Annotated in this window: 59 protein-coding genes and 8 pseudogenes (1 of these 67 only partly in view); 23 read left to right on the top strand and 44 right to left on the bottom strand. The window is 59.9% G+C overall.

Annotation, left to right across the window (positions count from 1 at the left end; all coding sequences use genetic code 11):
• Window positions 1-38: 38 nt before the first annotated feature.
• From ASE71_RS04800 to ASE71_RS04815, 4 genes are read right to left on the bottom strand one after another with little or no spacing between them, the layout of a single operon-like run.
• On the bottom strand, window positions 39-896 hold the full coding sequence (locus ASE71_RS04800) for a sugar phosphate isomerase/epimerase family protein (protein WP_060520406.1): 858 nt from the start codon (window positions 894-896) through the stop codon (window positions 39-41).
• 2 nt (window positions 897-898) lie between these two features.
• On the bottom strand, window positions 899-2047 hold the full coding sequence (locus ASE71_RS04805) for a dihydrodipicolinate synthase family protein (RefSeq protein WP_060520405.1): 1149 nt from the start codon (window positions 2045-2047) through the stop codon (window positions 899-901).
• 7 nt (window positions 2048-2054) lie between these two features.
• Window positions 2055-2834 carry a 3-ketoacyl-ACP reductase gene (locus ASE71_RS04810; protein ID WP_060520404.1) on the bottom strand — a complete coding sequence of 260 codons (780 nt, stop codon included), beginning with the start codon at window positions 2832-2834 and terminating at the stop codon, window positions 2055-2057.
• Complete coding sequence (locus ASE71_RS04815) at window positions 2831-3973, bottom strand: acyl-CoA dehydrogenase family protein (RefSeq protein ID WP_060520403.1); 1143 nt, start codon at window positions 3971-3973, stop codon at window positions 2831-2833. Before ASE71_RS04815 ends, ASE71_RS04810 begins: the two co-directional genes overlap by 4 nt.
• A 155-nt stretch (window positions 3974-4128) precedes the next feature.
• On the opposite strand from ASE71_RS04815, the gene ASE71_RS04820 reads away from it, so the two are divergent.
• On the top strand, window positions 4129-5145 hold the full coding sequence (locus ASE71_RS04820) for an aldo/keto reductase (protein WP_060520402.1): 1017 nt from the start codon (window positions 4129-4131) through the stop codon (window positions 5143-5145).
• A gap of 33 nt (window positions 5146-5178) precedes the next feature.
• Here ASE71_RS04820 and ASE71_RS04825 read toward each other — a convergent pair whose 3' ends face one another.
• The 3 genes from ASE71_RS04825 to ASE71_RS04835 are packed head-to-tail and all read right to left on the bottom strand — an operon-like array spanning window position 5179 to window position 8826.
• Window positions 5179-6438 carry a glycerate kinase gene (locus ASE71_RS04825; protein WP_060520401.1) on the bottom strand — a complete coding sequence of 420 codons (1260 nt, stop codon included), beginning with the start codon at window positions 6436-6438 and terminating at the stop codon, window positions 5179-5181.
• Between the two features lie 46 nt (window positions 6439-6484).
• Window positions 6485-7258 (bottom strand): enoyl-CoA hydratase/isomerase family protein, encoded by a 774-nt coding sequence (locus ASE71_RS04830; protein WP_060520400.1) that lies wholly within the window; start codon window positions 7256-7258, stop codon window positions 6485-6487.
• Complete coding sequence (locus ASE71_RS04835; protein ID WP_060520399.1) at window positions 7255-8826, bottom strand: acyl CoA:acetate/3-ketoacid CoA transferase; 1572 nt, start codon at window positions 8824-8826, stop codon at window positions 7255-7257. The genes ASE71_RS04830 and ASE71_RS04835 overlap by 4 nt, the downstream gene beginning before the upstream one ends.
• A gap of 135 nt (window positions 8827-8961) precedes the next feature.
• Between ASE71_RS04835 and ASE71_RS04840 the strand changes: the two genes are divergently transcribed.
• Entirely contained in the window at window positions 8962-9780 is an 819-nt protein-coding gene (locus ASE71_RS04840) for an aldo/keto reductase (RefSeq protein ID WP_060520398.1), read from the top strand.
• A 52-nt stretch (window positions 9781-9832) separates the two neighbouring features.
• On the opposite strand, the gene ASE71_RS04845 is transcribed toward ASE71_RS04840, so the two are convergent.
• The 7 genes from ASE71_RS04845 to ASE71_RS04875 all read right to left on the bottom strand — a co-directional run bounded on the left by ASE71_RS04845 (window position 9833) and on the right by ASE71_RS04875 (window position 18608).
• Window positions 9833-11428, bottom strand: coding sequence for a GMC family oxidoreductase (locus tag ASE71_RS04845; RefSeq protein WP_060520412.1), 1596 nt, complete (start codon window positions 11426-11428; stop codon window positions 9833-9835).
• Window positions 11428-12924, bottom strand: coding sequence for an aldehyde dehydrogenase family protein (locus tag ASE71_RS04850; RefSeq protein ID WP_034801567.1), 1497 nt, complete (start codon window positions 12922-12924; stop codon window positions 11428-11430). The genes ASE71_RS04845 and ASE71_RS04850 overlap by 1 nt, the downstream gene beginning before the upstream one ends.
• Before the next feature lie 22 nt (window positions 12925-12946).
• Window positions 12947-13981, bottom strand: a complete 1035-nt coding sequence (locus tag ASE71_RS04855; protein ID WP_060520397.1) for a zinc-dependent alcohol dehydrogenase — start codon at window positions 13979-13981, stop codon at window positions 12947-12949.
• Window positions 13982-13991: 10 nt separating this feature from the next.
• Window positions 13992-14933 (bottom strand): ABC transporter permease, encoded by a 942-nt coding sequence (locus ASE71_RS04860; RefSeq protein ID WP_060520396.1) that lies wholly within the window; start codon window positions 14931-14933, stop codon window positions 13992-13994.
• Between the two features lie 7 nt (window positions 14934-14940).
• Window positions 14941-16446 carry a sugar ABC transporter ATP-binding protein gene (locus ASE71_RS04865; RefSeq protein ID WP_060520395.1) on the bottom strand — a complete coding sequence of 502 codons (1506 nt, stop codon included), beginning with the start codon at window positions 16444-16446 and terminating at the stop codon, window positions 14941-14943.
• An 8-nt stretch (window positions 16447-16454) separates the two neighbouring features.
• Entirely contained in the window at window positions 16455-17420 is a 966-nt protein-coding gene (locus ASE71_RS04870) for an ABC transporter permease (protein WP_034801603.1), read from the bottom strand.
• A gap of 78 nt (window positions 17421-17498) precedes the next feature.
• A complete protein-coding gene (locus tag ASE71_RS04875) occupies window positions 17499-18608 on the bottom strand; it encodes a sugar ABC transporter substrate-binding protein (RefSeq protein ID WP_060520394.1) in 1110 nt (369 codons plus the stop codon).
• 273 nt (window positions 18609-18881) lie between these two features.
• On the opposite strand from ASE71_RS04875, the gene ASE71_RS04880 reads away from it, so the two are divergent.
• On the top strand, window positions 18882-19541 hold the full coding sequence (locus tag ASE71_RS04880; protein WP_089045975.1) for a TetR/AcrR family transcriptional regulator: 660 nt from the start codon (window positions 18882-18884) through the stop codon (window positions 19539-19541).
• Window positions 19542-19599: 58 nt separating this feature from the next.
• Here the strand turns inward: ASE71_RS04880 and ASE71_RS04885 are convergent, their stop codons facing one another.
• The 3 genes from ASE71_RS04885 to ASE71_RS04895 form a co-directional block, all read right to left on the bottom strand.
• Entirely contained in the window at window positions 19600-20586 is a 987-nt protein-coding gene (locus ASE71_RS04885; protein ID WP_060520393.1) for a zinc-dependent alcohol dehydrogenase, read from the bottom strand.
• An 85-nt stretch (window positions 20587-20671) separates the two neighbouring features.
• Complete coding sequence (locus ASE71_RS04890) at window positions 20672-21190, bottom strand: VOC family protein (protein ID WP_034801555.1); 519 nt, start codon at window positions 21188-21190, stop codon at window positions 20672-20674.
• 328 nt (window positions 21191-21518) lie between these two features.
• Window positions 21519-22037: a DUF6428 family protein gene (locus tag ASE71_RS04895; RefSeq protein WP_060520392.1), complete on the bottom strand. Its 519-nt coding sequence runs from the start codon at window positions 22035-22037 to the stop codon at window positions 21519-21521.
• Between the two features lie 43 nt (window positions 22038-22080).
• On the opposite strand from ASE71_RS04895, the gene ASE71_RS04900 reads away from it, so the two are divergent.
• The 3 genes from ASE71_RS04900 to ASE71_RS04910 are packed head-to-tail and all read left to right on the top strand — an operon-like array spanning window position 22081 to window position 24504.
• Window positions 22081-22422 (top strand): ArsR/SmtB family transcription factor, encoded by a 342-nt coding sequence (locus tag ASE71_RS04900; protein WP_060520391.1) that lies wholly within the window; start codon window positions 22081-22083, stop codon window positions 22420-22422.
• Window positions 22423-22441: 19 nt separating this feature from the next.
• Window positions 22442-23644: an arsenite efflux MFS transporter ArsK gene (arsK, locus tag ASE71_RS04905; RefSeq protein WP_110818996.1), complete on the top strand. Its 1203-nt coding sequence runs from the start codon at window positions 22442-22444 to the stop codon at window positions 23642-23644.
• Window positions 23645-23697: 53 nt separating this feature from the next.
• Window positions 23698-24504 (top strand): sulfite exporter TauE/SafE family protein, encoded by an 807-nt coding sequence (locus ASE71_RS04910; RefSeq protein WP_060520390.1) that lies wholly within the window; start codon window positions 23698-23700, stop codon window positions 24502-24504.
• 55 nt (window positions 24505-24559) lie between these two features.
• Here ASE71_RS04910 and ASE71_RS04915 read toward each other — a convergent pair whose 3' ends face one another.
• The 9 genes from ASE71_RS04915 to ASE71_RS04950 all read right to left on the bottom strand — a co-directional run bounded on the left by ASE71_RS04915 (window position 24560) and on the right by ASE71_RS04950 (window position 29874).
• A complete protein-coding gene (locus tag ASE71_RS04915) occupies window positions 24560-25330 on the bottom strand; it encodes an SDR family NAD(P)-dependent oxidoreductase (protein ID WP_060520409.1) in 771 nt (256 codons plus the stop codon).
• A 259-nt stretch (window positions 25331-25589) separates the two neighbouring features.
• Window positions 25590-25781, bottom strand: a complete 192-nt coding sequence (locus ASE71_RS04920) for a DUF6494 family protein (RefSeq protein WP_060520389.1) — start codon at window positions 25779-25781, stop codon at window positions 25590-25592.
• A gap of 107 nt (window positions 25782-25888) precedes the next feature.
• Entirely contained in the window at window positions 25889-26116 is a 228-nt protein-coding gene (locus ASE71_RS36735; protein ID WP_077961967.1) for a GDCCVxC domain-containing (seleno)protein, read from the bottom strand.
• Window positions 26117-26352: 236 nt separating this feature from the next.
• Window positions 26353-27081 (bottom strand): arsenical resistance protein ArsH, encoded by a 729-nt coding sequence (gene arsH, locus ASE71_RS04925; RefSeq protein ID WP_060520408.1) that lies wholly within the window; start codon window positions 27079-27081, stop codon window positions 26353-26355.
• Window positions 27056-27478, bottom strand: coding sequence for an arsenate reductase (glutaredoxin) (gene arsC, locus ASE71_RS04930; protein WP_060520388.1), 423 nt, complete (start codon window positions 27476-27478; stop codon window positions 27056-27058). The genes arsH and arsC overlap by 26 nt, the downstream gene beginning before the upstream one ends.
• Before the next feature lie 2 nt (window positions 27479-27480).
• Window positions 27481-28539 (bottom strand): ACR3 family arsenite efflux transporter, encoded by a 1059-nt coding sequence (gene arsB, locus ASE71_RS04935; RefSeq protein WP_060520387.1) that lies wholly within the window; start codon window positions 28537-28539, stop codon window positions 27481-27483.
• 1 nt (window position 28540) lies between these two features.
• On the bottom strand, window positions 28541-29068 hold the full coding sequence (locus ASE71_RS04940) for an arsenate reductase ArsC (RefSeq protein WP_060520386.1): 528 nt from the start codon (window positions 29066-29068) through the stop codon (window positions 28541-28543).
• Between the two features lie 15 nt (window positions 29069-29083).
• Window positions 29084-29524 (bottom strand): arsenic resistance N-acetyltransferase ArsN2, encoded by a 441-nt coding sequence (gene arsN2, locus ASE71_RS04945; RefSeq protein ID WP_060520385.1) that lies wholly within the window; start codon window positions 29522-29524, stop codon window positions 29084-29086.
• Window positions 29521-29874 carry an ArsR/SmtB family transcription factor gene (locus ASE71_RS04950; protein ID WP_060520384.1) on the bottom strand — a complete coding sequence of 118 codons (354 nt, stop codon included), beginning with the start codon at window positions 29872-29874 and terminating at the stop codon, window positions 29521-29523. Before ASE71_RS04950 ends, arsN2 begins: the two co-directional genes overlap by 4 nt.
• A 49-nt stretch (window positions 29875-29923) precedes the next feature.
• Between ASE71_RS04950 and ASE71_RS37575 the strand changes: the two are divergent.
• Window positions 29924-30106, top strand: a pseudogene (locus ASE71_RS37575) (SMP-30/gluconolactonase/LRE family protein); the annotation flags it as partial.
• 146 nt (window positions 30107-30252) lie between these two features.
• Here the strand turns inward: ASE71_RS37575 and ASE71_RS04955 are convergent.
• The gene (locus ASE71_RS04955) at window positions 30253-30564 is read right to left on the bottom strand and encodes a hypothetical protein (RefSeq protein ID WP_244496913.1); all 312 of its coding nucleotides are present in this window, start codon (window positions 30562-30564) and stop codon (window positions 30253-30255) included.
• A gap of 78 nt (window positions 30565-30642) precedes the next feature.
• On the opposite strand from ASE71_RS04955, the pseudogene ASE71_RS37580 reads away from it, so the two are divergent.
• Window positions 30643-30805: pseudogene (locus ASE71_RS37580) on the top strand (Tn3 family transposase); the annotation flags it as partial.
• A gap of 146 nt (window positions 30806-30951) precedes the next feature.
• On the opposite strand, the pseudogene ASE71_RS34835 reads toward ASE71_RS37580, so the two are convergent.
• Window positions 30952-31164, bottom strand: a pseudogene (locus tag ASE71_RS34835) (aldehyde-activating protein); the annotation flags it as partial.
• Window positions 31165-31191: 27 nt separating this feature from the next.
• On the opposite strand from ASE71_RS34835, the gene ASE71_RS04960 reads away from it, so the two are divergent.
• On the top strand, window positions 31192-31590 hold the full coding sequence (locus ASE71_RS04960; protein WP_244496912.1) for a helix-turn-helix domain-containing protein: 399 nt from the start codon (window positions 31192-31194) through the stop codon (window positions 31588-31590).
• 153 nt (window positions 31591-31743) lie between these two features.
• Here ASE71_RS04960 and ASE71_RS04965 read toward each other — a convergent pair whose 3' ends face one another.
• Complete coding sequence (locus ASE71_RS04965; protein ID WP_060520382.1) at window positions 31744-32967, bottom strand: ATP-binding protein; 1224 nt, start codon at window positions 32965-32967, stop codon at window positions 31744-31746.
• A 287-nt stretch (window positions 32968-33254) separates the two neighbouring features.
• Between ASE71_RS04965 and ASE71_RS36185 the strand changes: the two genes are divergently transcribed.
• Window positions 33255-33470, top strand: a complete 216-nt coding sequence (locus tag ASE71_RS36185) for a hypothetical protein (protein WP_162251871.1) — start codon at window positions 33255-33257, stop codon at window positions 33468-33470.
• The gene (locus ASE71_RS04970; protein WP_162251870.1) at window positions 33379-33903 is read left to right on the top strand and encodes an IS30 family transposase; all 525 of its coding nucleotides are present in this window, start codon (window positions 33379-33381) and stop codon (window positions 33901-33903) included. Before ASE71_RS36185 ends, ASE71_RS04970 begins: the two co-directional genes overlap by 92 nt.
• Window positions 33904-34342: 439 nt before the next feature.
• On the opposite strand, the pseudogene ASE71_RS04975 reads toward ASE71_RS04970, so the two are convergent.
• The 3 genes and pseudogenes from ASE71_RS04975 to ASE71_RS04985 form a co-directional block, all read right to left on the bottom strand.
• Window positions 34343-35673: pseudogene (locus ASE71_RS04975) on the bottom strand (TRAP transporter large permease).
• Between the two features lie 3 nt (window positions 35674-35676).
• A complete protein-coding gene (locus ASE71_RS04980) occupies window positions 35677-36249 on the bottom strand; it encodes a TRAP transporter small permease subunit (RefSeq protein WP_082566442.1) in 573 nt (190 codons plus the stop codon).
• Between the two features lie 58 nt (window positions 36250-36307).
• A complete protein-coding gene (locus tag ASE71_RS04985; RefSeq protein WP_060520380.1) occupies window positions 36308-37324 on the bottom strand; it encodes a TRAP transporter substrate-binding protein in 1017 nt (338 codons plus the stop codon).
• Here ASE71_RS04985 and ASE71_RS36190 point away from each other — a divergent pair.
• Window positions 37325-37591 (top strand): annotated as a pseudogene (locus ASE71_RS36190) (MauE/DoxX family redox-associated membrane protein); the annotation flags it as partial.
• 453 nt (window positions 37592-38044) lie between these two features.
• Entirely contained in the window at window positions 38045-38455 is a 411-nt protein-coding gene (locus tag ASE71_RS04995) for a hypothetical protein (RefSeq protein ID WP_244496911.1), read from the top strand.
• A 462-nt stretch (window positions 38456-38917) separates the two neighbouring features.
• Here the strand turns inward: ASE71_RS04995 and ASE71_RS05000 are convergent, their stop codons facing one another.
• Window positions 38918-39109 (bottom strand): helix-hairpin-helix domain-containing protein, encoded by a 192-nt coding sequence (locus ASE71_RS05000; RefSeq protein ID WP_034801532.1) that lies wholly within the window; start codon window positions 39107-39109, stop codon window positions 38918-38920.
• Between the two features lie 574 nt (window positions 39110-39683).
• On the opposite strand from ASE71_RS05000, the gene ASE71_RS05010 reads away from it, so the two are divergent.
• Together ASE71_RS05010 and ASE71_RS05015 are read left to right on the top strand one after the other, a co-directional pair.
• A complete protein-coding gene (locus ASE71_RS05010; protein ID WP_034801529.1) occupies window positions 39684-39950 on the top strand; it encodes a hypothetical protein in 267 nt (88 codons plus the stop codon).
• 909 nt (window positions 39951-40859) lie between these two features.
• The gene (locus ASE71_RS05015; RefSeq protein WP_320410582.1) at window positions 40860-41096 is read left to right on the top strand and encodes a hypothetical protein; all 237 of its coding nucleotides are present in this window, start codon (window positions 40860-40862) and stop codon (window positions 41094-41096) included.
• A gap of 455 nt (window positions 41097-41551) precedes the next feature.
• Here ASE71_RS05015 and ASE71_RS05025 read toward each other — a convergent pair whose 3' ends face one another.
• Both ASE71_RS05025 and ASE71_RS05030 read right to left on the bottom strand, forming a co-directional pair.
• A complete protein-coding gene (locus ASE71_RS05025) occupies window positions 41552-41863 on the bottom strand; it encodes a hypothetical protein (RefSeq protein WP_034801528.1) in 312 nt (103 codons plus the stop codon).
• Between the two features lie 120 nt (window positions 41864-41983).
• A complete protein-coding gene (locus ASE71_RS05030) occupies window positions 41984-42277 on the bottom strand; it encodes an N-acetylmuramoyl-L-alanine amidase (RefSeq protein WP_060520378.1) in 294 nt (97 codons plus the stop codon).
• Window positions 42278-42467: 190 nt separating this feature from the next.
• On the opposite strand from ASE71_RS05030, the gene ASE71_RS05035 reads away from it, so the two are divergent.
• The 4 genes from ASE71_RS05035 to ASE71_RS05060 all read left to right on the top strand — a co-directional run bounded on the left by ASE71_RS05035 (window position 42468) and on the right by ASE71_RS05060 (window position 45217).
• Window positions 42468-42674, top strand: coding sequence for a hypothetical protein (locus ASE71_RS05035; protein ID WP_143106294.1), 207 nt, complete (start codon window positions 42468-42470; stop codon window positions 42672-42674).
• Window positions 42675-43012: 338 nt separating this feature from the next.
• Window positions 43013-43294: a hypothetical protein gene (locus ASE71_RS05040; protein ID WP_051659584.1), complete on the top strand. Its 282-nt coding sequence runs from the start codon at window positions 43013-43015 to the stop codon at window positions 43292-43294.
• A gap of 108 nt (window positions 43295-43402) precedes the next feature.
• Window positions 43403-43855, top strand: a complete 453-nt coding sequence (locus tag ASE71_RS05045; RefSeq protein WP_060520376.1) for a hypothetical protein — start codon at window positions 43403-43405, stop codon at window positions 43853-43855.
• Between the two features lie 1101 nt (window positions 43856-44956).
• Entirely contained in the window at window positions 44957-45217 is a 261-nt protein-coding gene (locus ASE71_RS05060) for a hypothetical protein (protein ID WP_034803529.1), read from the top strand.
• 619 nt (window positions 45218-45836) lie between these two features.
• Here ASE71_RS05060 and ASE71_RS05065 read toward each other — a convergent pair.
• Both ASE71_RS05065 and ASE71_RS35590 read right to left on the bottom strand, forming a co-directional pair.
• Window positions 45837-47278: pseudogene (locus ASE71_RS05065) on the bottom strand (DUF1254 domain-containing protein).
• Between the two features lie 24 nt (window positions 47279-47302).
• Window positions 47303-47680 carry a hypothetical protein gene (locus ASE71_RS35590; protein WP_146749608.1) on the bottom strand — a complete coding sequence of 126 codons (378 nt, stop codon included), beginning with the start codon at window positions 47678-47680 and terminating at the stop codon, window positions 47303-47305.
• 116 nt (window positions 47681-47796) lie between these two features.
• On the opposite strand from ASE71_RS35590, the gene ASE71_RS05070 reads away from it, so the two are divergent.
• Complete coding sequence (locus ASE71_RS05070) at window positions 47797-48060, top strand: hypothetical protein (RefSeq protein ID WP_060520375.1); 264 nt, start codon at window positions 47797-47799, stop codon at window positions 48058-48060.
• A 55-nt stretch (window positions 48061-48115) separates the two neighbouring features.
• Here the strand turns inward: ASE71_RS05070 and ASE71_RS05075 are convergent, their stop codons facing one another.
• Genes ASE71_RS05075 through ASE71_RS05085 form a run of 3 tightly spaced genes read right to left on the bottom strand, consistent with a single transcriptional unit; the run spans window position 48116 to window position 49490 of the window.
• Window positions 48116-48616, bottom strand: coding sequence for an Hsp20/alpha crystallin family protein (locus ASE71_RS05075; RefSeq protein ID WP_060520374.1), 501 nt, complete (start codon window positions 48614-48616; stop codon window positions 48116-48118).
• Window positions 48617-48641: 25 nt separating this feature from the next.
• Entirely contained in the window at window positions 48642-49046 is a 405-nt protein-coding gene (locus ASE71_RS05080; RefSeq protein ID WP_034803516.1) for an Hsp20/alpha crystallin family protein, read from the bottom strand.
• Between the two features lie 9 nt (window positions 49047-49055).
• Window positions 49056-49490, bottom strand: a complete 435-nt coding sequence (locus ASE71_RS05085) for an Hsp20/alpha crystallin family protein (RefSeq protein WP_034803514.1) — start codon at window positions 49488-49490, stop codon at window positions 49056-49058.
• Window positions 49491-49848: 358 nt separating this feature from the next.
• Here ASE71_RS05085 and ASE71_RS34670 point away from each other — a divergent pair.
• Window positions 49849-50312: pseudogene (locus ASE71_RS34670) on the top strand (phosphotransferase); the annotation flags it as partial.
• 182 nt (window positions 50313-50494) lie between these two features.
• On the opposite strand, the pseudogene ASE71_RS34845 reads toward ASE71_RS34670, so the two are convergent.
• Window positions 50495-50788, bottom strand: a pseudogene (locus ASE71_RS34845) (CopG family ribbon-helix-helix protein).
• A gap of 284 nt (window positions 50789-51072) precedes the next feature.
• On the opposite strand from ASE71_RS34845, the gene ASE71_RS05095 reads away from it, so the two are divergent.
• Entirely contained in the window at window positions 51073-51372 is a 300-nt protein-coding gene (locus tag ASE71_RS05095) for a DUF982 domain-containing protein (RefSeq protein ID WP_060520372.1), read from the top strand.
• 20 nt (window positions 51373-51392) lie between these two features.
• The gene (locus ASE71_RS05100) at window positions 51393-51662 is read left to right on the top strand and encodes a hypothetical protein (RefSeq protein WP_060520371.1); all 270 of its coding nucleotides are present in this window, start codon (window positions 51393-51395) and stop codon (window positions 51660-51662) included.
• Between the two features lie 422 nt (window positions 51663-52084).
• On the opposite strand, the gene ASE71_RS36740 is transcribed toward ASE71_RS05100, so the two are convergent.
• The 3 genes from ASE71_RS36740 to ASE71_RS05110 all read right to left on the bottom strand — a co-directional run.
• Complete coding sequence (locus ASE71_RS36740; RefSeq protein ID WP_082566439.1) at window positions 52085-52381, bottom strand: hypothetical protein; 297 nt, start codon at window positions 52379-52381, stop codon at window positions 52085-52087.
• A gap of 163 nt (window positions 52382-52544) precedes the next feature.
• On the bottom strand, window positions 52545-53627 hold the full coding sequence (locus ASE71_RS05105; protein ID WP_060520370.1) for a nucleotidyltransferase family protein: 1083 nt from the start codon (window positions 53625-53627) through the stop codon (window positions 52545-52547).
• Window positions 53614-54165 carry the 3' portion of a hypothetical protein gene (locus tag ASE71_RS05110; protein ID WP_060520369.1) on the bottom strand. 555 nt of this gene lie beyond the right edge of the window, so only the last 552 of its 1107 coding nucleotides appear in the window; the start codon falls outside the window, past its right edge; the stop codon is at window positions 53614-53616. Before ASE71_RS05110 ends, ASE71_RS05105 begins: the two co-directional genes overlap by 14 nt.

The following is a 54165-nucleotide window of genomic DNA, read 5'->3' on the forward strand; positions in this document are numbered from 1 at the left end:
GACGGTGACCAGGATCTTCATGTTTGCCTCCCAAATCGTCAGCAGATTGTGCGGAAGCGTTCGACCATCACGTCGAGGACTTCGCTCGGGTCCCGCTTCCACCAGTTGTTTGCGGAAAAGATCTCGACCTCGCAGGGACCCGCATAACCCGCGTCTTCGACGCTCCGTCGCAGCGACTTCAGGTCAGCGACCCCATCGCCCATCATGCCGCGATCGAGAAGCACTTCGCGCGTGTCGGCGAGCCAGTCGCAGAGGTGATAGCCGAAGATCCGCTCGGCGCCCGCGCGCTGCAACTGGGCTTGGATCTCGCTGTCCCACCACACATGGTAGACGTCTATGGCGACGCCGAGATTGGTCGCCCCGACCACATCACAAATATCGACGGCATCGCGCAGCGTCGTCAGGCAGGACCGGTTCCCCGCATAAACAGGATTGAGCGGCTCGAGTGCCAGATTGACGTTTCGGCCGGCGGCATAGGGCGCGATCTCGCCGACACGCTCGGCGACGATCTTCAGGCTCTCTCCCGTGCCCTTGGTTCCCGGATGCACGCCGCCGACGACGATCGTCAGCACCGATGCTCCAAGTCCCGCGGCCATGTCGATCGCGGCCTTCGCCTCGTCGATGACGCTTTGTCGATCGACAGCTTCCGCACCGACGAGAAACGGTGTGCGGCAGAGACCGGCAATCGAGAGGCCGCATGCCCGCGCTCGTTCGCCGATTTCAATCGCGCGCGAGCCGATCTCGCGGCGCCAGAAGACGATCGAGCCGAAGCCACGTTCCGCACAGGCGTCGATAATGCGCTCGGGCGACCAGCCCGCCCCATGGCCATCGAGGTTGTGCCCGAGGCTGGCGGTGTTCAGCGCCAGGGCGGAATGGTCGGTGGTGAAATCACGCATGGCTACGCTCCATAGAGCGCAAGCAGCTTCTTCATCCGATCCACGGCAAGCGCCGGATCGCGCAGGAGCCCGCATTGGTCAGCGAGCCTGAACAGCTCGACGAAGTAAGGCAGCGGCCGCATGGCCTGCGCGCCATTCAACATCACGAAGTGATCCTGAAAGCCGTTCAGCCAGGCAAGGAAGACGACGCCGGTCTTGTAGTACTGCGTCGGTGCCCGGAAGATCAGCCGCGCGAGCGGCACGGTCGGATCAAGCGTTGCGCGAAAGCCTGCGCGATCCCCTTCGCCAAGCCTCTCCACCGCGTAAGCCGCAGCCGGGGCCAGGGGGTCGAATATACCGAGCAAGGCATGCGAAAATCCTTCGCTGTCGCCCTCGATCAGTTCGGGATAGTTGAAGTCGTCACCCGTGTACATCTTAACGCCGGCAGGCAGCCGGCGGCGCATGACGATTTCCTTCTCCTTGTCGAGAAGGGAGATTTTTATGCCGTCGACCTTGGCTGCATCTGCGTTGATGACGGCAAGCGCGGTCTGCATCGCCGGGTCGAAATCCCTGCTGCCCCAATAGCCGGCGAGCTGCGGATCGAACATCTCGCCCAGCCAGTGCAGGATCACAGGCGCGTCACAGGCGGCTAGCACATCGGAATAGACCTTGACGTAATCGTCCGGTCGCTCAGCGACCCGCACCAGGGCACGAGACGCCATGAGGATAAGTCGCCCGCCGACCTTCTGGATCGCCTCGACCTGTTCCAGATAGGCTCTCCGAACATCTTCGATACTGGTGACGGTCGCCGGGTCGAGATGATCAGTGCCGCAGCCATTGGCGACGACGGCGTCCGGCAGTTCTTCCCGCGTGCGGCGGATCAGTTCCAGAGCGCCCGGCCAGTCGAGGCCCATGCCGCGCTGCGCCGTATCCATCGCCTCGGCGATGCCGAGCCCGAGGCCCGCGAGATAGCGGCGGAACTCCATGGTTTTTTCCCAGTCGACGGCGGCGCGGCCGGACGGATCGCTGGCTGTGAACGGGTCGGCGACCACGTGAGCCGCGGAATAGACGACACGCGCCGGGTTCCTGCCAAGTGTCGCAGCCGCGATCGGCGTGCCGATGAGGGCATAGTCGGACAGGCGTCCATCAGTATCGGGAAGCGCGATTTTCATGGGGACCTCAAAAGCGCGGGACGAGCATGCCGGCGTCAGCCGGGATCGTCATTCCGGTGGTGTAGGGAAGACGCCCCGCCGCAAGCGATGCGATCAGGGCACCGACTTCCTCGGGCCTTCCGACGCGCGGGAAGAGCGTGAGCCCCTCCTCCGCCCGCTCGCGATAGGCGTCGATGACGGGTGCGGTCATCTCCGTGGCGATCAGACCAGGCTGGACGTCGTAGACGGCGACATCTTCCCGTCCAAGCCGGACGGCGAGCGTCTTGGAGATCATCGCGGCTGCCGCCTTCGACGCGCAGTACTCCGACCGCTGCTCGGCCACCGCGACGGCATTCGACGAGGTGACATTGATGATCGAATGGAAGAGCGCGCCCTTGCTACGGGCGACAAGACGCCGGGCAAAGGCCTGGCTCAGAAAGAACATACCCTTGGTGTTGACGGCGAAGCAGCGATCCCAGCTTTCCTCCGACACCTCCAGCATGTCGCCGCGCCTGAGAACGCCGACACCCGCATTGTTGACGAGCGTCGTGATCTGGCCCAGTTCGGCTTCAATCGCTGCGAGCGCGCTATCGTGGCCGGCAATCGCGCTGACATCGAAGGCCGCAGCCATGACCGGGACACCGTAAGCGGCGATCCGCTCGACTGCTGACGGCAGTTCGGCATCATCCGGCAGTCCGTTGAGCGCGACCGCAAATCCTTCCCGCGCCAGGGCTTCTGCGGCGGCAAGCCCGATCCCGCGCGAGGAACCGGTCACCAGTGCGACGGGGCGAGGCTCAGACCCGGTCATGCCCGTGCGCCCTTCTTCAGGAGTTCGCGCGCGATGATCATGCGCTGGATCTGGTTCGTGCCCTCATAGATCTGCGTGATTTTCGCATCGCGGTAGAGGCGTTCGACTTCGAACCCGCGAATGTAGCCGGAGCCGCCAAAGACCTGCACTGCATCGGCCGTCCGCTGCACGGCCACATCACCGGCAAAGCACTTGGCGATCGAACAGGCCTTGGTGGCGTCGGCGCCGCTATCGATCTTGGAAGCGGCCGAATGGACGAGCAGACGGGCAGCCTCGATGTCCTTCGCCATGTCGGCAAGGAGCCACTGCACACCCTGGAAATCAGCGATGGCCTTGCCGAACTGCTTGCGTGTCCCGGCATAGTCGAGCGCCGCTTCGAGCCCCGCCTGGGCGATACCGACGGCGAGCGCCGCGATGCCGACCCTACCCTTGTCGAGCACCGACATCATCATGTGGAAGCCGCGGCCTTCCGTGCCCAAGAGAGCGTCGGCCGAAAGCTTGACGTCGTCGAAATTCAGCGCGCCGACCTGGCTCGCCCGCTGTCCCATCTTGTGTTCCTTGGGCCCCTTTTCGACACCCGCGGCGTGCAGGTCGACGATGAAGATCGACATGCCGCGGTTTCCCGCTTCCTTGTCGGTCCTGGCCAGTACGAAGCCGTAGTCAGCGACCGGCGCGTTGTGGATCCAGATCTTGCCGCCATTGAGCCGCCAGCCGTTGCCGTCACGCTCTGCCGTGGTGCGGATGCCCGAAACGTCAGTGCCGGCTTCCGGCTCGGTGATGCAATAGGCGACCTTGGCGCGCATGCCGAGGATATTAGGCAACATCGCCTGCTGGCTTTCGGTCCCGTGGCGGACGAGCAAGGTCGAGATGAGTTCGATCAGGCCGCACTGGTCGGCAACGGATGCGTAGCCGCGGCTCAGCTCCTCCATGACAAGTGCGTAAGTGAGCGTATCGAACCCCGGCCCGCCGAGTTCTTCCGGCACGCCGATGCCAAAAAGGCCGAGCTTTGCCATTTCATCGTAAAGCCCCACCGGGAAGCGCTCCTCGCGGTCGAGCTCCTCTGCCATCGGGCGGATCATTTCGTCGGCAAAGGCACGCGCCATGTCGCGCACCTGCTCCTGCGTTTCGGTGAGATACATCTGCCTCGCCTCATCTCTAGTAACTATCTAGTTACATATATTCTGAAGCCGGATGTCGTCAAGACGAAAAACTTGGAGGCCGAAAAGGATGCTGCTTGCACAGCCGTTTAGGGCCATGCATACTATTCACCATTCAGTTACTTATGGAGGAAAACATGCACCCTGGGCAAAAGAGAAAATTCGGAAGGACGGAGCTGGAGGTGACCGCCTTCGGCTTCGGAACGGCACCCCTCGGCAACATCTTTCGCGAGATCGACGAGGCGACCTCGGAAGCAATGTTCGCGCGCGCCTGGGAGGCCGGCGTCCGCTTCTTCGACACCGCCCCGATGTATGGCCATGGCCTCGCCGAGCTGCGCACGGGTCATGCCCTGCGCTGGAAGGAACGTGACGACTTCGTGCTCGCCTCCAAGGTGGGCCGGCGTTTGCGCCCGGCGCGGCGCGACACGATCGATTTTGCCCCCTGGACGAATGCCGCACCTTTCACGATGCATTTTGACTACAGCTACGACGGGACGATGCGGGCTTTCGAGGACAGCTTGCAACGACTGGGACTGGAGCGCATGGACATGTGTTTCATCCACGATATCGACGTCTTCACGCGCGGCAGCGAGCAACCTGAAGTGTTCGAGCAGGCGATGGACGGCGCCTGGCGGGCGCTGGAAAGATTGCGAGCCGAGAAGGTCGTGAAGGCCATCGGTGTGGGCGTCAATGAATGGCAGGTCTGCGAGCAAGCGTTGCTGCGTCGCGACTTCGACTGCTTCCTGCTGGCGGGGCGCTATACGCTACTCGAACAGGATGCGCTTGATAGCTTTTTGCCGCTCTGCCAGGAGCGCGGCGCCGCCGTTGTCGTGGGCGGCGGGTTTAATTCGGGGATCCTCGCGACCGGCGCCAGGGAAGGTGCGAAGTACAACTATGCGCCGGCACCGCGCGAAATCCTTGAAAAAGTTGCAAGGATCGAAGCCGTCTGCGCCGCCTATAATGTGCCACTGGCCGCAGCCGCGCTGCAGTTTGTTGTCGCCCATCCCGCCGTTCCATCCTTCATGGCGGGTACGCGCACGATCGAACAGCTGGAGCAGAACCTGGCCTGGTTCTCGCATCCGATCCCGACAGATTTCTGGGCGGACCTGAAGCACAAGGGCCTCCTGCGCGACGACGCGCCCGTTCCGGCCTGAGCAACGCCGAACCCGCGCCGGCAACGGCGCGGGTTAGCGGATCAGGATTGCCCTGAAGTCGTTGACGTTGGTTCCGGTCGGCCCGGGAACGAACAGGTCGCCGAGATGATGGAAGGCCGTCCAGGCGTCATTGTTGGCAAGCAGGGCCGAAGGATCGCACCCCAGGTTGCGCAAGCGCGCCATGCTCTGCCCGTCGGCAAAGGCGCCGGCATTGTCTTCCGAGCCATCGATGCCATCGGTATCGGCGGCGATTGCGGAGAAGCCGATCCCGTCGGCCGCAAGAGCGAGGGAAAGCAGAAACTCCGTGTTGCGCCCGCCCTTGCCGCCGCCTTTGATCGTGACGGTGGTTTCTCCACCCGAAAGAATGACGACAGGGCGCGAGAACGGCCGGCCGCGACCGGCGACTTCACGCGCAATGGCCGCGTGAACGCGCGCGACGTCGCGAGCCTCCCCTTCGATCGAATCGGAGAGGATGACCGCGGGAACGCCAAGTGACGCAGCGCGGGCGGCGGCGGCCTCCAGCGAGAGGTTCGCAGACGCGATCACCCGGACCTCGTTCCTCGTAAAGACCGGATCGCCTGGGAGAGGCGCCAGACCTTCGTTGCCCTCCAGCCACGCGGCAACCCGCGCCGGAAGGGCAATGCCCCAGGTCTTAACCAGGTTCCGCGCCAGCGCGCGATCCGTCATGTCCGGGATGGTCGGCCCGCTGGCAACCTGCGCCGGATCGTCACCCGGCACGTCCGACACCACCAAGGTGACGACCTTTGCCGGATGGCAGGCGGCCGCAAGACGACCGCCCTTGATACCCGAGACCTGTTTGCGGATGGCGTTCATGACAGAGATCGGCGCGCCACTTGCAAGCAGGGTCTGGTTGAATAGCACCTCCTCTTCCAGCGTGAGCTGGCCCGGCGGAGACGGCAGCAGGGCCGAACCGCCACCGCAGATCAACGCAACGACAAGGTCATCTTCGGTAAGATCGCGCACAGCCTCGAAAAGCGCATCCGTTGCCTGCAATCCGGCTGCATCGGGCACGGGATGGGAGGCCTCAAGTACGCGGATGCGCGTGCACGGGGCGGCATAACCATAGCGCGTGACGACAACGCCTTCGAGCGGACCGCGCCAGAGCCTTTCGAAAGCGGCGGCGAGCTGGGCCGCCCCCTTGCCCGCCCCAATGACGACGGTCCGTCCGCGTGGCTCGCTCGGGAGATGGGCGCGCAGGGCATTTTCCGGGTCCGCAGCCTCGATCGCAGCGCGAAAGAGGTCTGCGAGGAATTCTTTATCGTCAGATTTCATGACACACCGCCATCAAGGGCCGGGTCACCGGGAGAACGGCGCCGACCTATCGATTGAACTTTGGCGAACGCTTCTGACGGTAGGCCGCAAGCCCCTCCATCAGGTCGCTCGACGCTGCTGCCACCGCGCCAGCAAGCGCCTCAACCACGCGTTCGCTCTCTTCACCCTCGGCCGCATTGATCAGCATCTTGGTGAGTTCCGTCGCCCGCGGCGAACGTTGCAGCACACGCTCGGCAGCGACTTGTGCAGCGGCAAGCCCCTCGCCTTTTGCAACCACCCTGTCGACAAGCCCGAGCGACAGCGCCTCCCCGGCACCGTAGACCTCGCCGAAAAGCGCCATGCGTCGCACCAGCTGGGCTCCGAACCGGCGCGAGGCGCGTTGCGTGCCCGACCATCCGGGGATGATGCCAAGCCCCGGCTCCGGCTGGCCAATCTTCACATGCGCCTCGGCTATGCGCAGGTCGGCACAGGCGGCGAGTTCCAATCCGCCGCCGAGCGCATGCCCGTTCAAGACGGCGATCAGCGGCACGGAAAGGCGCGCCAGCGCATCGAAGGCGTCGTGGCCATCACGCAGCCAGCGACGGGAGAACCTATCGGCATCGAGACTGCTCCATGCGTCGATGTCACCACCTGCACAAAATGATCTCTCGCCTTCGCCAGAGAGGATGGCCACGACCGCGTCAGAACGCTCGATGGTGCGACAGGCCTGTAAAAGCGCGTCTACCATATCCGCATCGATCGCATTCAGCTTCTCCGGACGACGGAGCGTCAGCCGCGCGATGCGATCAGTGACGACCAGTTCAATCCGCGCATCACTCACAGCGAAAGCCCTATGGCTTCGGGGCGGAACAGGGCGCCATCCATCCGCTTCAGCGTCTTTGAAACCCGAAGGGGCGTTGCCGCCTGATCAAGCACGTCCCGTTGAAGGTCGAGACCCGGCGCAACTTCGGTGACAACGAGCCCCTCGCTGTCGAGACGGATGACGCAGCGCTCCGTGACGTAGCTGATGTCTTGCCCTTGAGCGCGGGCACGCTTGCCGGAGAAGCTCACCTGATCGACCTTCGGCACGAACTTGGCGATGCGGCCCTCCTTGTCGATCACCAGCCGACCATCCTCGACGCGCATCTTGGCGCCGGCATTGAAGTTGCCGGAGAAGACGATCTTCTTTGCGCGCGACGTGATGTCGACGAAGCCGCCGGCGCCGGCCGTACGGTGCGGGGTGGCCGCAAGACGGCTGACATTGACCGAGCCCTCGGCGTCGATTTCCAGGAAGGACAGCAGCGAGCAGTCAAATCCGCCCGCCTGGAAGTAACAGAACTGATGCGGCGAGGCGACGAAGGCCTCAGCGTTGGATGCACAGCCGAACTTGAAGTCGAGCAGTGGAACACCGCCGACAGCGCCCTGCTCGATCACCCAGGTGACCTTGCCGTGATGCCCTTCCTCGATGAGTATCCGTGGCACGTTGGCTGATATGCCGAAGCCAATGTTGACTGCCCAGCCATCCTCGAGCTCCTGCGCCACACGTCGAGCAATCACCTTGCCGACGTCCAGCGCCGGCGTGCGAAACGTCTCGAGCGGCCGGAAGAGCTCGCCCGAGATCGCCGGGTCGTAGGGCGTTGCCGTCGTCTGCAGCTGATCCGGCGCCTCAACGATGATGTCGACGAGGATGCCGGGCACGCGCACATCGTGGGGACGAAGGGTGCCACTTGCCGCCACGCGCTTGACCTGAGCGATCACAAGACCGCCGGAATTGCGGGCTGCCAGTGCCATTTCCATCGCGCCGAGCGTCGCCCCTTCCTGTTCGAAGGTCAGGTTGCCCTTCTCATCGGCGGTCGTTGCGCGAATGATCGCCACATCGGGGCGGATGGCCGGAAAATGCAGCCAGTCCTCGCCCTCGAACGACACGCGCTTGACGATCGGTTCAGCCCGCGCCCGGTCATTCATGGCACAGCCATCCTGTTCGGGATCGACGAAGGTCTCCATCCCCACCTTCGTCAGCACGCCCGGACGCTTGGCAGCACCTTCACGCAGCATGTCGAAGACGATGCCGGAGGGCACGTTAAAGGCGGCGAGTTCCTCCTTCAGGATCATTTGCCAGATGAGCGGCGGCTCGGCGTTGCTTGGTCCGGAGGGATAGGAGCCGCCGATGATCTTCACCAGCATTCCGGGCTTGGCGATGTGATCGACGCCGCGCGTCCCGAAAAAGTCGCCGGCGGCGATCGGGTGAATGGATGTGAGGCCGCGCGGATGGCCTTCGCTGTCAAAGCGCTCGCCGAGCGCTTTCAACACCGCATCGGGGCAGCAAAGGCCGGACGAAGAGTTCACGGCGACGACCGAGCCATCCTTGATGAGCCGCACCGCCTCCTGCGCGCTCTTCACCTTCTTCATCTGCTGATCCTCCGTTTTTCATTGCCTGAAGTAACTAACTAGTTATATGTTAATTCGCGACAAGACAAGCCGGCCGGCGCGATTTTCGAATGACCGGCATTCGACGCCAGCTCGGCAATCGACCAAGGGGGAGGCATGAACATCTACTTCCAGAAGAGCTTTCAGCGCGGCTTTGGCACGTACCCGCTGAAGGGGGACGAACTGCGACGAGCGATCGAGGCCGCTATCGACGTCGGCTATCGTGCCTTCGATACGGCGCAGATGTATGGGAACGAGGCTGACACCGGCGAAGCACTGGCGGAATGCGGCGTTCCCCGTTCTGAACTCTGCATCACCACGAAAGTGCATCCGGACAACTACACGGACGAGACGTTTCTCCCCTCGGTCGAGACGAGCCTTCGAGCCCTGAAGACCGATTGCGTCGATGTTCTTCTCTTGCACTGGCCGCCGGCCAACGGAGAGATCGCCCCCTCGCTGCGCATGCTTCGATCCGCGCTGGAACGAGGGCTGACGAGATCTGTCGGCGTGTCGAACTACACGGCGGCCATGATGCGGGAAGCGCGGTCCATCGTCGACGTTCCGCTCGTGACCAATCAGGTGGAATTCCACCCGCTACTCAACCAGGAGAAACTGCTCGCGGCCGCCGCGGAAACAGGAATCCCGATCACCTCCTATGCGTCGATCGCCCGTGGAGAGATCTTCAAACACGGCCTTTTTTCCGAGATCGGCGAGACCTACGGCAAGTCCGCGGCACAGGTGGCGCTGCGCTGGATTATCCAGAAAGGCGTTCCGCTCAATACCATGTCCACCAAGCCGGCAAACATCCGCGCGAACTTCGAGATCATGGATTTCACTCTCTCGTCAATCGACATGCAAAGGATCGACGCGCTGACGGCCACCGGTTACCGCATCATCAAACCAGGACAACTTCCCTGGGTTCCTGAATGGGACTGACAGAAAAAGGGCGGCCCACGAGCCGCCCTTTTTTTACGATCGGCCAGCCTGCTCAGGCATTGCCGCGGATCATGTCTGCGGCCTTTTCCCCGATCATGATCGTTGCCGCGTTGGTGTTGGACCCGACAAGGCTCGGCATGGTGGAACTGTCGCAGATGCGGATGCCGTCAAGCCCGTGCACGCGCAGTTGCGGATCGACCACCGACATCTCGTCGCGCCCCATCTTGCACGTGCACGTCGGATGATAGGATGTGCGACCGTACTGGCGGGTATAGGCGATGTAGTCCGCTTCCGTGCGGACATCCCGGCTCGGGAAGTGCCTCATCTTGATGTACTTCTCCAGCGAAGGCTGAGCGAAGATCTCCTGACTGATCTTGACGCCTTCGACCGAGATCTTCACGTCTTCGGGGTCAGCAAGGAAGTTCGGATCGATGATCGGAAGATCGCGCGGGTCCGCTGAGCGAAGAGTGACAGTCCCACGCGACTTCGGGCGCAGCGTGTAGGAATTGAGCGTAATGCCGGAGGAACCCTTTGGCACACTGGGTACGCCGGCTTCCGCGCCGGCGCCGGCGAGGAAATGGAACTGCAGATCCGGATAGGGACTCGTCTTGTCACCGTACCAGAATGCCCCGCCCTCAACCACGTTGGAGGTGATTGGGCCGGAGTTAAACAGTGTGTATTGAAGACCCGCCCAGATCGACCAATGCAGCTTGTTGTACTTGTCGAGGCTGTCGTGATCTTTCAACTCCGCGACGATATCGACGCCGAAATGGTCTTGCAGGTTTTCGCCCACGCCGGCCAGATCCTGGATCACATCGATGCCGTGGCTGCGAAGTGCCGCGGCAGGACCCACGCCCGAAAGCATCATCAGCTTCGGCGTGCCGATCGCACCCGAGGTCAAGAGCACCTCGCTGTCGGCGCGCGCGGTCATCCGCTTGCCATCGACCTGATAGTCAACGCCGACGGCGCGTCGCCCTTCGAAGACGACACGCAGCACGAGCGCCCCGGTGATGACCGTGAGGTTCTTGCGCTTCAGGGCCGGCCTGAGATAACCGACCGCTGCAGAGCAACGGCGGTTGTTCCGGGTTGTTGTCTGGTAGACGCCAGATCCTTCCTGGAGCGGACCATTGAAATCAGGATTGTAGGGTATGCCGAGTTCCTGGCAGCTTTGTACGAAGGCGCGCGTCATGCGCTGCGGCTCGGGAATGTTCGACACACCGAGCGGGCCGTCCGTTCCGTGCCATGTGCCCGAGAGGATCGTATTGCCCTCGGAGCGCAGGAAGTACTTCTGGATATCCTTGAACCCCCAGCCGTCAGCCCCCTCCTCGACCCAGCGGTCGTAATCACCAGGATGCCCACGCGTGAACACCTCCGCATTGATCGAGGAGCCACCGCCGAGCACCTTTGCCTGGGCGTAGAGGATTTCACGGTTGTTGGCGTGTTTCTGGGGCGCGGTCTTCAGTCCCCAGGTCAACGGACCGGCGGTCATCTTGGCAAAGCCGACGGGCATGTGGATCAGCGGATGACTGTCGCGCCCGCCGGCCTCGATGAGGCAGACGCGCGCCGACGGATTTTCAGAGAGTCGCGCCGCCAATACGCAACCGGAGGAACCGCCTCCGACGATCACATAATCATAGCCTTGCGACATCATGCAATCCAATGCGAACGCTTGCCGATCTCGACGTGAACGGACTTCACCTGCGTATACTCCTCAACCCCGTAGACGCCGGCCTCACGGCCCCAACCGGACTGCTTGAAACCACCGAGCGGCATCTCAGGGCCACCCGCCATGATCGTGTTGACCCAAAAGCGGCCGGCACGCACTTTCCGTGTCACGGTCAGCGCCTTGTCGATGTTCTTCGTCCACACGCTCGCCGCCAGGCCGTAGACCGTATCATTGGCGAGCTGGATGGCTTCCTCGACCGTGTCGAAATGCATGGAGCACAGAACCGGGCCGAAAATCTCGTCGCGCGCAATCGCCATGTCGCGGGAAACACCGGAGAAAAGCGTCGGTGCGATGTACTGGCCGTGGCCAAGATCGATCGTCTCGCCACCGGTGAGAAGCTTGGCGCCTGCCGCCTTGCCCTTGGCGATATAGTCCAGGATCGTGGCGTTCTGGGCCTCAGTGGTGATGGCGCCCACCTGGGTGCCTTCGTCCAGGGGATCGCCGACCCGGATCTTTTTCATCTTCTCGACCAGGAGTTTTTCGAACTCCGCCGCGACAGAACGCTCGACGATCAGGCGCGACGACGAAACACAGCATTGTCCGGTGTTGAAGCTGATGCCGAAAGCGGCGCCGTCAGCGGCATCCTCAAGGTCGGAGTCGGCAAAGACAATGATGGGGTTTTTGCCACCGAGCTCGAGGCCCAGCTTCTTGAAGTTGCTGTCGGCGGCAGCGTGGACGCAGGAGCGCCCAACGGCCGTCGATCCCGTGAAGGAAAGCATGTCGACGTCAGGATGTTCGGCAAGCGCCTGCCCGATCGAGCGGCCGGAACCGGTGACGACATTGTAGACGCCGGCAGGCAGGCCGGCTTCGGCCAGAACCTCGGCCAGAAGCAGCGTGGTCACGGAGGTGACTTCAGACGGCTTCACCACCATGGTGCAGCCGGACGCCAGGATGAAAGGCACGCGCTCGCACAGGATCAGGAACGGAAAGTTCCAGGGCGTGATCAGGCCGATGACACCGATCGGCTCGCGCAGTACCATACCGAACAGGTCGTCACCGAGCGAATTGAAGCTGTCGCCGTGCAGGAGGCGGGCGGCACCGGCGCCGACCTCGAAGCAGGCAATGCAATGATCGATCTCGCCGCGCGCCTGCGAGATCGGCTTGCCGTTTTCGAGCGTCTCCCAATAGGCGATCTCGTCCCGGCGGCGACGCAGGATTTCGGCGACGCGCAAGAGAACGCTGGCGCGCGCAGCCCCGGAAAGCCCGGACCAGCGGCGGTCCTCGAAGGCATTGCGCGCCGCAGCTACCGCCGCGTTCAGATCATCGATCGTGCAGCGAACGGTGCGCGTGACCGGCGTACCATGGCCTGGCGAGGCGCGTTCGAAGTGGTCGGTCCCTTCTTTCCACTGCCCGTCGATGAAGAACCCGAAGCTGCGCGCTGCGGACGGGGGAGCAAGAAACGTCTTCGTCTGGTCCATCTGGTACCTCCACTTCGATAGTTTACGCCGCGATGGCGATCTGGGTCTTCAGGTGTTGCGGCCGCTCGCCGATCGTCTCGAAGGCTTCCTGAATGGCCTCCAGCGGATAGCTTGCCTTGGTGAAATCCTGCGTGCGGAACCGGCCATGCGACAGAAGCGTGAGTGCGTCGTGCATATCCTCGCCCATCCCGGCAACAGAACCTTTGAGGCTCCCTTCTTCCAACACCGTTCGCAGGCTGTCGAGAGCTACGGTCTCGCCGGGCGGGGTGATGCCGAAAAAGGCGACATGGCCGCCGCGTCGCGCAAGATCGAATGCCTGTTCGTAGAGCTTCCGGTTGCCGACGCTCTCGATCACGAGATCCGCCCCGCGTCCGCCGGTCATCTTGTGAACCACGGCTTTCAGTTCGGTTGGATCCGACACCGCCGCATCCGCCCCGGCCTCGATCGCCATGCGGCAACGGTCTGGCGAAAGGTCGGCGACAATGATCGGCGCCGCGCCGACAAGGCGCATCATCTGCACATGCAGGTTTCCGATCGGTCCGGCGCCAAAGATGAGGACCGATTGGCCGAACGTCGCCTGCGCCTTGCGCGCCGCACGAACGACGCAGGCGACCGGCTCCGTGAGCGCAAGCACCGCATCGGCGATATCAGCCTGAACCGGGATCGCCAGTCGCGCCGGAACCGCTACATATTCGGCAAAGGCGCCGTCCCGACCGATACCGACCTGCGTAACCTCGGCGCAGTTCAGAACCTCGTTGCGACGGCACCAATAGCAGCTGCCGCAGCCGATGTTGATATCGACCACCACGCGTGCTCCGGCCGCAAGATGGCGGACGTTGGCGCCACGCTCGGCGATGGTTCCGCAGAACTCGTGTCCTGGGACGAGCGGAAGCCGGTCAGCCGCGTAGTGGCCGTTGAAGATATGAATGTCCGTACCGCAGATGCCCGTGCGCGTGACCCGGACGAGCACATCGTCCGGTCCGACGATCGGCAAGGCGACCTCCCGAACCTCGAAGCGTTTCGGGGCAGTGAGCACGGCGGCGCGCATGGTCGTCATCGCCACTCTCCTACTTCACGGTGCGCAGCTTGGCGCGATCGATCGTCAGGGCAATGGCAATGATCAACACGACGCCGAAGACGATCTGCTGCCGGGTCGCGTCGATCTCGAAATACAGCATCGACGATCGGATGACCACAACGATCAAGGTGCCGACCACGGTGTTCATCACGCCGCCGACACCGCCCGTCAAAGGCGTGCCACCGACCAGCACGGCAACGATTGCCGGCAACAGGAATCCATTGGCGATCGTCGGTGCGCCGCCGGAGAGCTTGACCGCAAAGAGCAGGCCGGCAATGGACGCAAGTGCACCGGAGATCGCGAATGCAAGGATCTTGTAGCGCGCAACATCGATACCGGACGCGGCGGCGGCCAATTCGCCGGCACCGACCGCCTTCAAAACGCGGCCGAGCGTCGTGCGCCGTTCGATGAAGAGGCAGAGAGCCACGAGCCCCGCGGCAATCAAGAGTTCGTTGGGGACGCCCCAAGTATGACCAATCATCCAGCCGAAGGTTTCGTTGCGCTGAGCGGCGTCCATGTTGAGCGCGCGCTGACCCGAAAGCCACTGCGCAACCGAGAACGCAACGCCGCCGACCGCAAGCGTGGAGATGAAGGACGGCACGAAAAGCCGTGTCGTCACGAAGCCGGATAGCGTGCCAAGGAGAAAGCCGGCAACGACGCAAAGTACCGCAACCCAGGCACCGAGCGAGGCAAGGTAAACCGAGGCGATGACCGTCACCATGTTCGCCATCGACTGGGCCGACAGGTCGATGCCGCCGATATAGATGGCGAAAGTGAGACCGAGCGCCATGATGAAGAGTGGCACGATGTCGCCGGCAATGCCGAGAAGGTTCGTGGGTCGCAGGAAACCGGGATCGGTGATGCCGACGACGGCGACGAGCACCAGGAGCGTTATCCAGGGAAGGTGCGGTTTGAGGCGCTGAATATCCATTGGTCCCTCAGATCATGTAGTGCAAAAGGTCATAGGGCGTGGGCTTGGAACCCGGTTCGCAGGCGAACTGTTTCTGGATGCGCCCGTCCTTGACGACGATGATGGTGTGCGAAAGGCCGATTGCCTCTTCCAATGTGTCGGCAACCAGCACGATGCCGACGCCCGCCGCACTCATGGCGCGGATCATGCCGTAGACATCTTCCTTGGCGCCGATGTCGAGACCGCGCGTCGGATGGTCGAGCAGCATGATGTCGGAACCGGCCGAACGCCACTTGGCCAGAACCACTTTCTGCTGGTTTCCGCCTGAAAGATTGCCACAATCCGCAAACTCGGAATGGGCCTTGATCGACAATTTCTTGATCCATTCACGGGCAAGCGCCCGCTCCTCGCCGACGCGCAGCACACCACCTTTCGAGCGGTGTTTCATCTGCGAAAGCGTCATGTTTTCGTAGACGTTCATGCCAGCAACAATGCCCTCGATCTTGCGCTCGCGGGGCACATAGCCGACGCCACGAGAAACCGCGTGCCGCGGTGAAAGATCGGTCGCATCGCCTCCCTTGATGCGGAGACGGCCGGTGCTCGGCGTCAGCATGCCGTAGATCGTCCTGAGGATTGCCTCGCGCCCCGAACCTTCCGTACCGACAAGACAAAGCACTTCACCGGCATGCAGCTTGAGCGAGATGTCCTGGATGCGGCCAGGAAGGCCCACCTGGTCCATCTCGACGAGTGCCTTTGCGGCGTCGAACGGCTTTTGCAGATGCTCGCGGTAATATTGCTTGTCGACATTGCGACCGACCATCTTGTGCTGGATGGCCTCGGCCGGGGCAGCACCACGGTCGACGACGTCCACGACCTCACCATCCTTCATCACGTAGATGCGATCGGAAAGTTCCATCACCTCGTCCATGCGATGCGAGACGAAGATGAACGAGGCCCGCGTCACCAGTTCCCGCACAAGCTTGAACAGCAGCTGCACCTCTTCCTTTGACAGAACCGAGGTCGGCTCGTCGAGCAGGATAACGAGATCCCCCTCCACGCGCTCTTCGAGCGTCAACACCTTGGCGAGCTCGACGAGCTGACGTTGGGCAAAGGAAAGCTTCGACGTCACCATCGCCGGATCGATATCGAGTTTCACCTTGGCAAGCTGACGGCGTGCGGCTTTCGCCATAACCTTCCAGTCGACGACACCGAAGCGGGTGAACTGTCGTTCATAGCCGAGGAAGATGTTCTCCATGACGGTCAGGTTCGGGATCAGCGACTGCTCCTGGAACACCATCCCGATGCCCTTCTCCATCGCCTGGCGCGGATTGGCAAAGCGAACGGGCGTTCCGTTGATGAGGACCTTGCCGCCATCGGGCTGGTAGGCGCCATAGATCACCTTCATCAAGGTGGATTTGCCAGCGCCATTCTCCCCCACAAGTCCGACGATCTCGCCGCGCTTGATGTGGAAGTCGATTGCCTTTAGCGCGTGAACGCCGGGGAATTTCTTGTCGACAGCCTTGAGCTCGTACATGGCGTGCCTCACTTGACGAAGGAAAGCATCTTGCGGTCGGTCGAAAGCACGACGGCAAGAATGACGAGCAGGCCGAGCATGCCGTCCTGGATGAAGTCGGGCAGACCGATGACGACCATGCCATTGTCGATGACGTTCACGATCAGCACGCCGACAAGTGCGTTCCAGACGCCGCCGATGCCGCCCCAGAGCGCCACGCCACCGACAACGACCGACGTGATGGAGACGAACATGAAGTTCGCACCGGTCACCGATTCCGCCTGGCCGATGCGCGCCACCACGAGGATTGCGGCAATGGCGTAAAAGACGCCGGCAAGCGCAAAGCCGGTCACGCGAACGCGGGTAACATTGAGGCCCGAGGCATGCGCGAGATCCTCACCGCCGCCAACCGCGTAGAAGTTGCGGCCAAGCGTGGTGTGGGTCTGAATGAACCAGGCAACGACGAGGAAGAAGGCAGCGACGTAGACCATTAGCGGGAAACCCAACAAACGCACCGTCAGCAGGCCCCGAAAGGTCGCGTCGCTTACTTTGACGATGTCACCGCCGGTGAGCAGGATCGCGGCCCCCGTCCCGACGAAGCCCATGGCAAGGCTCGCCATGAAGGACGGTATCTTCAGCTTCACATGGACAAGCCCGTTTAGCAGTCCGATCACGCCGCCGAGAAGGAGAACAAGCGGAATGGCGACCCAACCGGAAGGGGCGAGCGAGCCACCGAAATGGGCAAAGATGAACGCAAAGGCCACGGCCGTGAGGGAAACCGTTCCCTCCATCGAGAGGTCGATCGATCCCATGACGATGATGAAGGTGACGCCGACGGCAACCATGAGTGCCGGAGCTGCCGCAATCGCGATGCGGGCGAAGTTCCGCGAGGAAAAGAAAGTCGGGTTGAGCGCGGTGAAGAAGATCACCAGCGCAATCAGCACCAGAAGCGGCGCCCATTTGATCAAGGTTTCGCGCGATAGGCGACGTGTCACGTCAGACACCCCTCTTTTAGAAAGTCACAAGGGGAACGGGGCGGCGGCACACAGGCTGCCGCCCAGCTGGTCGAAATTTCAGTACTGGATCTGGCCGTTGGACGGCCCCCAGAAATCCGTCCAATTGTAGGTCGGGACGGAGTCGAGATACTTCGCCTTGAACTCGGCGGCATCCTTGGCCGTGACCAGGATCGTCGGGCCGTAGAACTCGCGGTGTTCCTTCGGCTCTTCGGACGGCTTGAAGCTGCCGATCGCCGCGTGATAGGCGAGTGCCGCGCTGATGCCGCCGCCCCAGTGCGGGTTGGTGAAGACGGTCGCCAGGAGCTTGCCGTCCAGCACCATCTGCACGGCCTCCGGATTGCCGTCATAGGAAACGATCGGCATGTCCTCGATACCCTCGGCGCGCAGGGCCTCGATGACACCATAGGCGATGTTGTCGTTGGCGCAGTGTACGCCCTTGATCTTGTCGCCGTAGCGGGTCAGGAACGACGCCATGAGGGCCGCACCCTTCTGCGTGTCCCAGTCGGCCGGCTGCGCATCGAGCAACTCGATGTTCGGGAAATCTTTGAGTGCGTTCTTGAGGCCGTTCAGGCGCTCGACTGCCGGGTTGTTGGCGGCGATGCCTCCGAGGTGCACCACACCACCTTCACCACCCATCGCCTCAAACAGGATCCGCGCGGTCTGTTCAGCAGGCTTCTCATCCGACCAGGTCATATGGGAAACGTAGTTGTCGCCGAAATCCCAAGGATGCAGGTCGTCGGTCTTGTTCCAGATCGTTGAAATGTAGGCGCCCGCTGCCTGAACCGCCTCGACAACGGGTCTGGCGTTGGGGCTGTCGTTTGCATCGCAGGCGATCGCGCAATTGCCGTTGTTCTTGGCGAGAAACGCCTTGATGTCGGCGAGCGACTTTTCCGTAGACCCCTCGTTGATCAGGCTGACGAGTGCGCTCTTCGGCTTGCCGAGCGATTCCACGAAAGCCTCGCCCCCGGAAACGACCGAATTCCAGTAGGCAGACGCCCGGTCGCGATAGCTCCAGGCAATTGCCGGATCCGTCAATGCAGCCTGCGCCGTGCCGCGACCGAACGCCATCGGCACCGTCATGGCGCCCACGCCTGCTGCAGCGGCAAACAAGAAGTTGCGACGGCTTACCGTCTCGCGTTCGATAAAATCCTTAATAAAGGTCGACATGCCAATCCTCCCATATCCTCGGTGAGCGTTCCCCGTCCCACACGGGTTGAAAATGCAGGTTCGCAGGTGGCGGCGCACGCTTGTCGCCCTGGCCTCCTCCGGCCTCGTCAGTCCCACTTAACGCACTAACTAGTTACTTCTTTACAAAACCCCGAGTCAAGTGCTTTTAATGGGCACAAGCGCCGACCGACCTGACGAACCGCTTTGACGGATCAGCTTTCCGGCGTGTATGACTTTCAGCGCAGCAGGCGCGAGGGCGACGGAGGAAGGGCTTTGAGCATCACGAACGAAGACACGGAAAAATCTGCCCGAAAGCCACGCATCAGAGACGCCGAGGCAACGAAGGCGCGCATTCTGGACGCGGCCAAGAAAGAGTTTGCGAAGAATGGCTTGGGAGGCGCGCGGGTCGACGTGATCGCCGAGAAGGCCAACGCCAACAAGCGGATGATATACCACTATTTCGAGAGCAAGGAGCGGCTGTTCCAGACCGTTCTCGAAGATGCCTATATCGACATCCGAACGGCTGAACAAAAACTCAAGCTCGACGACCTGGAACCGAAGGCGGCCCTTGCCAAACTCGTCCAGTTCACCTGGGAATATTACCTGAAGAACCCGGAGTTCATCACGCTGGTCAACAGCGAGAACCTTCACCGCGCGAAGCATTTGAAGAAGTCCGAGGTCATCAAGGCCGCCAGCCGCAAGTTCGTCAACATGGTCGGCGACATTCTCGAACGCGGCGCGGCACAGGGCGTGTTTCGGTCGGGCGTCGACCCTGTGCAGCTCAACATCACCATTGCAGCGATCGGCTATTACTACCTGACCAACCGTTTCACCGGATCGATCATTTTCGAACGTGATCTCATGGCCAAGGAAGCGATTGACGAACGCCTGCAGTTCAACGTCGACACCATCATGCGGCTGGTATGTGCCTAACGCGTCGCGCCAGGCACATACACGAGCGATAGCCGGGCATATCGGCCCGGCGCTTGGGCTAGGCCCAATCGATAACGATGAAGGGCTGCTCAATCGCGCGCCGCGCAATGTCCGAATAGAGTGACGCGGGATCGTCTGGCGTCACGTGGCGGATCAGGCCTTCGACCTCTATCAGACCTTCAGACAGCCATTCGAGCGCGCGCGAGAAGCCACCGAAGACGCTATGCGGTGCATTGTTGTACCCTTCGAGCAGTTCTTCCCAAACGAAGTCGCGACCGAGCATCGGAACCTCCCATTCCCAGCCTGAGCGCAGCGTCACCAGGTTGAAGAAGACCGCCTGCATGAGTTCGTGCGCAGAAAATTCGGTTGCCCGCCTCCAGGGAACACCAACCATGACGACTTCACCAAGCTTGCGGACAAGTCGGCAAGCATCGATGATGGCACCCTCATGACCTGAACAATCGACGACGAGGGCGACTTTTCCGGTCAGGTCCGATGCGTCGCCTATAGACGCTCGGCAATCCGCAATTCCGCTTCGACCGGCCTGAGCGCGCCTGACCGGATCCGGATCGACCACCGTCACGCGATAGCCGCCGATCGCAAAGAGGTGCGCAGCCAGGAAGCCAACCGGCCCCGCCCCCGAAACGACCACGCGGTCACCCGGACGCGCCTTCGTCGTCATCAGGCTCGTCATCGACACCCCCATCAAGCGGGCGAGAACGGCGCGATCCGGGGCCAATCCATCCGGCAACGCCAGAGTGTGTCGGGCATCGTGGGTCTGCGTGGAACGATGCTGCCCCATTGCAAAGCGCCGGTCACCGACGCTGACGCCATCGACATCGTCTCCGATCTCGGTCACCTCGAAGACAGCCGCATAGCCCGGCCGGATGGGAAACACGTCACCGTTGGCCCAGCCAAGCTCCGTGCCCTGACTGATCAGAGTACAGAGCGTTCGCCCACGGATCTGACCGGGCAGTAGCGCACCGTCTTCGTAGTTGCCGAGCACAAATGTCTGCTTTGTGCTTATCAGGATTTCTTGAGGCACGGCTTTCCTTTCCGGCTTTTGGCCAGGGGTTCTCATGTCTTTGATTTTGATTGGCCGCTTGAGATGCAGCGACTACGGCCGGGAGTCAGCTGCCGCTGACGGGCGACCACTGCCGTGGACCGCCAGCGCTTTCGTATCCGAGCGGTCCCGGCATGCTGACGATCTCCAAAAACTGCCCCCAGGGAGCTTTGAGATAGAGCCAGGTAAGCCCGGCCATCGCGCCGCTTTCGACAAGAGTCGGCCCTTCAAGCAAATCGACGCCGGCGGCACGAAGCCGCTCTGCCGCGCGTTCGCAGTCGTCAACCTCGAAGGCTAAGTGAAAGCCACCGGTCTGGCTGTTGCGCTTCAGGGGCTCTTCCTCGCCGGTCTCGCCGGAGTACTGGAATATCTCGAGGTTCGTGCCGTTCCCGACCCTTAGAACCTTGATGTTCTCTATCCGTCTGCCCGAGGGAACACCGAGGCGCCGAAGCATGAACGCGTCGTCAGCTTCCACTTTGCCTGTTTCAAGGCACGTCACCGCTCCGAAGATGACCTCGAAAAAGCGGACAGCCTCTTCGAGGTTCGGCACAGTGAACCCCACATGCTGCATCCCGTAGATCTTCACTCGAACCTCCCAATTCGCAAGAACATTCGTCACGCAATTATGTAACTAGTTAGTTATTTTTGAGTCAAGACGTCAAGAGATGGGAGGTCGAATGCGATGGCGTGGAAAAGGCCCGAATTGTTGAGAGGATACCGACCGCGACAGTACCGGCCACATGACCTGAGCTCTCGGTTTTCAGCGAAGGGGCACGCTCGCGGTGATGCTGCGGCAATGTTCGGGCGGTGGGCTGTTCACAGCCGGCGAATGCGGCGGCAGAACTCAGCTTCCGGCGGGCGCCCCTGAGAGCGCCTCGCCGGCGACGGCATCTCGTATGGGGATGGTTCCCACCTCAGCTACAGCATTTGGAAGCGGATGAACTACAGCACGAGGCTTCCGTAGCGGCTTTCTCGGCCAACCAGCGGTCCCGAGGCTTGCAGCTCGCAGGCCGTGGCGTCAACGCGACCTGGAGAGTGCCGTCTTCCGCGACAGGAGCATTCGCGCAGAACAACTGCATCGGCCGGACGCCATCGCTCACTTCGAAGGTCAGCTTTGCGGAGCCGTCGAGACGGACGCGTTCGGAAACCTTGCGGACGATGGCCGAGAACTTCCCGGCCGTCATATGGGTCCGCTCGCCCTCCTCGATGTCCCACAGCTGCACGAAAATCTCCGACCAGGCTTCCGGATTTGCCCCGCAATCAAGCGCGGAGAACTGGCCAGCCTTGACCTCGGTCACGTGATAGCCGGGCTTCACGGGCTTTCCGTCATACAGGAAGACCAAGGGCAGGTCCGGTGTCTCTGCGGCTCTGCCGAGCAACTCCCCAAGCGAGATATCGGTTTTGTCGGATTGGCTATTGTCGATCGCGCTCATTTGTGGCTATCCTCAATTTCAATGATTCAAGGATTATTGAAATATGGATGATCGTCAAGCCCTCTCCTCCTTCGCCGCGCTTTCACAGGAAACCCGACTTTCCATCGTGAGGACCCTGGTCATCGCCGGCCCGGAAGGTCTGGCCGCCGGCGCGATTGCCGAACGCATGGGCGTCTCTCCATCAAACGTCTCGTTCCACCTCAAGGAACTCGAACGATCAGGCCTCATCTCCCAACGCCGGGAGTCGCGCTCGATCGTCTATAACGCAAGTTACGACACGCTGGCCGATCTGGTGACTTTCCTGATGGAAGACTGCTGCGCGGGGCATCCCGGCATCCGCGGGTCCGTCGAGCGATCCGCCAGTTGCTGTTCAAGCGAAGCATAGCCCGTCAAGGAACACGTCATTGCATACGATCAAGGTTCCGGCGGGCATCGTCTCCGCTCTCGGTGTCACGCAGATCATCGGCTACGGCACTCTCTACTATTCCTTCAGCATCCTCGCACCCGGAATGGCCAAAGACCTTGGCATCAGCCTGGAGCGGGTCTTCGCCGTCTTCTCGGTCTCGCTGTTCATCGGCGGCCTGTCTGCTCCGTTCATCGGCAGGCACATGGACAAGATCGGTGCGGCAACGGTGATGACGCTGGGGTCGGCCCTTGCGGCGTTAACGCTGGTGCTTTGTGCATGGTCGCCGTCTGTGTCGCTCTTCGCCCTTGCAATTGTCCTCCTCGAAGTGTCCTCCGGGATGGTCCAGTATCAGGCGGCCTTCGCAACACTGGTCGAAAGCGAACCTCGCACGGCGTCCCGCAGCATCACCTATCTGACACTCATCGGCGGCTTTGCCTCCACCATCTTCTGGCCGATCGCCGCGGCACTGACCGGATATCTGACCTGGCGGGAAATCTATCTGGTGTTCGCCGTCCTGAACCTTATCGTCTGCATGCCCCTGCACTACTGGATCATGCGTGCCGGAAGGCTGAGTTCCAAAACGGACGAGACAAGAACCCGCGAGGTCGTTGTCGGCGCTCTCGAACCCCATGCGCGTCGCCGTGGCATGCTGCTGGTCTCCTTTGCCTTCTCTCTTTCGGGCTTCACCCTCGCCGCGATCCTTGCCCACATGGTGCCGATGCTCGGCGCGATCGGACTTGGCAGTGCGGCGGTCGTGATCGGTTCCCTGTTTGGTCCGGCCCAGGTCATGAGCCGCCTGATCAACATGGTCTTCGGAAAGAGCCTGTCGCCGCCCGCGCTTGCGATTGTCTCTGCCGCTCTCATGGTCACTGGCGCGGGAATACTCGGGGTGTCAGGTGATTGGCTGCCAGGTGCGGTGGCTTTCGCCATCTGTCTTGGCCTTGGGTCAGGGATCAACAGCATCGCTCAGGGGAGCTTGCCCCTCTATCTCTTCGGGTCCGCTGGCTACGGCGCGATCACGGGCAAGATGGCTGCGGCAAGATTGGCGACTGGCGCGGCCGCCCCGTTTGCGTTCGCGGCCGCTATGAACCACTTCGGGACAACCCTCTCGCTTTTCGTGATCGCCGCGCTGGGTACGCTTGGGATCCTGGCGTTCGTCGCTGTCGCCTCATCGGTGCGTCGCGACCGCGTTGCCCGATAATGGAAGAGCGTACATAAAAGTCCGCGGATCACCGCCATGAAAGCCAAGCCCCCGTGAACACTCCGATCAAATCGACGACCTCACGCAGTCATCCGGCCGCTTTCGGCGGCGGCGCCATCATCGGCGCACTCGGCGGGTTGATAGGGCTTGGAGGGGCAGAATTCCGTCTGCCGCTGCTCATCGGCGCATTCAATTTCGCGGCCCTCGAGGCGGTGATCCTGAACAAGGCAATGAGCCTTGTCGTCGTGTCTTCCGCCCTGCCGTTTCGAGCCGGCACGATCCCTTTCAGTCAGATCGCATCGAATTGGCCGATCGTACTGAACCTTCTTGCAGGAAGCCTGATCGGTGCCTGGTTCGGCGCAGGACGGGCCACACGGTTGAAATCTGAGACCCTCTACAGGGTGATATCCGTTCTTCTTGTCGCGATCGCCGTCGTGCTGGTGCTTGGCCACGGCACCTCGGCGGGTCAACCGCTTCTGACCGGAAACTGGCAGATTGTCGCCGGTATATCCGCCGGCTTCGTGATCGGCATCGTTGCGTCGCTATTGGGCGTCGCCGGGGGCGAGTTGCTCATTCCGACGTTGGTTCTGCTCTTCGGCGCGGACATCAAGCTCGCCGGTAGCCTCTCACTGGCGGTGAGCATTCCCACAATGCTGGTAGGCTTTACCCGCTACAGCCGCGACCAGAGCTTTTCGGTTCTGGGTCACAACAGGGTGTTCGTCCTCATCATGGCCGCGGGATCGGTGGTGGGGACGTTTGTCGGCGGTCTACTCCTCGGCATTGTCCCGAATTCGATCCTCCTTCCCGCACTCGCCGTGATCTTGTTGCTGTCAGCCGTGAAGGTCTGGCGGCACGGCTGACAGGATTTCTTCCCCAGATCAATTTGACGCGCTTTTCGAGTTCGGCCCCGTGGCCTCAGGCGACGGACCATCCGCCGTCCACCAGCAGGTTCGCGCCGGTGATCAGGCTCGCAGCCGGCGATGCAAGGAAGACTACGGCACCCACCACATCATCGGTTTCCCCGATCCGGCCGAGTGGAATGTGATCGACCGTCGCTTTGCGATTTTCGGCATCAGATAAAAACGGTGCTGTACCATCCGTGTGGATGAATGTCGGCGATACGGTGTTTACGGTGACATTATAGCGTGCCCATTCGGCTGCAAGGCAGCGCGTGAGGTGATTAATTGCCGCCTTGCTCATGCAATAGATTGCCTCGCCGCGCAGTGCGACCGTACCGGCCTGTGAGCTAATGCTGATGATCCGGCCACCATTTCGCGCGATCATGTGACGGCCCACTGCCTGTGTCATCAGGAAGGTGCCCTTGATGTTGACATCGAGTATCTCGTCAAGGTCCTTTTCCTCAACGAGTTCCGCGAGATTGCCCGGGGCGACGCCGACATTGTTGACGAGGACGTCGATCCGACCGAATGCAGAAACCGCCGCGTCTACGGCTTGTGCGATATGGGCCTTCTTGGGAATGTCCAGTTCAACCGGGAGAACCTTTCGTCCCGCGCCCTCGATTTCGGCGATCAGGCCCGCTGACCTTGCGACATCGCGGACCCCCAAGACAATATCTGAGCCTGCTGCAGCACAGGCAAGTGCGCAGGCACGTCCAATGCCACGGCTCGCGCCCGTCACCAAAGTCACCTTGCCCTCAAGGCTGAAATCCGGCGCACTCTTCCGCATCATTGCCTCCCTCGATGAAGCTCAATTATTGCAGCGTCGGCGTGCGGATGCCAGTTGTTCTGCTCATGTCGCGCACGTGAAGTCCGTCCGACGAACGTCATGCTCGTCGAGAACGACCTTGGCGCAGTGGTGCTCGGGCTCTAGGCCTGGCTCGGTGGGGAGATAGAAGCTTCCGGCTCAGTGCGGGCGCGATGCCTGACCGATCTTGGTCTCATTGATGGGTATCGGCCTGGGCGTTTCGATCCATGCTTCGCCGGACCTATGGAAGTTCGATCTCACCGTTCACCACGTGGTTGAGACCAGTGCCCTCCGCCGTCAGCGTCATGCGCACCTTCAGCTTCTCGCCGCCGAACTGCCCCCCGCGCACCGCCTCTTCGATCTTACGCTGCGAGGTGACACCGACTTCTTTCAGGAACTTGCGGATCGACATGTTGAAGGCGTCTTCGCTCATCGTGGAACTCCTCGGCGTCCGTGAGGGAGCAGCGTGGGCGCTTGTCTATCGCCCGGAATGCGCCGGCACAGTAGAATACGGATGTCAGCCTTGCCTCTCATCCCACGTTAGGAACCGACGCAACAACTTGCGGCTCCGTTGTTATGTTTGGCCTCCTGGATTGGCGGGCAAGGCACGTCGCCAAAGGAACAGAACACACAGCAGTCCCCGGATTTTGGCCGGAGCATCATACCGCATCCATTGCAATCATAGAAAAACTGACAGGCGTCGGTGGGCATCGTTTCCGTAGCCCGCTGGCCGCAATTGGGACAGGTGAGGGTTGATCGAAGCTGTATGGTCACACTTTGTGCCTCGGCAACGAATGCTTTCAGATGACGCCCGTCATCCATTGCTGAATAGCCTATTTGAAATATCGCCTCGTGCATAGTTTTGCGTCATGAGCGCTAGTTCAGTCTTTCGAAAGGCAGCAATGGGCCGCCATAAGCGGACAAGGCGTTGGTTCGCTTTGGCCAAACAGCGGCCATTGCGATTGCAAGATGGCCGCTATCGGAACATTGCCGATGGCCTTTGACTAAATCGATCTCAGTGACACCCGCTTCTCCAACTCGGCCGCGTGCTCCTTCCGCTCGCTGTAGCGGTCTGTAAGGTGGGCCGAGGCGTCCCGTGTCAGCAGCGTAAACTTCACCAGTTCCTCGCAGACATCCACGACGCGGTCGTAGTAGGACGACGGCTTCATGCGGCCGTCGGCGTCGAACTCCTGGTAGGCCTTGGCGACCGACGACTGGTTGGGGATCGTGATCATCCGCATCCAGCGGCCGAGCACGCGCATCTGGTTCAGGGCGTTGAAGGACTGGCTGCCGCCGGAGACTTCCATGATCGCCAGCGTCTTGCCTTGCGTCGGCCGGATCGATCCCAGCGACAGGGGAATCCAGTCGATCTGGGCCTTCATGATGCCCGTCATCGCGCCATGGCGCTCGGGGCTAACCCAGACCTGGCCTTCCGACCATTGCGACAGGTCGCGCAGCTCCTGCACTTTCGGATGGCTGACCGGCGCCTCGTCGGGAAGCGGCAGCCCCCTCGGATCGAACATCCGCACCTCGCACCCCAACCGCTCGAGAAGGCGTCTGGCTTCGTGCGCGAGCAGCCGACTGTAGGAAACCTCCCGGAGCGAGCCGTAGAGGATCAGGATGCGCGGCTTGTGCGTCGAGAACGCCGGACGCAACGCGTCGATGTCAGGTTGGCGAAGATGCCGCTCCTGCAAGGCGGGAAAAGTCTCAGACAACGCGCTTGCCCTCCTGATCGAGAACCTGCTCGCCGTCTTCCTTGAAGAAGGCACCCTTGAAGGCATCCGGCAGGATGTCGAGCACGGCCTCGGAGGGTCGCGCAAGCCTGGTGCCGAGTGACGTGACGACGAACGGACGATTGATGAGGATCGGGTCCTTCAGCATCGCGTCGAGAAGCTGGTCGTCCGTCAGGTTCGGGTCGTCGAGACCCAGTACCGCGTAAGGCGTACCCTTCTCGCGGATCGCCTGTCGGACGGTCAATCCGGCATCGGAGATCATCCTTGCCAACTCGTCGCGCGACGGCGGTGACTTGAGATACTCGATGATATCAGGTTCGATCCCGGCTGCGCGGATCATCTCCAGCGTGTTGCGGGACGTGCCGCAGGCGGGGTTGTGATAGATGGTGGCGTCCATTGTCATGTCCTTTCAGTGATGGTGTTCCTTGAGACAGCGGGAGCTGCCTCGTACCAGCCCTTGGTGCGGTTCACGGCCCAGACGACCGTGAGCATCACGGGAACTTCGATGAGCACGCCGACGACGGTTGCCAGCGCAGCACCTGACTGGAAGCCGAACAGGCTGATGGCCGCGGCAACCGCAAGTTCGAAGAAGTTGCTGGCTCCGATCAGTGCTGAAGGCCCGGCGACGCAATGGCGCTCGCCCGACATCCGGTTCAGGAGATAGGCCAGGCCTGAGTTGAAGTAGACCTGGATCAGGATGGGCACGGCCAGCAGCGCGATGATCGTCGGCTGTGCGATGATCTGCTCGCCCTGGAAGCCAAAGAGGAGAACGAGCGTCGCGAGCAGGGCGAGGAGCGAAAGCGGCTGCAGTTTCGTCAGCATGGCGTCCAGCGCGTTCGCCGTGCCATCGGCGGTCAGCCGCGCTCTCAGGACCTGAGCGATGATGACCGGGACGACGATATAAAGGACGACCGACAGAACGAGCGTGTCCCACGGTACGGTGATAGCCGACAGTCCGAGAAGCAGTCCGACGATCGGCGCGAAGGCGACGACCATGATCGCATCGTTGAGTGCCACCTGAGACAGCGTGAACAGCGGCGCGCCGCGCGTCAGGTTGCTCCAGACGAACACCATCGCGGTACAGGGGGCGGCCGCGAGGATGATGAGGCCAGCGATATAGGAGTCGATCTGGTGGGCCGGCAGATAAGGACGGAACAGCCAGCCCACGAACAGCCAGCCGAGCAGCGCCATGGAGAACGGTTTGATGGCCCAGTTGATGAACAGGGTCACGCCGATGCCACGCCAATACGTGCTGACCTGCGCCAACGAGCGGAAGTCGATCTTGATGAGCATCGGGATGATCATCAGCCAGATCAGGATGGCGACGGGCAAGTTCACTTTCGCGACCTCTGCCGCACCGATGACCTGGAAAACACCGGGCATCAGATGACCGAGGGCGACGCCGACGATGATACAAAGGAAGACCCAGATGGTGAGGTAGCGTTCGAACGTAGACATTTCACTCGACCTTTGCGGACTTGACGGAAGCGCCTTCGAGCGAACCGATCTGACGGACGTGCTGCTCGAGCGCCAGGCGGTCGATGGAGGCCAGAGGCAGATTGATGAAGGCCATGATGCGGTTCTTGAGGAAGCGAGCGGCCTGTGCAAAGGCGCGCTGGATTTCGACCTCGGAGCCGACAACCGCAGCCGGGTCTTCGACGCCCCAATGCGCCGTCATCGGATGCCCGATCCATACCGGGCAGGCCTCGCCGTGCGCGCTGTCACAGACGGTAAAGATGAAGTCCATTTCGGGCGCGCCTGGCTGTGCGAAAACGTCCCAGCTCTTCGACGAGAAGCCGGTCGCCGGATAGCCGAGGACGTCCAGTTCCTTCAGGGCATGTGGATTGACTTCGCCCTTGGGCTGGCTGCCAGCGGAAAACGCCCGGAAGCGCCCGCCGCCTTCCTTGTTGAGGATGGATTCGGCGAGAATAGAACGAGCGGAATTGCCCGTGCACAAGAAGAGCACGTTGTAAGTCTTGTCGGTCATGGTCGTGTTCCGTGGTTAGGTCGGAGGTCTGTCGAGTTTCATGATCGTTGCCGATGCCGGGCAGATGCCTGACAGTTGACGGGTTGCGAGAACGGCGGGCGGCACATCGGCCCGCTCGACCACAACAAAGCCAAGCCTTTCGAAGAACGGTGCGGCGGAGGTTGTCGCCAGGAAGACTGCCGAGCTCACATTGACGGTCTTCAGGGTTTCCCTGGTCAGCGATTTTCCAAGCGCCTTGCCACGATGCTCGGGCAAGATGACTATCGACCTGAGAAGCACGTCGTCGCCGCACGCCTCGATGCCAGCATAGCCAACCGTGCCGCGATCTGAGGAAACCGCCCTGAAAAACGAGCGCCCAGTGTCTTCGAGGTCTTCGGTTGGAAGACCGGAAGCCGACAGCGCCAGTTTCAGTTCGGGATCGCTCCCCGTGACTGGCTCCAGCCTGATGTCGCTCATGACAGCTTCACCTCGGGAGCACAGCAGGGTGTGAGTTCTGCGATGAGCGGCGCGCAGAGTTCCGCCGAGCCGCCGCAGCAGTCTTTCAGCAGGAAGAGGGTCAGGTCGCGCAGCCCCTGAAGGTCCGCCCGATAGATGATCGAACGGCCCTGCCGCTCGCTTGAAACCAGGCCCGCACGCGAGAGCGTCGCAAGGTGCGCCGACATGGTGTTTTGCGGCACATCGAGAAGCCGGGCGAGTTCGCCGGCAGGGATGCCATCGGGTTCGTGACGGACGAGAAGTCGAAACGTCTCGAGCCTGGTAGACTGGGCGAGTGCGGCAAGCGCCGCGATTGCTGTATTGCTATCCATATATCCAGAATAACGGATATGTTTTTCGTGTCAACCTCCGTCGGCTTTGTTGAGTGCCAGAAAACTTGGCGGATCGAAATCCGCCAAGGCCCCCTCTCGATTTCACGCTGGCTCAGAACCGGCATCGGCTGGTTTTGAGCGAGGTCTGCCGGACGGCTCCTGTGTGGATGCTGAAGGCTTCATCTGGAATTGCCGCGTCGCCGGCGGCGGATGTGTGGTCCGATTTGCACCCGCCGACGGCTCCGCTGGAGAGCCTGTGGCTGGATCCCGGTGCTCAACGCCGTTTCACGCCGCCCGCCGTAAGCCGACTTTAGTCGGATATAGCGGCCACAGAACTCTTAGCATTTTGAGCCAGGCTTACCCGCCATCGGCGACGCTCTATTGCAATTCGCCGGGGCGGATCACCCGCGTTTTCCCGACATCAGGCGCCGGTGTTTTGATTTCAGTGTCGCCGACGCGAGGGGGCTTCAACACCCCATCGCAATCGTCCAGTTTTTCTGAGAGATTCTTCTGGTTCGTGTCGTCGCCCGAAGCAACGCGGCAACGATCCTTGTCCTCAGCGTTCGCCGGCTGGGTAAAGACCGCCGCCGAGACCAAAACGGTCACTGCTGAAAGTGCGTGAAGGACGGATCTAAAGGCGCCGATCGGATTCCCGCTGCTTCTGAAAGCGGGTGAAGTGTTGACACCCACAAATCAAACCTTCGGGTGGCCGGATTGGTTCCAATTTTTTCGGCAATGACCCCTGAGCTTGTCAGTCGTTTCCTAGTCGACCGGGATGGGCGATGTCTCTATGGCTGCGGTCCCGCAAAGCAGTATGGCATCCTTCAGAACGTGACGGGTGACCGCATCGACGCCGATCTTTTTCGTGGGCACTGTGACGACATCCTGCGCCTGATGACCTCTCTTGGCACCCCGCACCGTCAGCGCCTCGGAACACAATCTACACCGGCCGCGTCGTCCATAAACGCGGCAAGCTTTAGAAGTGCTCGGCGAACTTCGCCGAGCACACAATGCTACGGAAGCTGGCGCGCTCCAAACGAGCCGAACACGGATCGAGTTTGAAGAGCGTCTCTTCGATCAATTGGGGAGCGCGCCGCTCTTCTTGGCTGCCCATGTGGCGATCACATCCATCAGGACCGGGTTGAGGCAATCATAGGGTTCAAGTCTTAGCTCGCGCAGCCGCGCGCGCACACCGCCCATCTTCGCTGGATCGTAGCCGCTTTCGATGATCGAGGAGACGAAGGCGGCAAACCCGGGCTTCGCCCAGCCGCTTTCCTGGAAGCGCTCAGGAGGGCTGCGCGCCCCGGCCTCGAGCTCGTGCTACTGCGTCACGCGAAACGTTATATCGAGGCTCGCCTCGACGCCAGCACGCTGAACATCGATGCGATCTGCAACATTGTCGCCGTATCCCGCCGGACGCTTTATCGCTTGTTCGAAACGGAAGGTGGCGTTGTCCATTACATCCAGACCCGTCGGCTCGAGCGGATTAGGTCTATTTTGGCCAATCCCAGGGATATGCGCCGCATCTCCGACATTGCGGCCGACTTCGGATTTTTGAGAGGCGATCATTTCGCCCGCGCCTTCAAACAGCAGTACAGGCAAAGCGCACGGGAGCTTAGGCAATCGGTGAAATCAGACGGACGACCGAATACGGGTCTGGCGGTACAGGCCCCACACGCTGGATTCGACGATTGGATAAGGCAACTTCCGTCATAGGAGGTTGACCGATTTGCTGCTTGGCACGTTTCTCAGCGTCTGCGAGACGATTCCCTCGCCTTGAAGGGAATCGAACCTGAGGCCTATTGGTTATCGAGACCTTGGAAGTCTCAAAAATGCTCGGGTCTGAATACTGAGCGAAATTCTCACGCGCTACCGCCACAACGCGGATATTGGCACAGCGGACAAACGTTCTCCGAAAGGGACCACTTTGTGGTGGTCATACAAGACCATGCCCGAAACAAACCGTTCTCCGGATGCTTCGGCCAAAATTCGCAATCCGGAAAAATCGGAATTCGAGACGGATGCTGCCGCCTTTATTTCGATACCGACGATCCGCCCCCTTGTATCTTCGATGACGATATCGACTTTGTTCTGCTGCTTGTCTCGAAAATGCGAAAACTGAAAGCGGGTTTGCCCGCCGCTGGCGAGTTTAAGGATCTCGGCAAAAACGAAAGTCTCCAGCAATGCCCCGAACCGACCCCTGTCGTCGTGGAGACGGTCGAGAGAGAGGTCACGAAGGGATGCGAGAAGACCAGAATCGAGGAAATGTATTTTCGGTGTTTTCGTGAGGCGTTTTAGTTTGTTCGAAAACCAGGGTTGTACGGTTCGAGCGAGGAACAGGCTCTCGAAGATGCCGACATATTTTTGCGTTGTAATGTGGTTCATCCCAATGGCCGCGCCAATTCCAGAATAGTTGACGAGCTGTCCCGAATGCTCTGCCAGGATGCGTAGGAGGCGCGGCATTTGAGCAATCTGCTCGATTTGCGCGACATCGCGAACGTCGCGTTGAACGATCGCCTGGATATAATCCGCATACCAGTCCTGTCTGCGGTTCAAGGTTTTGCGGGCCAGCGCCTCGGGATATCCACCGGCCAGAACCGCAGCCATGAGGTCGTCTCCGAAGAATGGCTCTCCGGCCTTGGCTTCGTTTTGGAAGGCGTCGCGCAGGAAGCTGCTGCCGGCGGTTCTGATCTCGCTTTGCGCAAGCGGCAGCAATCGAACAACCTCCATTCGCCCTGCGAGCGAGTCTGCCACGCGTGGCAACGTCATGAGATTGGCTGAACCGGTCAGAAGGAACCGCCCTGGGCGCTGGTCGGTATCCACGCTTTCCTTGATGGCCAACAGCAGTTCGGGCGCGCGCTGAATTTCATCGATGATGGCGCGATCCATACCTCTTACAAAGCCAACTGGATCCTGTCGCGCTGCGTCCAGGATGGTTGCATTATCCAGCGTGTAATACTCCATCCCCTCGGTGGCCATCTTCTTAGCCAACGTCGTTTTTCCTGATTGTCTGGGACCTACGATCAGTACGACTCGCGTGTCTGACAGGGCGTCGGCAACGCGTTGCTCAACGAGCCTTGGATACAGCGCCACAGCTTCCTTCCTTTGATGACTGTTTGAAACTACGGCGATGACCAATTGAAAGTCAAGGAGTGACGATTTGAAATCTACGTGGCGACTGATTGAAACTCGAAACCAGAAGTGGGTGGCATGTCAGATTGCGGCATGAGGGAAGCCACAGGCCATGCAAGGGGAGTGGGAAAAAGGTGGGGGTAAGAAATTTCGGCTAAGCAGGAACCTTTTCTGAAGGGGCTTTCGTTGGCGTACGACATCCACAAAGAGCGGCGGCAGCGCCTGGGAAGCTTGTGCGGCACCCGCAATTGCGCGAGCTGGTGATCGAGCAGCTGAAGACACCTTGGTCACCGGAACAGATTGCCGGTCGTCTGCTCGCCGATGGCGTCAGCGCCGTGCGGGTCTGCAGCGAGACGATCTATCGCTTCATCTATGGCAAGGAAGATCAGGCGCTGGAACTCCATCAGCATCTGGCGGAAGGCCGCAGCAAACGCCGCCCCCCGCAGCTCGAGGAAACCCCGTGACGGCACTTTTCCGGCTGCCTGCAGGATATCGCAACGCCCTGATTTCATTGGTGATCGTTCGCAGTTCGGGCATTGGGAGGGCGACTTGTTGATCTTCGAACGTGATTTCGGCAACGCCAACCTGATCTCGTTGGTCGAGCGCAAAAGCCTCTACACCGTGATGATCAAGAATCCGAGCCGGCGCTCGAGACCGATCATGGACAAGATCATCGAAACGTTCTCACCTTTGCCAGCCTTTGCCCGGCAGAGTTTCACCTTTGATCGCGGCACGGAGTTCGCCGCTTTAGGGCTTTGGAAGATGGCATCGGCGCGCGGAGCTGGTTCTGCGACCCCAGTGCGCCGTGGCGGAAAGGTGCGGTGGAAAAACGCCAACAAGCGCAGCCGCCGCTTCACGCCCAGCGATACCGAACTCACCGCCGTCACCCAGCAATAGCTCGTCGCGCTCGTCCACCATCTGAACGCGCTGCCACGCAAGTGCCTGGGTTACCGCACACCGCCGAGGTCTTCATAGCGCATTTGCGAGACTGCGCGTGATGCCCTACCGTTCACACGGCAATGTTGCACTTGGACTAGATTCTCCAGGATTAACATTGGACCTGGAGGCATTGGCAACCAGAGCCGCTGTGATAACTGAGACCCTCGGATCTTATTCCGCACCGAGGCTATGTTCGACGAACAGAGAGCCGCTCGATGTTCTTCGTCTTGGCGGAACCACGGTCACGCCCAGCTCTCCTCCCCAACGAGCCTGGCTAAGGCTTTAATGCCGCAGTTCCTCGGGAGCGAGGTCTACGTACCGGCCAGTTGTATGGTCCTGACGGATAACAGCCAAACGACACCGTCAATCGACTACGATTGAAGGAAACATGGGTTAGTTATCGTCCGGTAATGCCCGGGAACGCGATCAACATGGAGACGGCGAGGATCTGTGACATGATGAACGGAACAAGAGCCCGGAAGATGATCCCCAGCGTAATGCCCGGAGGGGCCACTGACTTCAGGTAGAAGGCGGCCGGCCCAAAGGGCGGCGACAGGAACGACACCTGCATGTTCATGCAGAAGAGAACGCCGAACCAGACCGGGTCCATGCCGAGCGACTTGATGATCGGTACGAAGACCGGCATCGTGAGAAGGGCTATCCCGACCCAATCCAGAAAGGCGCCCCGCACGAACAGGATCAACATCATCACCAGCACGATCACAGTCGGATTATCGGAAATGCCGGTGATCATGCCAGAAACGAAATTCACGCCGCCCATCAAGTTGTAGACGCCCACGATGGCCGTGGCACCTATGCCGATCCAGACGATCATGCCCACAGTCGATAGCGTCTGCATCGCCGCATCGCGCAGCAGTCTATATGAGAACTCCCCCCGCAGAATGGTCGAAAGGATGACCCCACCGACTCCGATTGCGGAGGCTTCAGTTACGGACGCGATGCCGCCGTATATCGAGCCGAGAACAACGAAGACGACAAGCACCGGCAGGGCAAGACCCTTAAGGAGCCGGAGTTTCTCTTCTGTTGGGATCGGCGTCATATCTACCGGCGGCACAACGCCGGGCGTAAAGTAGGCGCACACGAGAATATAGGCTACATAGAACATCGCCAGCATGAAGCCAGGCAAGAAGGCTGCCGTGAACAAATCACCGATAGAAACGTTCGCCGTCAGGCCATAGATGATCAGGACGATGGAAGGCGGGATCATCGTGCCGAGCGAACCACCCGCGCAGACGACGCCGATCGCCAGGTTGCGATCATATCCGAGACGCAGCATCTGCGGCAGCGCGATAAGGCCGAGAAGAACGATCTCGCCGCCGATGATACCGCTCATGGCAGCGAGGATCACCGACACAAAGACGGTTTGAAAACCGCAACGCCGCCGCGTATTCGGCCGGCAAAAAGCTTCATGGCATCGAAGAGGTCGCGTGCGATGCCGGAGCGGTCGAGTATCGCGGCCATAAGGACGAACATCGGCACCGAAACGAATACGAATTTCATCACAAAGGAATAAACGCGGCTCGTAATGAGCGGGATCGACATGGGCCCGAACCAACCGAGCGCGAAGATAAGTGCTACGAGAAGTGTGACAAAGGCGAGCGGCATGCCGGAGAGTAGCAGCCCTACCATCATCACGAACATAAGCAGGGTGCCCCAACCGATGCCGAGCGCCTGCAGATTGATGCTGAAATCAAACAGATCGGTCATCGTTCAGTCCTTTGAAGCTCGCTTGGCGTAGTTGACGGCAAGAATCAGAAACTGAACGACGAGCAGGATCATAACCAGAAGGATAAAGATCTTGATCAGGGCCGGCGTCGGCGGGCTCCAGGCACTACCGGTCGTCTCCAGGCGGACCTCGCCGGAAGGAGTGACCACGGCCCGTTCGACCATGTGATAGGCGGCAAAGGCGAAGAAGCCGCTGGCAAGGGCGCTAACAAGGGAGATGACGATGTCGGCGATCCGGCGCGCGCGGGGAGAGAAATGATCATAGAGCAGAACGACGCGGATATGGGTGTTGCGGGCGGTGCAATAGAGGCCGCCGAAGATGAAAGCGACGCCGCAAAGGAAGACCGTCGTCTCATGTGCCCAGATCGTCGGGCTGTTCAACACGTATCGCAGGAATACTTCCACAAGCAGTATGAGCGCTGCGAGCACGATGCCGACGGCAAAAACATAGCCAGCTTTGTCGATGAGACGGCCGAGCATGCCGGCTTCGGGAACGGCCCCGACGACCTCGGCGCCCATGGCGGCCCCGGCGTCCTCTGAAAACGTGTCTCTTGTCATGCCCCTCTCCCTCGGCACGAGAAAACGACGGCCCGGAGCGGGCCGCCGCATGGTCGGGTCAGAGCAAGCCCTTTTCCTTCAGGTAGGCCGTCAGCGTGTCGAACACCTTCTGGGCCATTGGCGAACGCTTCGCGATATTCTCCCATTCGGCGACCCCAAGCTTGCGAAACTTGGCACGCTCCTCGGCCGACCAATCGTGGATCGTAATCGAGCCTTCGGCCTTGGCCGCCTCCACCGCCTTCTGGTCGGCGGCCTTGAGACCGTTGATCTGGGTTTGCTGGAATTCCTTGACAGTTTCCTCAAGGATTTTCTTGAGGTCATCCGGCAGCGGTTCCCATTTCGCCATGTTCATGGAGACCTCGACGAGTGGCAGCGAGTGGGAGCCTGGATACACCGGATGTTTCGCAACGCCATTGAGGCCCTGCGCCTGATTGACCGAGGATACGGAATAATCGGCCGCATCGACGACGCCCTTGTCGATCGACGTATAGACTTCGGAGGACGGCAGATTGACCGGGGCAGCGCCAGCGGCTGCAAACACGTTGGCAATCGGACCTTCCGGGGCGCGCATCTTCAGCCCCTTGAGATCATCGACACCATCAAGCGGCACACGCGAGACGAACGCTTCCAGCCCCGGAGTGGAAACGCCGATAAAATGCAGGCCGTAGGAGCCCAGCAATTCCTGCATGATCTGCTTGCCACCGCCGTTCTCCACGAAGTCGATCATCTGCGCCGGATCGGACCAGGCGCCGACCGGATTGGAGATCAGGCCGAAAGCCGGATCCTTGCCGGCCCAACAGGACGAATCGCAGATCTGACCATCGAGAATGCCGCCTGCAACCGCATCAAGCGTTTCGTTATATTCCACGACCGAACCGACCGGCAGAAGCTCGATCTTCACCTTGCCGCCGGAGCGCTCGGCGACGAGGTCGGTCCAACCTTTCTGATATTCGAAGTTCGGGTTGCCCGCCGGGTCCGAAGACTGGAAGCGGAACGTGAATTCCTGCGCAAGCGCAGTGCCGGCAAGGCCGATGGCCGTGACGACGGCAAATGCGCCAATAAGAAAACGCTTCATGCCTACCTCTACCCCTTCGGCGAAGCCCTTGCAGGTATCCTGATGATCGCTGGCGTATGGTTGTGGCTTGCAATTCCGGTTGCGTTCGTAGTCGGCACCATTGGCGCCATTTCCATTTTCAAGGCCGTATACATTGACCGCCGTAAGCTGAAATGTGCTTGCGTCGGCGGCGACAGCAATGTCCCGTTGGGCCTTATCTCACTCACTGAAAACCTAATGTTGATTGCTATGGCGGTCTGGATGCTCATCAATCGAATAGAGGGATAGCATGTCCTATGTAACGGGGCTGGTAGGGCTCGGCCATGGGTTACGATGCGACGGCTACGAGGAGAAAATCAAGCCAGCCCACCTATTCAACCTCAGAGATTGAATAGGTGGGCTGGCGAGTTCCATCCTGCCGGCCCGGCAGAAGGACGACACTCTCATGGCCCCTTAATCGCCTTCGGGGCCATTCTTTTTCTGGCCTGCCCTTGGAAGCGAATTCTACGCCTCCTATATAAGCTAATGCGCATTTAGATCCCCGCCCTTCGGAGACTGAAGGCGCCTGACGGCTTCACCATTAGTGAAGTCGTGTAGCCGGCCTCGTCGCCCCCCACGACGAGGCCGTTTCTTAGAGTCGCCTTTCCGAGCACACCCGTAGAATCTCTGAACCATTGGGCGCATAGTATAGCGCGTTAGAACTAGCGCGGGCCGCCTGCCGCCCCACGCGAAGGAGGCCGCATGTCTTCCAAGGATCCAGATCTAGATATAGACGCCGAAGACATCAGCCTTTTGGTTGAAATACTAAAAGCCGCTGGTTATCTCGAAGCCAAAGAAAGAGATGAACGCGCAGAAAAGCTTGCTCTGGCGCGATTCCTGACGGCCGCCATTCAGCGGGGCGAACTGACAAAGGCGCAACTGACCGCCTTTCTTGGGAAGAGCGGCGCGCCAGGCGGACAAAATCAAATTGCAGCCCAAACGAAAACGGAAGCCATCAATCGGTGGGAGAAGAAGGTGGCGCAATCGCACGTTCACCTTTTGAGCTTCCTCCAAGTCCGGTTCGACGCGCACCCCTTCATTCATAGGAGGTGTCAGTGCACATACCGCCCAAACTCGCAATTCAACATCTTGGTCCCCGAGATCTTGCCTTGATACGAAAAGTCTTCGAAACGGCCTGTGCCAAAACTCGCATTCCACATCTCAGCAAGCGAGCCGTCCGCCTAGCAAGCTTCATCGCTGATGAATACCGGCTTGGGAACAAGGATGAAACTTCCCTTCTAGAGTGCGCTATCTGGTTCGGTACCGCCCGCATTCCCTTAGCAACTGAGGACAGATCACCCAGCGACACCCAAGTTGCAGCGACGAGAGAGGCTAGAGGTCGGGCGGGCTTGCGCAAAACCGGCGTGCCCAAAAGCCAGGGCTAGACACGCTCCCGAACATGCCATCGCCACCCAGTTAGCGCCCGGATTGGCGATACCACCGCCAGGACGCAGCGGTAGAGGAGCTTTTCCACGCAGGTGAAGAGAATGCTCAAAGTCTTTATAGCCGCGGGCGAATATCGAGAAGTTCAATGAACTGATTTCGAAGGAGGTGGCCCGGTAATGGCTTCAGGCCTCACGTCTTTGCAGGGTCTCTGCCCAATGCATCACAGATTTTCTGCCACGATTTTGCGCCCATTCCCTTCATCCGCAACGCGTCCGTCGTGGGAACGTGCTTCATGTCATCGACGGTCTCAAACCCCCGTCGTTTGAGCTCGCCGAGGAGCTTTGGGTTTCTCAGCCTCAAGTCTGAAAGCTTCGTGGTCATGCCCGCATCAGATCAGGCTTTCGCCCGACGCGCAATTTGTAGGATTCTCCAAAGGGCTCGGAATTTGTCGCCGCACGTGATAGCCTTAGAACGAGCCCGAGTGATCCCTTTCGCCTGCTCGGGCTTCTTGGCACAGCACACAATTCGGCCCCGCACTTTGGGGCCATTTTTTTTTGCGAAGGCAGGAACTCAATAACGCCGTCGGCGTTTCTCGGCTGTGGCAGCCCTGAGTCCCCCGATCAGGATGACGCCTTCACGATCCGCCCGGATCTGAAACTCACGAAAGTGCCCCATGGCCTCGCTCTCCCCGGCGAGGCCATACTTTTTGGCGGGGACCGCTTTGCTCCTCTGAGGAAGCGCCTTTCCCACCCACCCACAATCTGGCATTGTGCGCGGCCGAGAGGGGGAACCTCATGTCCTACGATTGGGAACGTGCCAGGCGTCGACGGTACAGGCACGCGCGGCTCGGGCTTTGATTGCCTTAGCAGCATGACTGGTCGCTCTCGCTTCAGCGCAATAGCCTAGCGGATCTCCCGAATCCCTACCCTTCCTGCTCGATCAAAGGAGGATTAATATGGCCCAAAGCAAGCCGCGAAAGATGAAGCCGAGCGAAATACCGGATTTCGTGTCTGAGATTATTGCGGCCGGTTGCGATATCACCGCCATAGGGCATGACAAGTACGTACTTGGTGATATCGAGGAGCAGGATGCAGCGCTTGAGGATCTTGACCGGATCGGCGACAAATTCGGCGAGCGCGATCACCTGAAGCTGCAGATCGTCGCCTATCTCTGGTCCATCGGCCGATACATAGAACTGGAGATCGAAGGGACGCGGCATTGACTGCGTCCTAGCCAGTGGTAGGGACAACAGACAAGCAGCGCTGTGTATATGAGGAAAATGGACTTTTCGTCATATGTGCAATCGTGCATTGTGCGCCACCGAGAGGGAGGCACTGATGTCTTACGATTGGGAAGGGGCAAGACGACAAAGGTACAAGGGCGCTCGGATTTGGCTTCTGATCGCCTTGGCCGCTTGGCTTATCGCCCTCGCGTTAACGCCATAGCTGGAACGAACCAATGGCCCGAAAGATCGCCGTCATCGCCTGCATTGTGGCTACTGGATTAGCTCTGGCGAGCTGTGCGGGTCGCTCTTGCCGGGATTGGCCGGGCACCTGCATTATTCGGTGATGGCTGCCCGAAAGATGAAATCCCCCGCAGCGCCAGCAAAGCAGTTCGCGCCCCCCAAATTGACTACGCGACTACCCCTTTCGCATGGTTGCGATCGGTCCCCATTTTTGCGACGATACAACCGTGATCGCGCAACAGAAATAGTCCATGGTTGTACTTCTCATTGCCGTGCGATCACTGAATTAATGTACGCATTGCGTTTTTTATGGTTTGACGACCTTCCACGATGAAGCCCCGCATCCCCTGCGGGGCTTCATTCGTTTAAGTGCGTGCGAGTAGATGACGCACACGCTCTTTCGTGGCCCGTTGGCTGCAATTTGGGGCCATTTTTTTGCAGAGACGGAACTCAGTACCGCCGTTTGCGTTTCTGGCTTTGTGGAACCCTTTCCCCGATCAGGGTGACACCTTCACAATCCCTCCGGAAGTGAAGCTTGCTCAGTGCCGATGGCCTCGTCGCCGCCCGACGGGGCCATTTCTTTTCAAGCCCCCAAAATTTCCGGGGAGTATTCTTGCTCCTGTCGGCCATGGCAGGTCTCGTCATAACGTCAACGGAGGACCTGACATGACGGAGAATGACCGCCGCCAAATGAACGCCAGCGAGATCCCCGCATTCGTCGTCGACGTGATCGAGGCCGGGTGCAACATCTGCGCAGTCGGGCATGAAAGCTACGTGCTCGGGGATATAGACGAGCAACATGCCGCGATCGAGGAGCTTGAGCGGATCAGGGAGAAGTACGGCGACCGTGATCCGCTGAAGCTGGAGATCGTCGCCTATCTCTGTCGATCGGACGGTTCATAAACGTCGCCCCTGCGGGAACCAGTTATAAAGCCCCCGTGCAGGCTTCCCTACTCAATTTGGAGTAAGTGAAATCGAGCAGTGGTTGCGGTACGGTCACTACGAGAAGGGCATCCGTGGGGAGGGAGAGTTGCCGTTCAAGCCAACGTGGGCGTGCTGCCTCGGCCTACTATCCGGCGCAATTGTGGGTTATCTCACTGGCTTCGGCGCCGGCATGGGTATGCCCGAACTGGGAACGGAACTTGTCGGGCTGATTGGCGCTGTTGCCGGAGGCGTCGGTAGCTTGGTCGAGCCGGCTCCCGAGGATGAGAGACGGCCAAGATGATGCTTTCTGCTGGTTCTTCGGGCCAGATAGGTCAGGACCCCGGCAGGCCGATCGTGAGCGCGTAGAGCGCCAGATAGCCGTACCAGGGCGTGCCCTCGGGCATGAACGCCAAGAGCTTTCGAGATGCTACCCATTATTGTGCTTCCTTCAGTGCGAGAGATATGGTCGCGTATGCGGTCGCAGCGACGACGAGCGCGTTGGCAGCCGTGACGCTTCCCGGATCGGCGCAGCTGACGCGAACGCCGTCGTAGGCGGCCTTTTCCTTGGCGATGGTCGAAGCCTTGATGTTGCCCGAGACCGAGGCCGCGATGAACGCGGCGTGCGCCGTCTCGAGCAGAGCGCAGGTCTTCGGAAGGCTGGTCTTGATCGCAGTGTCGATCGAACCAGTGGCGGTGCAAGCGGACAGCACAAGGGCCGCCGCCGATACGATGATCAGCGAACGCATGTTCGTTTCCTTGGATGTTGGAGAGGGTTAGAGGCGTGCTTTGACGTCGGCGCGCATCTTATCGCCGCATGCTTTGGCGCCGATGACGTTCGTCGCGAACGGGAGCCGGGTGAAATCCTACTACCCGGCCTGTTTGATGCCCAGATTCGTTTGAACCTCGGCATGGGAAAGGATCGTCTTCGAGGTGACCGGGATTTTGTAGAACTCGGCCAGGTGCGCGATGACGTCCATGGCGCAATGCCACTGCGTTTCCGTCATGGGATATTTGCCCGCATGGGATGGACTTTCGATCGCGCCGGCCATGCAGGCCAGCGAGACGCCGATCGAACCGGTGTTGCAGCCCCGCGTATGGGCGGCGTAGTCGTCATCGGCAGTGCTCACGTTGTCGGCGATCGTGTGATCACCGCGGACCACGTTGCCGGAGCCCTCGACGATGAAGTAGTAATGCTCCTTGTCGAGATCGGATGCTCGATAGGCGCCGGCGCTCCATTGCCGAAGCGAACCTGGGATCTGGATCTGGTATTGATCGTTGTCGTGAACAGTGGCGCGTTGCTGGCGCCTTGCTATTTTTCACGATTTGACAGTGAAGGGCCCGAATGCCGACGTGAGTGTGACAAAGTTCGACCAGATGGTTTCGGACCGGCGAATGCCGAGGCCGAAGCGCATCGATGGTTGTGTGGTATGGGACCGGCTGATGATCGACGCGGCGTTCTCCGATTTGCACGACGAGAACCATAACCGTATTGATGAGCTTCTATCCGGAGCCGCCGATCGCCGAGCGACCGCGTTCGATAATGCTAAGAAGCGTTAGGGCATTGATGCCGTCGATTTGGCTCTGTTCAGGCGCTCACTAAAAGGCGCGCGCCTCGCATAGGCGAGCAATGTCGTTCTGTTCATCGGGTTTTCCTTCGGTTGGGAGAGTGATAAATAGTTGTGGTGTATGCGCGGAGGCAGCCGTGGATTGCTCAGACACCTTCGATATTCAGTGCCTGACGGGCAGTGGGCGGGAGAGGTTCACTTTCGCTCAGATGGAGACCAGGGAGCGGGTTCAGCGCACCCATTGCGGCGCTGCCCGCAGCATGCAAAAAGAAGACATTCTGGAAATCTGTCGGTGACGCGGCAAATATGACGCGACAAAGGCTGTGACAAATGTCGTTGGTCAAGCTCGGACGGGCGCGGCTCTCCTTGGTATTGCCTTATCACCGTGAACAGTTGCGAGCAGCCAGGAATCCGACTCTGTACGATCTGTTCGAGTCCTACGCGTTGGCCGCGCAGACCCTCGACAGACTGCTGACGGAGCACCGCCGCCGCGAGGAATTGATCAACGAGTATCAGGCGCTGTGCCTGGACATGCAGGCCGAAGTCATCGCGCTGCTGAAGCAAATTGAGCTAGCGGCACCTCAATCCCGAACCCGAGGTTTTGAAGGATAGCCAGCCCGCCTCCAGAGGTGCATACTCAGCCCATCGCCGGACTGTAAAACAGCCTCTGGCGACTGGGAGATCATAATCGCTCTCGGCCCGAGTGGAGGAGATTGCGCTATGATTAGCCATCCGCAATCTGGGTACATGCTTCCTGACGGCTTCCGTATTGTCTCTTCTGTATTTGAGAAGATAGTGAACAGCCGACATATTTCTCGGCACAGTAAGGAAAGTGAGTGCCTGGCGCGATATGCGCTCAAGTTTTGCATGAACGGCACGGGGGATGCGTGGGAACTTGAACAGAGGCTCAAGAACGTTTGTGTGTTCGTCAATCGTCCGCCGCAACCTGCCCCTCGCGACGACGAGTTCTCGGCTTTTCTGCCTGAGCTACTGGCATGGGCGCGCAGCCTAACGACCTCACCGGTTGAGGCGGACGCTCTCGCCGAACAGACACTCGGTTACGCCATCGAGCATTTCGACGAGTTTCGCGAAAACCCCGATCTACGAGAGTGGCTCGTCGGGCTGATGATGGAGCGTCGCTTTGGCCGCGGGAGTAACCGGCGCCCACATTGACGTGAAGCAGAGCTGAAAGGCGCTCGCGCTATGGTGATTTACATGCGACCGGAGGCAGTTGATATGTTGTATTCACGATGCGATAAGCTGGACCTGTAGGGTGAAGCGAAAGAGTTCTGGGCGCTTCACCCTTTTTTTGTCTCGTAGCCTTGTCAGCGAAAGACGCGGCAACGGCTTGAAACGCCCCCATGATCACGTCCGTGTGGAAACACTAAATTAACCCGCTCCCGCGCAATCTACTGTCGGTTGCCATTGTCCCTGCACGTTACAACTGGCACTCAGAACCGCAGCCACCGACCTCGGGGTTGCGGTTTTGCCGTTGGGCGCGGGGAAAAATCGGCAGGAGAGCTCGTCGCTTTAGCGAGGTCGCTCGCAATTGAAATTTCGATTTAACCCTTCCTTGGCTGCGCCATCTTAGATTGCCCTGAAATGGGGGAGAAAATGCAGAAACTCAGGGAACTAGGACGGCGCCGTTTATCGGTGAGACTACCGAAATTCCGACGGGCGCTCGAAGGTGATGTCTGTCCGGCGGAGCTGGATGACCTTTTCGAGGCGTATGCACTCGCAGCCGAACGGTTAGAAGAATTCCGAGAAGCAGAACAGCCAGATCAACGTCTTGTATTCGAGTACGAGGTGGCAAGCAGAGGGATACAAGAGGAGGTATCCCGCCTCCTGACTGCTATCCAGGGCAATGCCGCGAACACCACCATTCCTGTTGCATCGCTCCGAGACGCAAAAAGGCCCCAGAGTCCCACGAGGGTGATCCGGGGCCTTTCCGTCTGAGCGTTCGACTTCTACAGACACAACATTTTACGCCGCCAACCAGTTGGGACGCAATCGGTACGCTCGGTCAGTGTCAGGGGTTTGATCGCCCATAGACTGCAAGCTCAGGGTCAATCGTTAGATGCTCTTGCCGAGCGGCCTCAGGGGCCTGGTTCGTTCGGTATGCCTGAATGAGCAAATGCCGATCGTCGTTCAATTCAGGCGCCTGCTCTGTCGGACGCCAATAGAGCAAATCAAGAACGGCCTCGCCGAGATCTCGCATATGAATAGACATTTGATTCCTCACCGCTTGGTCGGGGGGATAACGCGCGAGCACGAATGGGGTTTCACGACATTCCGGTTGCCCGACGAGGCATCGCGAACCCGCTAGCGGCGATGGCGCTCATCGGATTTACCTCTTTGTCAGGAAAACGCGCCACCATCCACGCACGGCATGATGCCGGCTGGGGGAACACGATAGGCTATGATTGGGATGGCGCTCGCGGGCGCCGCATGAAGATCGCGCGAATTGGAACGGCCGTCGCGCTAGCGGCCCTGCTGGTGTCCGTCGCGACCGAGGTGGTGACCCGATCGCTGTAACCGTTATGCGGGTTGGCCCACGCCGCCCGGCGCTTTGAGAGCCTCGAGGGCTTCAATCCGAGCGACGAGATCCGTCGTCTGCGTAGCAAGAGTTTCGATCTGCGCTCAGCAACTCTATCGGATGCCACGCTGCTGTCATGGCCGAGGAGCAGGTCAAGACCATCGCGATCGGACCCGACTGGGCAAGCAGGCGCTGGACTTTCCCTTGTCCTGTTTTGTCGGTGCCGTCGTTTGGCACGGTTGTAATTAATGCCCGCTCTTCACATTTACCGCTTGCCCAAGCCGCACGGCGGTAAGTCGGCTGCGGACTCTTCGCCTTGATGAGAATCGAGCGAACTTTTGTGCCCACCGTTTATTAAGCGAGTACGGTAATAAACAAAACTTCCGTTTCGTTTATTAAGAGACGGTGCGATTTAACTTCAGCGCAACAATCGACTCAGGAAGGCCATGGACAGCAACGATTCCAACACCAACGGGCGAGTGGACCGCTTTGTGGAAATCGCTGTCGGTGGTGAACGAGTCGCGGCCGAGATAAACACCGTGCTTTTTCAAAGCTGCGCCCGTTGAGGCTGCAACTGCCAGATCCCCGGTTACGGCCGATTCACTATGGCCTTGGACGTCAACCCGTCTTCGTCGCCGCCGGCAGAACCCACGATCCGTCGAGGATCGACGGGTTTCCTTCCTTCGGCCAGTACAGCCGCATCATCAGGATAAACTTACCCTTCGGGGAAGGCAGCCAGTTTGACTCCTTGTCTGCGCCAGGAGATTCGTACTGGATGTAGATATCGGTCGTCCCGTCAGCATTGGCTTTGAGCTCCTGACGGGCGCTAATTGAATAGCGGTTCAGCGGGTTGTCCACGAAGAAGTATCCCGCGTCATACATCGTTATCGACCAGAACCCGTTTACCGGAGGCAGATGTCCCTTGGCAAAGTTGATTACATAGTTTTCCGAGCCGTTATAGTCGCGAGTAAAAAGGCCACTGCCCGACTTCGTACTCGTTGGATAAATCGCATCCTGAGGGCGATTGGCGCCAAGTCCGATGGCGGTGATCAGAGCGCGTTGCAGATAATCCGCACCATAGAGACCGGTTTTTGTCGTGTATGCCCACCCGTTGATGTCCTCGACGTCGCCCCCGCTATCCTTGAAGTGCAACATAATTCGCGCGTACGCAATCTGTGGAAGCCGCTTCTGGAGGACGACATCGAGTTTGCTCTCGTCGAAATCCTTGCCAGGAACAATCCCTATGGTGGCCAACTGCTCCAACAATGGAGCATCGGCCGCGGCGGGGGGATTAGTCTTCAGCAGGTCGCAGAACAGTTTGAAGTAGGCGACCGCATCCAGCGCGTTGACCTGCTCACGAACTGCAGTCTTCATGTCGATAGCTGGATCGGTCTTGCGGGCAGGTGGGGTGTAGTCCGTCCCGTAGCCACTCAAGGGAACGAGCTTCACCTCATCCTGAAGCCTGTGGACTTCGGCATAGTCCTCAGGCGTTCCGGTGCAATAGATACGCCCGAGCAGCCACACCATGCTGGTGGGTGATTTGTATTCAGTCACGCCTTCAGGCAGCGCCCCCGTCCAGCCCGGGCCGGTGATCGCATATGTCTGCGCACCCGGTCCCGTAGTTCTCTTTCCGGGTACTTCAGACGTTGGTCCAACCATCGAGCATCGGGAAAAGCGCATAACGATCGCCAAGATCTGGAAGGCTCAAGACATAGGGTTCCTTGGCGACATCAAAGAAAGCATAGGTGTAGAGAGTATCGGCATTAGGAGCGGTCACGTCCGCGAAACGATGCGTCGGGGTAGGCGCGCAGTCGACCAATCTGGCCCATCGGCGCCTTCATGCCTTGGGGTTCGGCGACGTTCGTGATCACGCGCCGCGTGTACTCCATGGTGACTAACGGATAGGCATAAATGTAAGCTTCAAGTGCTGTCCAGAAGTCTGTCCGTCCTAGCAACTCGTCGCCAATCGATCCGTCCTGCGCGACAGCGGGTCCCGCAATCATCCCCATGGCTAGTCCCGCACAGGTCGATGTCGCAAATGCCCGACGCGAAATATTCATGTTCCCCTCCGAACAGGATGTGTATTAGCGGCGAGATGCTAACTCATAACGGGAGGGAAATCGAATCCGAAACTTAGCGTGGAAAATGACCTGGCTGGGCCAGAGATCCGCAAGCGTGCCATACACAGCGACTGCTGATTTGACGATGCTGCCACCATCCCGACTCAACACCCTGACCTGATCATCGGCGGCGTGATTGTCGCCGTAATCATCGGCGCATACATCTATCGGGAGGAAACGAAGCCGGCCGACGCTGCATTTTGGTTTCATCAGAATGGTGTGCCCGTTCAGGAAAACGGATGTTGGAGACAGAGGGAAGAATTGGCAGTTGAACTCGCGTTCATCAGGCGTTTCAATGGTCGCGACTTCACCCCTTGATGCCTTTAGCACATCGGTGCCCACGGGTTCTGGCGATTGCCATCCCAACGGCGCCACGCTGACTGTTTAAGAAGGGTACTCTTCGTGGTATTTTGCAATTCGAGCCTGCACCAGGGGACCCGTGTGACCGGAAGAGATCGATGAGCGGTGACAATTCGCCAATCGTCTCCGAAGAGGAGATCGCTCTCTACGATGCCATCGAACGAGCGATCGCGAATGTTCGCGCGGCTCTTGTTGATATCGATCGCGCTTGGGTTCGCATCACTGCGGAACGGCCCAATCCGACTGCCGCTGCTTTCGGCGCTCTGGATAGGGCAGACGAGATGCTGACCGTCGCCCGAGCAGATCTCGCCCGCGCCCGCGCTTCGCTGATGGCCTATCCACGGACGAGACCTCTGCAGTAATCGCTAAGAAATGCGGCGGTTTCGCCCGCCGCATGTCACGACCGTGAAGTCGATGTCAGCTCGCCTTCACCTCGATCTTCCTAACACGCGACAACGCTTCCTCCGTTTTTGGAAGCGTCACGGTCAGGACGCCGTTTTTGAACTGGGCGGCGACTTTGTCCTCGTCGACGCCCGATGGTAACGGGATCGAGCGGTAGAACGACCCGTAGGAGCGTTCCAACAAGTGATACCCCTTCTTGCTCTCTTCCTGCTCACTTTTCTTTTCTCCTTTGATCGTGAGCGCGCTGTCCGTCAGGGAGACATCGACGTCCTTCTGGTCGATTCCAGGAAGCTCCACCGAAACCTCAATCGCACTCTCGGTTTCGGTGACGTCGATTCGCGGCCCGCCGGTATCCCAGCGCCCGAAGGCACCGAACGGTTGATCGAGCCGCTTCCAGAAATCTTCGAAAATACGGTTCACGTCGCGCTGCAAGGAAAAGACGGGATTTCCCTGGTCTGACTTCGCAATTTCGCTTCCCTTGTTACTGCCCCAGGGGATCAGATCTCTAATCTGCATGGTCAACCTCCTTTCTCCGCACGAATTACGCCATCTTCAGCTTGATCTTTCTCGCCTTTGCCGGCGCGACCTTGGGCAGGACCAACCGCAGGACGCCGTTCTTCTGCGATGCCTCGATACTGTCCCGATCGATATCTTCGGACAGGGTGAAGACGCGCTCATAATTGCCCGCGCCGTATTCGGCATAGATTTGGCGATAGTTGTCGTGCTGTTCGTCCGTCGCGTAGCCCCGAATCGCCAGCGTCCGCTTCTCGAGCGTGATGTCGACACCCTCTGAAGCGACGCCCGGCATGTCCACGAGAACAACGACATTGTCCTCTGTCTCATAGATATCGGTGCGCGGGGCAAACACCGGGCGCGAACGGGTCGGTTCGCCACCGTCAAGCTTGCTTGGAGCCCGGCGTTCAGTCGTTTTCAGTTCCTGAGCCATTTTGGCCTCCTATCCTTTGATCTGGATCTTCTTCGGTCGATCCGTCTCGGGCCGGTGTAGTTCGACTTCAAGAAGCCCGTTTGCGAAACGCGCCTCGACCTGTTCCGGATCGACGCGGAAAGGCAATTGCACCGTTCGAGAGAAGTTTCCGTACACTCGTTCGCGCCGGTGCCAGACGGATCTCTCGTCCTCCGTCGGGGATCCGCGTTCGCCCCTCAATGTCAACGTGTTCTCGCGAACCGTCAGATCGACCTCTTCAGGCGCGATCCCAGGCAATTCAGCAGTCACCGCTACGCTGCCCTCACCCATCCAGAGGTTGACGGGTGGAAACTCGTGGGCCGCTTTGGCAGTCATGTCGGACAAACGCTGATTCATTTCCTGCTGCATTCGCCGCATTTCCAGAAATGGGTCGAATCCCATGCGGCCAAAATCCGATATCAGCATGTGCATCCTCCTTCGTTTCATAATCAGCCGTTGTTGTTGCTTAAAACGCGCCAAGTACGTGCATGCCGGAGGCCGCAGGATCGGAGACGGACGGAACTGACGATCAGAAGACCGAGACGGTCGATCGCACAACAGCTACGCAAGGGGGTCGGGCAGACGCCGGACCATATCCTCCTTGCGAAGAGATATGAACCGAACCAGTCCAACGCATAAATGGACCATCGTTCCCGTGCCAGGATCCGAGAGGGCATCCGGCAAAAATGAGGTAGGTGAGAAAAGCGCGCGTTTCAAGGGCCGACGTTGCTTGAGAGTAGGACACACGGGAGATGGTTGCGAACCACTACGGCCGTTCCTTGCCGCAGGACGACGCGGCGCTTGCTGCAAGGAGCGCGACCGACTCATTTGGCTACAAGGCCGAGGTGTGGCTCCCGTAACCAGTTGACGGGAAGAACAGGAAGGCGCGTGCCTGGTGATGACGGCAATCCCCGGAGTGCCGGCAGCAGATCTTTCAGGATCCGACTTGCTCAAGGCATGGCCGTCGATGGTGGAGCAACTTAACGCTGTTCACGGCCTGTCGCCAGAGGAATGCCCGTTTGAGCGTAGGTTGTAAGGAATGTTCGCACGCGCTGTCGATGTGGTTTCCCGCAATGCCGTAGACCTGACTTCTTACCAGACGAGGACAAGCATACGCCGCAGCCCGATCTCTTAGCTCGGATCGAACGAGAGCTAACGGTACGTCTGGAGCAAGAAAGCACCGAATTGACGGTTTGCCATGGTGATCCCTACATGCCGAATTTTATGGTAAGCGCCGAAACTCTGCAATTGCTGATGAACTGCCGGTGCAGACAATCTGGCGTGGCGCAATGGTAGGGGTGCAGTTCGTCTGCTTAGCCGAGAAAACCCCCTGATGCTCCTCGAAGGCGAGACCTGGGCTAGAGCCGAACTCATGGCGGATTTGTATGGCGAGTCGCAGGAACCACGGCCGTCGATACGCACCGATCTCATCAAGTCGCCGCAACGCAGGTAGCGTCCAACGAATACGCCTCCGGCTCATGATTGCGGGCAGACTTGACGTACTTCCTGACGACTTTCGCCACATCTTCATCGCTGGCGAACTCACCCCGGTCGGCCTCGGTCAACCCGGCTTCAATCTCGGCAAACTGCCATTCCTACTGCTCAACGAAAGCTTCGATGGCCTCTGCAGCCCTATAGGACCGCGACCGATCCAGCTTCTCAGCGAGCTGATCCAGTTTGCTCGCGGTTTCATCTTTTACACGCACGGTAAACGCAGCGGTCATGGGATCTCACCTTTCTTGGTTCGCTTTGATTATCGATGAACCGCACTGGTGCATCAAGGTTCTAGACACTTCTTCAAAGCATCCCATGCGCGACTGATCCTCGGTTTATCTGTGCTTAGAAACGTCCTGGTGGGGCCGACCAACTGGTTGCAGGATCGCGTCCTGCCGCGCCCACCACATCCTGATCGCCAAACGCCTGGTGTCGGAGGTCTTGAAAACCAATCTCAGCATTCCCAGATGATTTTCCATCTTCTTTCATCCGGTTAGATAGGAAGGAGGGAAACATGTATCTTCCGGAGATGCCATGGTCTGCACCGTTGCAGGTAACGTTCCAGAACGGCAGCAATCGCACCTTCTCATCGGTCTTCGACGCGCTCGTTTTTCTGGAGAACGAGTGGCCGCGACGACGCGGACGACGCTACGAGCAAGCCGTCGAAGTCTGTCGGCGCACCCTTAACCGAAAGATGCCGGTTGCGATCGCGCGTGAAGCTTTCGTCGCCGCGTGTCTGGAGGCCGGTCTCCCAGCGAACCCGCTAGCCCACCTCACCAGCCCGAGACGGGATGACAGGCGCTCCGCCGCATAGGTGAGGATGGGAATGCTTCGATGTTTGACCCCGTGGAAGGTGCCTGGATAAGCCCGACCGAGTTGAACTTCCTGCAAAGGATCTTCGACCGGGTTTGCATGTGGTGCCAGATTGATCGGCCCAGCAAGCGTGCCGACCACCTCGCGACTTACCTGTTGCATGAATATCGGGCTGGTATTCGCGACGAGACAGCTCTTTTTGAAGCAGCAATGTGGCGCGAGGCGCGCCGTTCAAAGTCCGGCCCCAAGCATGAGCATGACAAAGGGCTCGACGGCACAATAATCAACTAGACATCTGGCGCGCCGTCCTCATGTCGCGCCAATTGTCTGAACCATGCGCCGTAGATGATGCTCCGGTTGAAGATGAGGCGCGATCGCCGACAAGCTCAGGCCCAGGGTGAGCGCGACGGTCGGTGGCTTTGGACAGCAGCTTGATTCTCGTTCGTCAGTGGCGCGACAATCCCAAGCCCGCCGTGCACATATATAAAACAGGACGTGGACATAGATACGTTCAAGGTTCGGAGTGAAATCCCGGAACTTCCATTGAGTCGCACTGCTTGTCATGTGGTGCGCACTCGGCGACCGTCCTGCCGCTCAAGCATCAGGTATGGGGAAGTACCTACCGGCAAAAGTCATACCCGTCCAGGCGGTCAGTGGCGGCAACCGGCGGCACCGCCCCTTCATTCCATGAACCAGCAAGAGCCAAATGTGGTCTAAGGGCGTCCGTTCATTTTGCTGTTGCTCTGCGATTGACCCGCACCCGGGCCCCCTCGCGAAACACCACGCCCGTGGCTGCTTCCTCTATTTGTCGAACTCGGCCCGTTACCCCACCCATTGTTTCCTTTGCTGCCGCCACCGCCACCACCCGAAGAGGCAATCGCTTGCGACGTCAGGCTGGTTGACAGAAGCATTGTGACGACTGGTGGGGTTACGGCCGCAAATCGACCGCAGCTTTTCAAAAACTCGCGCCGATCGTGGTCACTTCGAGATTGGTTCGGTTCTTCGGCCATCTGCCCTCCCACCCGTCCAACGGATGCCAGATATATTAGGACTAACTACTTTTACATTAAAAGCTACGAGTTATCCATATATCTTTAGATGTAGCTGGGTGCCCGCCGCATATCCACCCACTGTCAATGCTCGGTTGCAAACTCCACAGGCTTCCCCAATCGGCTACAGTTTTCCGGGAGGCTTAGCGCGGAAATTACGCCGCAATTCGCGAGCCTTTCGCACAAGCTCGCGGCGCTTAGAAGGATAAGGCTCGCCCCCGAAACGATCCCAGGAGCGATAGTGGGCAACTTCCGAGATGAGGGTCAGGAGCGTGAGCGGAGTCCGCAGGTAGTCACAGCCGAGCTGAAGTCGCCGCCGGGCAAACTGGATCCTGGCCGTCGATCCCACTCCCCTAATCGCCGTTCGGTCTAGGCCGAGAAGCGCGGCGGCTGTTACGATTTGGGTCTCGACTGCGTTCCTCTCATAGCCGTTCGCGAAAAGCGCTCTAAGTCCGTTCCAGTCGATCCATGACGCGCGGGCGAGCGTTGCTATGTCCAGCAGATGGCGCAGGTCGAGTAGCCCACGCCAATAGTCACCATCTTGAAACTGATCGTGAAGAATGAAAAGAATGATCTGCGCAAACGCCGTTGGAACGCGTACATGGCCTCCGCCAATATCGACCACGCAACTATCGCCATAAAGCCATTCCGCGTCGCCGAAGGAGGCCGGCCCTTTCGCTCGACACTGAAGATCGATGCTTCCGACATCCCTTGGACGGATCAGGACGACTGGGAGATGATATTCCGCATTCCCTGGCCAGGAACCTTCACCGGAAGATAGCGCGACCTCATATCCCTGACGGCACAATGCTTTTGATGCCTCTCGCATATCCTGGGGGCGGACAAGAATGTCCAAATCGGTCAGAAGCCGTGCACCAAGCGCTTCAGGTGTAGCACTCGCAAGGATGGCTGTCCCCTTCAGCACGATGGGCTCTATACCGATCTCGTTCAGCGATGCGGCCGCCTCGCCCAGCTGAGCTTTCAGTCTGCAATTTCGGTCAGTGTTCCGCCGATATATCATCGACAGATAGTTGGAGAGATCCTCCGGCAAGTGCGGGTTGGCTTCCTTCACCGCGCCTGCAAGTGAGGTGATCGTCAGGCTTCTGTTCGCAAGGGCTACGATCCCTTCCCAGTTCGCCTCTTTCGGTATGTGCCCGTTGAGGCAGGAGGCGAGCGTAACCAGATCGCGCCAACTATTGCATGTCATGCAGGCGCCTCAATGTCTCTACGGCTCTGTCGAGGGAAGAGTAGGTCAGCTCGACGGTGCGCGCCTGTGAAACCATATCGAGGAGCCGCTGAAACTGCGGCAAGGCGAGGCGACGCTCTGGCGTGTGCGCACCGGCCAGTAGTTCCGAAAGGGCACGCATGGGCTCAACGTCGCAAACCTCGACTGGCCCGGTGCGACGACGGCGGATCAGCACGACAGCTGCAGGCTGAACCCGCACGCGTGCAGCACAGGGCAGCCCTGTCGGATAGCGCACACGCTTATTGTCGAGCCGCCTATGGATTGGCGCTGCCAGAATTGCATCTGACATGTCGCCGAGCAGCCCCCAAGACCCCTGCTTCAATGCGGGCGAGAAGGGCACTCCCACAAGCAGTCCATCCTCATCCATCAGCGCGATATCATCTCCGCCGTAGGTGAAGCCTGCCGCGAGCAATGCCAGGGCGAGTGTCGTCTTGCCGGCCCCCGCCGCGCCACAGATCAGGAGGCCTTTTCCGTTCTTCACGAGCAATGCCGCGTGAAG

Source organism: Ensifer sp. Root954, from assembly GCF_001429005.1.
Taxonomy (GTDB): domain Bacteria; phylum Pseudomonadota; class Alphaproteobacteria; order Rhizobiales; family Rhizobiaceae; genus Ensifer; species Ensifer adhaerens.

What these genes read in the sequence shown, in the direction of transcription:
- ASE71_RS04800 (WP_060520406.1), bottom strand. Translation starts at nt 896, where the DNA reads ATGCGTGATTTCACCACCGACCATTCCGCCCTGGCGCTGAACACCGCC.
- ASE71_RS04805 (WP_060520405.1), bottom strand. Translation starts at nt 2,047, where the DNA reads ATGAAAATCGCGCTTCCCGATACTGATGGACGCCTGTCCGACTATGCC.
- ASE71_RS04810 (WP_060520404.1), bottom strand. Translation starts at nt 2,834, where the DNA reads ATGACCGGGTCTGAGCCTCGCCCCGTCGCACTGGTGACCGGTTCCTCG.
- ASE71_RS04815 (WP_060520403.1), bottom strand. Translation starts at nt 3,973, where the DNA reads ATGTATCTCACCGAAACGCAGGAGCAGGTGCGCGACATGGCGCGTGCC.
- ASE71_RS04820 (WP_060520402.1), top strand. Translation starts at nt 4,129, where the DNA reads ATGCACCCTGGGCAAAAGAGAAAATTCGGAAGGACGGAGCTGGAGGTG.
- ASE71_RS04825 (WP_060520401.1), bottom strand. Translation starts at nt 6,438, where the DNA reads ATGAAATCTGACGATAAAGAATTCCTCGCAGACCTCTTTCGCGCTGCG.
- ASE71_RS04835 (WP_060520399.1), bottom strand. Translation starts at nt 8,826, where the DNA reads ATGAAGAAGGTGAAGAGCGCGCAGGAGGCGGTGCGGCTCATCAAGGAT.
- ASE71_RS04840 (WP_060520398.1), top strand. Translation starts at nt 8,962, where the DNA reads ATGAACATCTACTTCCAGAAGAGCTTTCAGCGCGGCTTTGGCACGTAC.
- ASE71_RS04845 (WP_060520412.1), bottom strand. Translation starts at nt 11,428, where the DNA reads ATGTCGCAAGGCTATGATTATGTGATCGTCGGAGGCGGTTCCTCCGGT.
- ASE71_RS04850 (WP_034801567.1), bottom strand. Translation starts at nt 12,924, where the DNA reads ATGGACCAGACGAAGACGTTTCTTGCTCCCCCGTCCGCAGCGCGCAGC.
- ASE71_RS04855 (WP_060520397.1), bottom strand. Translation starts at nt 13,981, where the DNA reads ATGACGACCATGCGCGCCGCCGTGCTCACTGCCCCGAAACGCTTCGAG.
- ASE71_RS04860 (WP_060520396.1), bottom strand. Translation starts at nt 14,933, where the DNA reads ATGGATATTCAGCGCCTCAAACCGCACCTTCCCTGGATAACGCTCCTG.
- ASE71_RS04865 (WP_060520395.1), bottom strand. Translation starts at nt 16,446, where the DNA reads ATGTACGAGCTCAAGGCTGTCGACAAGAAATTCCCCGGCGTTCACGCG.
- ASE71_RS04875 (WP_060520394.1), bottom strand. Translation starts at nt 18,608, where the DNA reads ATGTCGACCTTTATTAAGGATTTTATCGAACGCGAGACGGTAAGCCGT.
- ASE71_RS04895 (WP_060520392.1), bottom strand. Translation starts at nt 22,037, where the DNA reads ATGAGCGCGATCGACAATAGCCAATCCGACAAAACCGATATCTCGCTT.
- ASE71_RS04900 (WP_060520391.1), top strand. Translation starts at nt 22,081, where the DNA reads ATGGATGATCGTCAAGCCCTCTCCTCCTTCGCCGCGCTTTCACAGGAA.
- ASE71_RS04915 (WP_060520409.1), bottom strand. Translation starts at nt 25,330, where the DNA reads ATGCGGAAGAGTGCGCCGGATTTCAGCCTTGAGGGCAAGGTGACTTTG.
- ASE71_RS04920 (WP_060520389.1), bottom strand. Translation starts at nt 25,781, where the DNA reads ATGAGCGAAGACGCCTTCAACATGTCGATCCGCAAGTTCCTGAAAGAA.
- arsC (WP_060520388.1), bottom strand. Translation starts at nt 27,478, where the DNA reads ATGGACGCCACCATCTATCACAACCCCGCCTGCGGCACGTCCCGCAAC.
- arsB (WP_060520387.1), bottom strand. Translation starts at nt 28,539, where the DNA reads ATGTCTACGTTCGAACGCTACCTCACCATCTGGGTCTTCCTTTGTATC.
- ASE71_RS04940 (WP_060520386.1), bottom strand. Translation starts at nt 29,068, where the DNA reads ATGACCGACAAGACTTACAACGTGCTCTTCTTGTGCACGGGCAATTCC.
- arsN2 (WP_060520385.1), bottom strand. Translation starts at nt 29,524, where the DNA reads ATGAGCGACATCAGGCTGGAGCCAGTCACGGGGAGCGATCCCGAACTG.
- ASE71_RS04950 (WP_060520384.1), bottom strand. Translation starts at nt 29,874, where the DNA reads ATGGATAGCAATACAGCAATCGCGGCGCTTGCCGCACTCGCCCAGTCT.
- ASE71_RS04970 (WP_162251870.1), top strand. Translation starts at nt 33,379, where the DNA reads ATGGCAAGGAAGATCAGGCGCTGGAACTCCATCAGCATCTGGCGGAAG.
- ASE71_RS04980 (WP_082566442.1), bottom strand. Translation starts at nt 36,249, where the DNA reads ATGACAAGAGACACGTTTTCAGAGGACGCCGGGGCCGCCATGGGCGCC.
- ASE71_RS04985 (WP_060520380.1), bottom strand. Translation starts at nt 37,324, where the DNA reads ATGAAGCGTTTTCTTATTGGCGCATTTGCCGTCGTCACGGCCATCGGC.
- ASE71_RS04995 (WP_244496911.1), top strand. Translation starts at nt 38,045, where the DNA reads ATGTCTTCCAAGGATCCAGATCTAGATATAGACGCCGAAGACATCAGC.
- ASE71_RS05000 (WP_034801532.1), bottom strand. Translation starts at nt 39,109, where the DNA reads ATGACCACGAAGCTTTCAGACTTGAGGCTGAGAAACCCAAAGCTCCTC.
- ASE71_RS05010 (WP_034801529.1), top strand. Translation starts at nt 39,684, where the DNA reads ATGGCCCAAAGCAAGCCGCGAAAGATGAAGCCGAGCGAAATACCGGAT.
- ASE71_RS05015 (WP_320410582.1), top strand. Translation starts at nt 40,860, where the DNA reads ATGACGGAGAATGACCGCCGCCAAATGAACGCCAGCGAGATCCCCGCA.
- ASE71_RS05025 (WP_034801528.1), bottom strand. Translation starts at nt 41,863, where the DNA reads ATGCGTTCGCTGATCATCGTATCGGCGGCGGCCCTTGTGCTGTCCGCT.
- ASE71_RS05040 (WP_051659584.1), top strand. Translation starts at nt 43,013, where the DNA reads ATGTCGTTGGTCAAGCTCGGACGGGCGCGGCTCTCCTTGGTATTGCCT.
- ASE71_RS05045 (WP_060520376.1), top strand. Translation starts at nt 43,403, where the DNA reads ATGATTAGCCATCCGCAATCTGGGTACATGCTTCCTGACGGCTTCCGT.
- ASE71_RS05060 (WP_034803529.1), top strand. Translation starts at nt 44,957, where the DNA reads ATGGGGTTTCACGACATTCCGGTTGCCCGACGAGGCATCGCGAACCCG.
- ASE71_RS05070 (WP_060520375.1), top strand. Translation starts at nt 47,797, where the DNA reads ATGAGCGGTGACAATTCGCCAATCGTCTCCGAAGAGGAGATCGCTCTC.
- ASE71_RS05075 (WP_060520374.1), bottom strand. Translation starts at nt 48,616, where the DNA reads ATGCAGATTAGAGATCTGATCCCCTGGGGCAGTAACAAGGGAAGCGAA.
- ASE71_RS05080 (WP_034803516.1), bottom strand. Translation starts at nt 49,046, where the DNA reads ATGGCTCAGGAACTGAAAACGACTGAACGCCGGGCTCCAAGCAAGCTT.
- ASE71_RS05085 (WP_034803514.1), bottom strand. Translation starts at nt 49,490, where the DNA reads ATGCTGATATCGGATTTTGGCCGCATGGGATTCGACCCATTTCTGGAA.
- ASE71_RS05095 (WP_060520372.1), top strand. Translation starts at nt 51,073, where the DNA reads ATGTATCTTCCGGAGATGCCATGGTCTGCACCGTTGCAGGTAACGTTC.
- ASE71_RS05100 (WP_060520371.1), top strand. Translation starts at nt 51,393, where the DNA reads ATGTTTGACCCCGTGGAAGGTGCCTGGATAAGCCCGACCGAGTTGAAC.
- ASE71_RS36740 (WP_082566439.1), bottom strand. Translation starts at nt 52,381, where the DNA reads ATGGCCGAAGAACCGAACCAATCTCGAAGTGACCACGATCGGCGCGAG.
- ASE71_RS05105 (WP_060520370.1), bottom strand. Translation starts at nt 53,627, where the DNA reads ATGACATGCAATAGTTGGCGCGATCTGGTTACGCTCGCCTCCTGCCTC.